Annotated in this window: 52 protein-coding genes, 1 tRNA gene and 2 pseudogenes (1 of these 55 running past the window's edge); 31 read left to right on the top strand and 24 right to left on the bottom strand. The window is 65.3% G+C overall.

Going from position 1 to position 56359, the window contains the following annotated elements; all coding sequences use genetic code 11:
• Window positions 1-65: 65 nt before the first annotated feature.
• Entirely contained in the window at window positions 66-1505 is a 1440-nt protein-coding gene (locus WS49_RS10400) for an aldehyde dehydrogenase family protein (RefSeq protein WP_059527496.1), read from the bottom strand.
• Between the two features lie 263 nt (window positions 1506-1768).
• Between WS49_RS10400 and ppa the strand changes: the two genes are divergently transcribed.
• On the top strand, window positions 1769-2296 hold the full coding sequence (gene ppa / locus WS49_RS10395) for an inorganic diphosphatase (RefSeq protein WP_011885693.1): 528 nt from the start codon (window positions 1769-1771) through the stop codon (window positions 2294-2296).
• A gap of 56 nt (window positions 2297-2352) precedes the next feature.
• On the opposite strand, the gene WS49_RS10390 is transcribed toward ppa, so the two are convergent.
• Complete coding sequence (locus tag WS49_RS10390; protein ID WP_059527494.1) at window positions 2353-3213, bottom strand: GIY-YIG nuclease family protein; 861 nt, start codon at window positions 3211-3213, stop codon at window positions 2353-2355.
• 105 nt (window positions 3214-3318) lie between these two features.
• Window positions 3319-4500, bottom strand: a complete 1182-nt coding sequence (locus WS49_RS10385; RefSeq protein WP_059527491.1) for a GNAT family N-acetyltransferase — start codon at window positions 4498-4500, stop codon at window positions 3319-3321.
• Window positions 4501-4609: 109 nt separating this feature from the next.
• On the opposite strand from WS49_RS10385, the gene WS49_RS10380 reads away from it, so the two are divergent.
• Window positions 4610-6316, top strand: coding sequence for an NAD+ synthase (locus WS49_RS10380; protein WP_059528297.1), 1707 nt, complete (start codon window positions 4610-4612; stop codon window positions 6314-6316).
• An 83-nt stretch (window positions 6317-6399) separates the two neighbouring features.
• Window positions 6400-6738 carry a P-II family nitrogen regulator gene (locus WS49_RS10375; RefSeq protein WP_006398637.1) on the top strand — a complete coding sequence of 113 codons (339 nt, stop codon included), beginning with the start codon at window positions 6400-6402 and terminating at the stop codon, window positions 6736-6738.
• 168 nt (window positions 6739-6906) lie between these two features.
• Here WS49_RS10375 and WS49_RS10370 read toward each other — a convergent pair whose 3' ends face one another.
• Together WS49_RS10370 and WS49_RS10365 are read right to left on the bottom strand one after the other, a co-directional pair.
• A complete protein-coding gene (locus WS49_RS10370; RefSeq protein WP_059528295.1) occupies window positions 6907-7989 on the bottom strand; it encodes a porin in 1083 nt (360 codons plus the stop codon).
• A gap of 576 nt (window positions 7990-8565) precedes the next feature.
• Window positions 8566-9492, bottom strand: a complete 927-nt coding sequence (locus WS49_RS10365) for a LysR family transcriptional regulator (protein WP_059528293.1) — start codon at window positions 9490-9492, stop codon at window positions 8566-8568.
• Window positions 9493-9628: 136 nt separating this feature from the next.
• Here WS49_RS10365 and WS49_RS10360 point away from each other — a divergent pair, with 136 nt between their 5' ends.
• Window positions 9629-10126: a GNAT family N-acetyltransferase gene (locus WS49_RS10360; RefSeq protein ID WP_059527488.1), complete on the top strand. Its 498-nt coding sequence runs from the start codon at window positions 9629-9631 to the stop codon at window positions 10124-10126.
• Between the two features lie 48 nt (window positions 10127-10174).
• Here WS49_RS10360 and WS49_RS10355 read toward each other — a convergent pair whose 3' ends face one another.
• The 4 genes from WS49_RS10355 to WS49_RS10340 form a co-directional block, all read right to left on the bottom strand.
• Complete coding sequence (locus WS49_RS10355) at window positions 10175-10954, bottom strand: ABC transporter ATP-binding protein (protein WP_059527484.1); 780 nt, start codon at window positions 10952-10954, stop codon at window positions 10175-10177.
• A gap of 18 nt (window positions 10955-10972) precedes the next feature.
• Window positions 10973-11686 (bottom strand): ABC transporter permease, encoded by a 714-nt coding sequence (locus tag WS49_RS10350; RefSeq protein ID WP_059527481.1) that lies wholly within the window; start codon window positions 11684-11686, stop codon window positions 10973-10975.
• Window positions 11683-12372: an ABC transporter permease gene (locus WS49_RS10345; protein WP_059527478.1), complete on the bottom strand. Its 690-nt coding sequence runs from the start codon at window positions 12370-12372 to the stop codon at window positions 11683-11685. Before WS49_RS10345 ends, WS49_RS10350 begins: the two co-directional genes overlap by 4 nt.
• 227 nt (window positions 12373-12599) lie before the next feature.
• Window positions 12600-13376: an ABC transporter substrate-binding protein gene (locus tag WS49_RS10340; RefSeq protein ID WP_059451025.1), complete on the bottom strand. Its 777-nt coding sequence runs from the start codon at window positions 13374-13376 to the stop codon at window positions 12600-12602.
• A gap of 367 nt (window positions 13377-13743) precedes the next feature.
• Here WS49_RS10340 and WS49_RS10335 point away from each other — a divergent pair, with 367 nt between their 5' ends.
• A complete protein-coding gene (locus WS49_RS10335) occupies window positions 13744-14442 on the top strand; it encodes a pirin family protein (RefSeq protein WP_059527476.1) in 699 nt (232 codons plus the stop codon).
• Window positions 14443-14511: 69 nt separating this feature from the next.
• On the opposite strand, the gene WS49_RS10330 is transcribed toward WS49_RS10335, so the two are convergent.
• Window positions 14512-15063 (bottom strand): Spy/CpxP family protein refolding chaperone, encoded by a 552-nt coding sequence (locus WS49_RS10330; protein ID WP_059527471.1) that lies wholly within the window; start codon window positions 15061-15063, stop codon window positions 14512-14514.
• A gap of 224 nt (window positions 15064-15287) precedes the next feature.
• On the opposite strand from WS49_RS10330, the gene WS49_RS10325 reads away from it, so the two are divergent.
• Window positions 15288-16013, top strand: a complete 726-nt coding sequence (locus WS49_RS10325) for a response regulator (RefSeq protein WP_059527468.1) — start codon at window positions 15288-15290, stop codon at window positions 16011-16013.
• Window positions 15997-17313, top strand: coding sequence for an ATP-binding protein (locus WS49_RS10320; RefSeq protein ID WP_059527465.1), 1317 nt, complete (start codon window positions 15997-15999; stop codon window positions 17311-17313). The genes WS49_RS10325 and WS49_RS10320 overlap by 17 nt, the downstream gene beginning before the upstream one ends.
• A 40-nt stretch (window positions 17314-17353) precedes the next feature.
• Here the strand turns inward: WS49_RS10320 and WS49_RS10315 are convergent, their stop codons facing one another.
• The gene (locus tag WS49_RS10315) at window positions 17354-17620 is read right to left on the bottom strand and encodes a double-stranded DNA-specific endonuclease (RefSeq protein WP_006398649.1); all 267 of its coding nucleotides are present in this window, start codon (window positions 17618-17620) and stop codon (window positions 17354-17356) included.
• A 505-nt stretch (window positions 17621-18125) separates the two neighbouring features.
• On the opposite strand from WS49_RS10315, the gene WS49_RS10310 reads away from it, so the two are divergent.
• Together WS49_RS10310 and WS49_RS10305 are read left to right on the top strand one after the other, a co-directional pair.
• Complete coding sequence (locus WS49_RS10310) at window positions 18126-19883, top strand: ABC transporter permease (RefSeq protein WP_059527462.1); 1758 nt, start codon at window positions 18126-18128, stop codon at window positions 19881-19883.
• 22 nt (window positions 19884-19905) lie between these two features.
• On the top strand, window positions 19906-21243 hold the full coding sequence (locus WS49_RS10305; protein ID WP_059527459.1) for an ABC transporter ATP-binding protein: 1338 nt from the start codon (window positions 19906-19908) through the stop codon (window positions 21241-21243).
• 70 nt (window positions 21244-21313) lie between these two features.
• On the opposite strand, the gene WS49_RS10300 is transcribed toward WS49_RS10305, so the two are convergent.
• A complete protein-coding gene (locus tag WS49_RS10300) occupies window positions 21314-21808 on the bottom strand; it encodes a hypothetical protein (RefSeq protein ID WP_059527457.1) in 495 nt (164 codons plus the stop codon).
• A complete protein-coding gene (locus WS49_RS10295; RefSeq protein ID WP_257127716.1) occupies window positions 21805-22395 on the bottom strand; it encodes a hypothetical protein in 591 nt (196 codons plus the stop codon). Before WS49_RS10295 ends, WS49_RS10300 begins: the two co-directional genes overlap by 4 nt.
• 248 nt (window positions 22396-22643) lie before the next feature.
• Here WS49_RS10295 and WS49_RS10290 point away from each other — a divergent pair, with 248 nt between their 5' ends.
• The 3 genes from WS49_RS10290 to WS49_RS10280 all read left to right on the top strand — a co-directional run bounded on the left by WS49_RS10290 (window position 22644) and on the right by WS49_RS10280 (window position 24972).
• Window positions 22644-22829, top strand: coding sequence for a hypothetical protein (locus tag WS49_RS10290; RefSeq protein ID WP_059527452.1), 186 nt, complete (start codon window positions 22644-22646; stop codon window positions 22827-22829).
• A gap of 150 nt (window positions 22830-22979) precedes the next feature.
• The gene (gene otsA, locus WS49_RS10285; protein ID WP_059527449.1) at window positions 22980-24401 is read left to right on the top strand and encodes an alpha,alpha-trehalose-phosphate synthase (UDP-forming); all 1422 of its coding nucleotides are present in this window, start codon (window positions 22980-22982) and stop codon (window positions 24399-24401) included.
• Window positions 24394-24972 (top strand): AAA family ATPase, encoded by a 579-nt coding sequence (locus tag WS49_RS10280; protein WP_059527446.1) that lies wholly within the window; start codon window positions 24394-24396, stop codon window positions 24970-24972. The genes otsA and WS49_RS10280 overlap by 8 nt, the downstream gene beginning before the upstream one ends.
• Before the next feature lie 25 nt (window positions 24973-24997).
• On the opposite strand, the gene WS49_RS10275 is transcribed toward WS49_RS10280, so the two are convergent.
• Complete coding sequence (locus WS49_RS10275) at window positions 24998-26365, bottom strand: MFS transporter (RefSeq protein ID WP_059527443.1); 1368 nt, start codon at window positions 26363-26365, stop codon at window positions 24998-25000.
• A gap of 186 nt (window positions 26366-26551) precedes the next feature.
• Window positions 26552-26932 (bottom strand): DUF5594 family protein, encoded by a 381-nt coding sequence (locus tag WS49_RS10270; RefSeq protein ID WP_059527440.1) that lies wholly within the window; start codon window positions 26930-26932, stop codon window positions 26552-26554.
• 156 nt (window positions 26933-27088) lie between these two features.
• Here WS49_RS10270 and WS49_RS10265 point away from each other — a divergent pair, with 156 nt between their 5' ends.
• The gene (locus WS49_RS10265; RefSeq protein ID WP_059528291.1) at window positions 27089-27451 is read left to right on the top strand and encodes a hypothetical protein; all 363 of its coding nucleotides are present in this window, start codon (window positions 27089-27091) and stop codon (window positions 27449-27451) included.
• Between the two features lie 183 nt (window positions 27452-27634).
• Here the strand turns inward: WS49_RS10265 and WS49_RS10260 are convergent, their stop codons facing one another.
• Window positions 27635-28012 (bottom strand): hypothetical protein, encoded by a 378-nt coding sequence (locus WS49_RS10260; RefSeq protein ID WP_059527437.1) that lies wholly within the window; start codon window positions 28010-28012, stop codon window positions 27635-27637.
• Between the two features lie 143 nt (window positions 28013-28155).
• On the opposite strand from WS49_RS10260, the gene eco reads away from it, so the two are divergent.
• On the top strand, window positions 28156-28659 hold the full coding sequence (eco, locus tag WS49_RS10255) for a serine protease inhibitor ecotin (protein ID WP_059527434.1): 504 nt from the start codon (window positions 28156-28158) through the stop codon (window positions 28657-28659).
• 84 nt (window positions 28660-28743) lie between these two features.
• Here the strand turns inward: eco and WS49_RS10250 are convergent, their stop codons facing one another.
• Entirely contained in the window at window positions 28744-28971 is a 228-nt protein-coding gene (locus WS49_RS10250; protein WP_373557190.1) for a hypothetical protein, read from the bottom strand.
• 440 nt (window positions 28972-29411) lie between these two features.
• Between WS49_RS10250 and WS49_RS10245 the strand changes: the two genes are divergently transcribed.
• The 11 genes and pseudogenes from WS49_RS10245 to WS49_RS10195 all read left to right on the top strand — a co-directional run.
• Entirely contained in the window at window positions 29412-30674 is a 1263-nt protein-coding gene (locus WS49_RS10245; protein ID WP_373557191.1) for a right-handed parallel beta-helix repeat-containing protein, read from the top strand.
• 677 nt (window positions 30675-31351) lie between these two features.
• Window positions 31352-32125: a glucose-1-phosphate cytidylyltransferase gene (gene rfbF, locus WS49_RS10240; RefSeq protein WP_059527428.1), complete on the top strand. Its 774-nt coding sequence runs from the start codon at window positions 31352-31354 to the stop codon at window positions 32123-32125.
• On the top strand, window positions 32107-33192 hold the full coding sequence (gene rfbG, locus WS49_RS10235) for a CDP-glucose 4,6-dehydratase (protein WP_257127717.1): 1086 nt from the start codon (window positions 32107-32109) through the stop codon (window positions 33190-33192). Before rfbF ends, rfbG begins: the two co-directional genes overlap by 19 nt.
• Before the next feature lie 15 nt (window positions 33193-33207).
• A complete protein-coding gene (gene rfbH, locus WS49_RS10230) occupies window positions 33208-34521 on the top strand; it encodes a lipopolysaccharide biosynthesis protein RfbH (protein WP_059527425.1) in 1314 nt (437 codons plus the stop codon).
• Between the two features lie 12 nt (window positions 34522-34533).
• Complete coding sequence (locus WS49_RS10225) at window positions 34534-35589, top strand: NAD-dependent epimerase/dehydratase family protein (RefSeq protein ID WP_059527423.1); 1056 nt, start codon at window positions 34534-34536, stop codon at window positions 35587-35589.
• On the top strand, window positions 35586-36392 hold the full coding sequence (locus WS49_RS10220; RefSeq protein WP_059527420.1) for a transketolase: 807 nt from the start codon (window positions 35586-35588) through the stop codon (window positions 36390-36392). The genes WS49_RS10225 and WS49_RS10220 overlap by 4 nt, the downstream gene beginning before the upstream one ends.
• Window positions 36389-37306: a transketolase family protein gene (locus tag WS49_RS10215; protein WP_059527417.1), complete on the top strand. Its 918-nt coding sequence runs from the start codon at window positions 36389-36391 to the stop codon at window positions 37304-37306. Before WS49_RS10220 ends, WS49_RS10215 begins: the two co-directional genes overlap by 4 nt.
• Window positions 37293-37694, top strand: a complete 402-nt coding sequence (locus WS49_RS10210; RefSeq protein WP_059527414.1) for a GtrA family protein — start codon at window positions 37293-37295, stop codon at window positions 37692-37694. The genes WS49_RS10215 and WS49_RS10210 overlap by 14 nt, the downstream gene beginning before the upstream one ends.
• A complete protein-coding gene (locus WS49_RS10205; RefSeq protein WP_059527408.1) occupies window positions 37691-38662 on the top strand; it encodes a glycosyltransferase family 2 protein in 972 nt (323 codons plus the stop codon). The genes WS49_RS10210 and WS49_RS10205 overlap by 4 nt, the downstream gene beginning before the upstream one ends.
• 33 nt (window positions 38663-38695) lie before the next feature.
• Window positions 38696-41020: a DUF7024 domain-containing protein gene (locus WS49_RS10200; RefSeq protein ID WP_059527405.1), complete on the top strand. Its 2325-nt coding sequence runs from the start codon at window positions 38696-38698 to the stop codon at window positions 41018-41020.
• Window positions 41021-41101: 81 nt separating this feature from the next.
• Window positions 41102-41480, top strand: a pseudogene (locus WS49_RS10195) (transposase); the annotation flags it as partial.
• A 149-nt stretch (window positions 41481-41629) separates the two neighbouring features.
• Here the strand turns inward: WS49_RS10195 and WS49_RS10190 are convergent.
• The 3 genes and pseudogenes from WS49_RS10190 to WS49_RS10180 form a co-directional block, all read right to left on the bottom strand.
• Window positions 41630-41797, bottom strand: a pseudogene (locus WS49_RS10190) (Arm DNA-binding domain-containing protein); the annotation flags it as partial.
• Window positions 41798-41961: 164 nt separating this feature from the next.
• Window positions 41962-42036: transfer RNA gene (locus WS49_RS10185), tRNA-Arg, on the bottom strand.
• 147 nt (window positions 42037-42183) lie between these two features.
• Window positions 42184-42366 carry a rubredoxin gene (locus WS49_RS10180; protein WP_006478164.1) on the bottom strand — a complete coding sequence of 61 codons (183 nt, stop codon included), beginning with the start codon at window positions 42364-42366 and terminating at the stop codon, window positions 42184-42186.
• A 197-nt stretch (window positions 42367-42563) separates the two neighbouring features.
• Here WS49_RS10180 and WS49_RS10175 point away from each other — a divergent pair, with 197 nt between their 5' ends.
• From WS49_RS10175 to WS49_RS10155, 5 genes are all read left to right on the top strand, one after another.
• Complete coding sequence (locus WS49_RS10175; protein ID WP_059528288.1) at window positions 42564-42968, top strand: DUF4399 domain-containing protein; 405 nt, start codon at window positions 42564-42566, stop codon at window positions 42966-42968.
• 229 nt (window positions 42969-43197) lie between these two features.
• Window positions 43198-45147, top strand: a complete 1950-nt coding sequence (locus WS49_RS10170; protein ID WP_059527402.1) for an ATP-binding cassette domain-containing protein — start codon at window positions 43198-43200, stop codon at window positions 45145-45147.
• 223 nt (window positions 45148-45370) lie between these two features.
• Complete coding sequence (locus WS49_RS10165) at window positions 45371-47353, top strand: DNA topoisomerase IV subunit B (RefSeq protein ID WP_059527399.1); 1983 nt, start codon at window positions 45371-45373, stop codon at window positions 47351-47353.
• A 62-nt stretch (window positions 47354-47415) separates the two neighbouring features.
• Window positions 47416-49737 (top strand): DNA topoisomerase IV subunit A, encoded by a 2322-nt coding sequence (parC, locus tag WS49_RS10160; RefSeq protein ID WP_059527396.1) that lies wholly within the window; start codon window positions 47416-47418, stop codon window positions 49735-49737.
• 247 nt (window positions 49738-49984) lie between these two features.
• A complete protein-coding gene (locus WS49_RS10155; RefSeq protein ID WP_059448642.1) occupies window positions 49985-50443 on the top strand; it encodes a CopD family protein in 459 nt (152 codons plus the stop codon).
• A gap of 62 nt (window positions 50444-50505) precedes the next feature.
• Here WS49_RS10155 and WS49_RS10150 read toward each other — a convergent pair whose 3' ends face one another.
• Window positions 50506-51390 carry a LysR family transcriptional regulator gene (locus WS49_RS10150; protein ID WP_059527394.1) on the bottom strand — a complete coding sequence of 295 codons (885 nt, stop codon included), beginning with the start codon at window positions 51388-51390 and terminating at the stop codon, window positions 50506-50508.
• 112 nt (window positions 51391-51502) lie between these two features.
• Between WS49_RS10150 and WS49_RS10145 the strand changes: the two genes are divergently transcribed.
• Window positions 51503-51949 (top strand): multidrug/biocide efflux PACE transporter, encoded by a 447-nt coding sequence (locus WS49_RS10145; RefSeq protein WP_059527391.1) that lies wholly within the window; start codon window positions 51503-51505, stop codon window positions 51947-51949.
• Window positions 51950-51985: 36 nt separating this feature from the next.
• On the opposite strand, the gene WS49_RS10140 is transcribed toward WS49_RS10145, so the two are convergent.
• The 3 genes from WS49_RS10140 to WS49_RS10130 all read right to left on the bottom strand — a co-directional run.
• Window positions 51986-53200 (bottom strand): chromate transporter, encoded by a 1215-nt coding sequence (locus tag WS49_RS10140; protein WP_059527389.1) that lies wholly within the window; start codon window positions 53198-53200, stop codon window positions 51986-51988.
• A gap of 196 nt (window positions 53201-53396) precedes the next feature.
• Window positions 53397-55736: a bifunctional diguanylate cyclase/phosphodiesterase gene (locus WS49_RS10135; protein WP_059527386.1), complete on the bottom strand. Its 2340-nt coding sequence runs from the start codon at window positions 55734-55736 to the stop codon at window positions 53397-53399.
• 217 nt (window positions 55737-55953) lie between these two features.
• Window positions 55954-56359, bottom strand: the end of a protein-coding gene (locus WS49_RS10130) for a PhzF family phenazine biosynthesis protein (protein ID WP_059527383.1). It continues 476 nt past the right edge of the window; the window shows 406 of its 882 coding nt (coding positions 477-882); the start codon falls outside the window, past its right edge; the stop codon is at window positions 55954-55956.

The raw sequence follows: 56359 nt of genomic DNA, 5'->3' as shown, positions 1-56359 counted from the left end.
CTGTGTTGGAAGCGTGCGTGGTGTTTCGGTGCGCGGCCGGTCGTCGCCGGCCGCGTTCGTCCGGTTCAGCCGTGCCGGATCGCGATCGTCTTCAGCGCGGTGAAGCCGTACAGCGCCTCGAAGCCTTTCTCGCGACCATGCCCCGAGTGGCCGACGCCGCCGAACGGCAGCTCGACGCCGCCGCCCGCGCCGTAGTTGTTGATGAACACCTGGCCCGCGCGCAGGCGGCGCGCGAGACGCAGCTGGCGTGCGCCGTCGCGGGTCCAGATGCCGGCGACGAGGCCGTACGGCGTGCCGTTCGCGAGCGCAACCGCTTCGTCTTCGTCGACGAAGCGCATTGCGGCAAGCACCGGGCCGAACACTTCTTCCTGCGCGAGGCGATGCGACGGCGGCACGTCGCGCAGCAGGGCGGGGGCCTGATAGAAGCCGCTTTCGGGCGCCTCGGCGACGACCTGGCCGTGCGCGGCCATCGGAATGCCGTCGTGCTGCGCGTCGGACAGGAAATCCCACACGCGCTGCTGCTGCTTCGCGTTGATCAGCGGGCCGCAGTCGAGATCCGCGCGGCTCGGGCCGACCCGCAGCCCGTTGAAGGCGGTGGCGAGCCGTTCGACGAGCGGCTCGTACACCGCGCGCTCGATCAGCACGCGGCTGCCGGCCGAGCAGGTCTGCCCGCCGTTCTGCACGATCGCCGACACGAGCACGGGCAGCGCCGCGTCGAGATCGGCGTCGGCGAATACGATCTGCGGCGACTTGCCGCCGAGCTCGAGCGTGACGGGGACATGATTCTCCGCCGCCATCTGCGTGACCAGCTTGCCGGTTGCGGGCGAGCCGGTGAACGAGATGTGGTCGATGCCGGGATGGCGCGCGAGCGCGGCGCCTGCTTCATGGCCGTAGCCGGTGACGACGTTCAGCGCACCGGACGGCAGCCCGGCTTCGGCGGCCAGCTCGGCCACGCGCAGCACGGACAGGCACGCATCCTCGGCCGGTTTCACGACGCATGCGTTGCCGGCCGCGAGCGCCGCGCCGACGCTGCGCCCGAAGATCTGCATCGGGTAGTTCCACGGCACGATGTGGCCGGTGACGCCGTGCGGCTCGCGCACCGTGAGCACCGTGTAGCCGGCCTGATAGGGGAGGGTCTCGCCGTGCAGCTTGTCGGCGGCGCCCGCGTAGAACTCGAAGTAGCGCGCGAGCGCGGCGGCGTCGGCACGCGCCTGCTTCAGCGGCTTGCCGGTGTCGCGCGCCTCGATCGCGGCGAGTTCCTCGAGGTGGTCGGCGACGCGCGCGGACAGCCGCATCAGCACGCGGCCGCGCTCGGCGGCGCTCGCCGCGCCCCACGGGCCCGCGAACGCGTCGCGGGCCGCGGCGACCGCGCGCTCGATGTCGGGCGCGGTGCCGCGCGCGATCGTCGCGAACGGCTGACCGTCGGATGGGTCGACGACCGGAATCGTCTCCAGTTGCGCGGGCAGCGTCCATTCGCCCGCGATGAAGTGCTTCGCCTCTTCCATGCCTGCTCCTGTCGACCCGGGTTGGCGCTTCGGCGCTTGCTCGGGTCCCATGCAAATCTGTTGGTGCTTCAGCGGTTACGCGGATCCCATGCAACGTCGCCCGCGGTTCGATGGCCGGACATCCGGAACGATTATCGCGCCGATCGTCATCCGGACGCCACCGATCGATTGGCTATAATGGCGCATTCCCTGCGGGGACGCCCGCGGCGGTGCATCGGCTGCGGCGCCCTGTCCCGAATTCCCATCGACCAACAGAGAGCGCTATGAGCTTCAATCATGTTCCGGCCGGCAAGGACCTGCCGCACGATTTCAACGTGATCATCGAGATCCCCGCGCAAAGCGATCCGGTGAAGTACGAGGCGGACAAGGAGCTGGGTCTCCTCGTCGTCGACCGCTTCATCGGCACGGGCATGCGCTACCCGGTGAACTACGGCTACATCCCGCAGACGCTGTCGGGCGACGGCGATCCGGTCGACGTGCTGGTGATCACGCCGTTCCCGCTGCTGGCCGGCTCGATCGTGCGTTCGCGCGTGCTCGGCATGCTGCAGATGACCGACGAGTCGGGCGTCGACGCGAAGCTCGTCGCCGTGCCGCACGACAAGGTCTGCCCGATGACGGCGAACCTGAAGTCGATCGACGACGTGCCCGAGTACCTGAAGGACCAGATCAAGCACTTCTTCGAGCAATACAAGGCGCTCGAGAAGGGCAAGTGGGTGAAGGTCGAAGGCTGGGCCGGCATCGACGCCGCGCACAAGGAAATCGCCGACGGCGCCGCGAACTACAAGAAGTAAGCCGGCAGGCCGGCCTTGCGGCCGGTTCGTTCGGAACGCAAACCGCGCGTGTCTCCTCAGGAGGCCGCGCGGTTTTGTTTTGTGCGCGCGGTGGCGCGTGCGAGGGTTTTCTTGCGGGCCGGCGCCGGCTGGGCGCCAGCACTCGGCGCGGCCTTCGCACGTTTCGCGCCCGTTGCGCGGCGCGCGGGGGCAGCGGGGGGCGTGACGGCCTCGACGACTTCGGCGGTGGCCTTCCTTGTCGACGGACGGCCGCGCGCCGGGGCGGAAGCAGGGGCGGCGGGTCCGTTCGCGGCAGGCTTGCCGCCGGCTGCCGGCGCTTTCCGTTTCGGCAATGCGTTCGTCGCCGGCTTGTCCCGTTTTGCCGGCGTGCCGCGCGCGGCGGTCTTTTTCCCTTCCGTGTCGTCGGCGGTCCCGGCACGTTTCCTGGAGACAGGCGAGGTTTTTGCCGACGTTGGCGCCGTTGCGGCGCGTCGGGTCTTCGCGATTTTCACGGACGTGGTCTTTTTTCCGGCAGTTCCGCTCTTCGCGGCCTTATCGCGAGCCTCTTCAGTTTCGGCCGGCCCGTTCGCGATGTCGGCGCGCTTCGCCTTCACCTTCTTGCCGTCCTGCGGCACTGCGGCGTCGACGTTTCCGTCGATCGACATCCCGGCCGGCAACACCGATTCGAGCGTCCGGATCCCGGCCGCCAGCTCGCGTTTCTGCGCGGCCGTGAGCCGCTTCACCCAATATTCGGCGCGCGACGCGATCGACCGGTCGGGCAGCGGGAACGATGCGAGCACGGCGCGCGGCTTGCGCGAGCGCGTATAGCGCGCGCCCTTGCCGGACGCGTGCTCGTCGAAGCGCGCGGCGACGTCGGTCGTGATGCCCGTGTAGACGCTGTCGTCGGCGCACTCGATCAGATACAGAAACCAGGACATGGGAAGGCGGCGGGATGCGAAGCCGTCAGTGTCTCAGAAATGGCGGGCGTCAACGCCACCGATCGCCGTGACCGTCGCCGAAGCGGATGTGCCGGCCGGCCGATGCTACCCGGCACTCCGCCGGAACGGATCGTGTTCGCGCAGCTCGTCGACGTACGCGTGGATATGCTCGGTCTCGCGTTCGAGAAAGCGCGCGACCGCATCGGAGAACGCCGGATGCGCGAGCCAGTGCGCGGAATGCGTGACGGTCGGCAGGAAGCCGCGCGCGAGCTTGTGCTCGCCCTGTGCACCGCCTTCGAACGTGTCGAGCCCGGCCTCGATGCAGAACTCGAGCAACTGGTAATACGCCGTTTCGAAATGCAGGCACGGCACGTGTTCGAGCGCGCCCCAGTAGCGGCCGTACAGCGTGCCGCCGCTGCCGTTCGCGCCGCGCCGGTACACGGCGAGCGAGCTCGCGATCGGCTTCCCGTCGGCTTCGGCGATCACGAGCAGCAGGTTCTCCGGCATCGTCGCGCCGATCGCGCGAAAGAAGTCGAGGTTCAGGTACGGGCTCGAATAGTGCTCGCGGTAGGTCTGCCGGTAGCAGCGCGTGAAGAAGCGCCAGTCGGCGTCGGTGATCTGTTCGCCGGTAAGCCGCCGGAACGTGACACCGGCATCGCGCACCTTGCGCCGTTCCGCGCGGATGTTCTTGCGCTTCTTCTGCTCGAGCGTGCCGAGGAAGTCGTCGAAATCGCGATAGCCGTCGTTGAGCCAGTGGAACTGCACGCCTTCGCGCAGCATCATTCCCATCGACTCGAGCAGCCGCGCTTCGTCTCCGGTCGGGAACAGCACGTGCAGCGACGACACGTCGCTCTGCTCGGCGAACGTCAACAGCGTGGCCGCGAGCCGGCGGCGTGCGTCGTCGTCGGCGGCGAGCAGGCGCGTGCCCTGCACGGGTGTGAACGGTACCGCGCACAGCAGCTTCGGGTAATAGGGCAGGTCGTTGCGCTGATATGCATCGGCCCACGCCCAGTCGAACACGTATTCGCCGTACGAATGCTGTTTCGCGTAGACGGGCGCGGCGGCCGCGAGCCGGCCCGTGCGCGCGTCGGTCAGCGTGACGAAGTGCGGCGACCAGCCGGTGTCGTCGACCGCGCAGCGCGCGACGTGCAGCGCGTCGAGGAATTCGTGGCGCAGGAACGGCGTCGGCTGCGCGTCGCGCTCGAGCAGTGCGTTCCATTCGTCGGCCGGCACCTCAGCGGGGGACGACAGGATGCCCGTGCGATAATCGATGCGTTCGTGTTTCAAGCGTGAATCCGTACTGTTGGATGCCGCCGGATGCGTGCCGCCGTGGCCCGCATCCGGGACGATTTCGTCAGCCGTTCAGGGCGCGCCGCCGGGCTGCGCCGATCCCGTCATGAAGACCCGACTCGCTCTCGCCCAGATCAACGTCACCGTCGGCGATTTCGCCGGCAACGTCGCGCGGATCATCGCCGCCGCCCGCGCCGCGCACAACGACGGTGCGCACCTGATGATCGCGCCCGAACTCGCGCTGTCCGGCTACCCGCCGGAAGACCTGCTGCTGCGGCCCGCGTTCTACACGGCGGCGGCCGCCGCGCTCGACACGCTCGCCGACGCGCTGCGCGCGTTCGACGGGCTCGCGGTGCTGGTCGGCCATCCGCTGCGGAGCGCGGGCGGCGATCCGCACGCGCCAGCCGTCGATGGTAATGCAAACCGCCCGATCGAGCGCGGCGTGCCGCCGACCGACACCTACAACGCGGTGTCGCTGATCGTCGGCGGCGAGATCGTCGGGACGTACCGCAAGCAGGATCTGCCGAACGCGGACGTGTTCGACGAGAAGCGCTACTTCGCGACGGACACCGAGCCGCTCGTGTTCGAGCTGGAAGGCGTCAGATACGGCGTGATCATCTGCGAGGACGCCTGGCATGCGTCGGCCGCGCAGATCGCGAAGGCCGCCGGCGCGCAGGTGCTGCTGATCCCGAACGGCTCCCCGTACCACATGAACAAGGAAGCGCTGCGCATCGACATCCTGCGCGCGCGGATCCGCGAAACCGGGCTGCCGATGGTGTACGTGAACCTCGTCGGCGGCCAGGACGAGCTCGTGTTCGACGGCGGCTCGTTCGTGCTCGACGCGCAGGGCGCGCTCGTCGCGAAGATGCCGCAGTTCGACGAAGGGCACGCGATCGTCGAGTTCGATGGCGCGCGCCCGCTGCCCGGCGCGATCGCGCCCGAGTTGCCGGTCGACGCGCAGGTCTATCGCGCGCTCGTGACCGGCGTGCGCGACTACATCGGCAAGAACGGTTTTCCCGGCGTGCTGATCGGGCTGTCGGGCGGCGTCGATTCGGCGCTGGTGCTCGCGGTCGCCTGCGACGCGCTCGGGCCCGAGCGCGTGCGCGCGGTGATGATGCCGTCGCGCTACACGGCCGACATCTCGACCACCGACGCGGCGGAGATGGCGCGGCGCGTCGGCGTGCGCTACGACGAGATCGCGATCGCGCCGATGTTCGACGCGTTCCGTGCGGCGCTCGCGGGCGAATTCGCGGGCCGCGCGGAGGATGCGACGGAAGAGAACATCCAGGCGCGCATCCGCGGCACGCTGCTGATGGCGCTGTCGAACAAGTTCGGCTCGATCGTGCTGACGACCGGCAACAAGAGCGAGATGGCGGTCGGTTACTGCACGCTGTACGGCGACATGGCCGGCGGCTTCGCGGTGATCAAGGACATCGCGAAAACGCTGGTCTACCGGCTGTGCCGCTATCGCAACGCAACGACGGACTACGGGCTGCGCGACGTGATTCCCGAGCGGATCCTGACGCGCGCGCCGTCGGCCGAGCTGCGCGAGAACCAGACGGACCAGGACAGCCTGCCGCCGTACGAGGTGCTCGACGCGATCATGCGGATGTACATGGAGGAGGACCGGCCGCTCGCGGAGATCGTCGCGGCCGGCTATGCGGAGGCCGACGTCGCGCGCGTGACGCGGCTCATCAAGGTCAACGAATACAAGCGCCGCCAGGCGCCCATCGGCATTCGCGTCACGCATCGCGCATTCGGGCGCGACTGGCGCTATCCGATCACGTCGCGCTTTACCGAACGTCTCGACTGAGCCGCGCTGGGCCGTACGTGGCCGGCCGGCTTACAATCGGGATCGCGATTCTGCATCCAAACGAGCATTGAGGGACAACCATCATGAAACGCATCACCGCCATCATCAAGCCGTTCAAGCTGGACGAAGTCCGCGAAGCGCTCGCCGAAGTGGGCCTCACCGGCCTGACCGTGACGGAAGTGAAGGGCTTCGGCCGCCAGAAAGGGCACACGGAGCTGTATCGCGGCGCCGAATACGTGGTCGACTTCCTGCCGAAGATGAAGATCGAGGTCGTCGTCGCGGAAGCGCAGGTCGACCAGGTGATCGACGCGGTGATCGGCGCGGCGCGCACGGGCAAGATCGGCGACGGCAAGATCTTCGTGTCGGACGTCGAACGCGTGATCCGCATCCGCACCGGCGAAGAGAACGAAGCGGCGGTCTGAGCGCCGCTTCGGGCACGGTCGACCCAGTCGGTCGATCGGGCCGTGGATCATACGATCCCGGCCCGCCAATAAAAAACGGTGCGGATACCCGGAAGGGTACCGCACCGATACGCGCCTCTCGCAGCAGCGTGGAAAGTGTTGTCGAATCGTTCTCTGGACGGCGCCTGATCAGAACAGGTGCTGGATGCCGGCGTAGACGCCGGTCTGGCTGCCGCCCGGATGCGGGTTGCCGGTCGAGACGTCGGTACCCGCGCCGTTTGCGTTCAGGCCGAAGTTCGCGGTCTTGCTGTTGCGTACCGTCGCGACTTGCACGTCGAACAGCGTGCGCTTCGAGATGTTGTACGAGCCGCCGACCGTGTAGATGTTCGCGTTGCCGCCGCCGTGGTTGGCGTTCACGTGGTACACGGCCGCGATCAGCGCTGCCGCCGGCGTTGCCTGCCACGTCACGCCGCCCCAGACCTGCTGGGTGCTGGTCACGCCATTGTTCGCGGGCGGGCCGCCGCTGCCGTCTGCGTGCGATGCCTGGTAAGCTGCCTGCAGCTTGAACTGGCCGAGGAACACGTTCAAGCCGGCAAAGTATTCACGCGAATAGTTGAACACGTCCGAGAAGCGGCCGTTGCTGTCGCGCGTTTCGTCATAGATGCCGCGCAATTGGAACAGCGCGTTCGTGTACGTGATCTGAGCGCCGGCTGCACGACCGGGTTGTTTCGGGTCGGTGTTGCCGTTGAAGCTGGTCGAGTTCGAGAACGCGAACTGGCCGTAGAAGTCGAGGCCGTAGAGCGACGGCGACTGGTACGACACGTTGTTGCTGGTCTTGTTCCAGTTGCGGCCGCGCACCAGCGATGCCGACGACCAGCTCGACTGGCCCAGCGGATCGAAGTCCCACACGCCGTTGGCGATCGCGAGTTCGCGACCGAGCAGCAGCGTACCGTAGCGGTCGTTCGAGATACCGACGGTCGCGAAACGATCCCAGATCGAGCCTTGGGTGACGGTGCCGTTCATTGTGTTGAACGCGCCTTCGAGGTGGAACAGGACCTTGTTGCCGCCACCGATGTCCTCGCTGCCCTTCAAGCCCCACAGGCTCGTGCCCCAGTCGCCGCTTTCTGCGCGAACGCGATGGCCATCCTGCAGCCCGTTCATGTACTCGAGGCCGGCATCCAGGCGACCATACAGCGTGACGCTGCTCTGCGCGTGCGCCGTAACCACCCCAGCAGCCATCAGCGCGGCCGCGACCAAAGCTTTCTTCATCATCTCCTCCATACCCTGTCAAAAAGTCAACCCAGACTGCACGAGATGCCCGGAGCAGCGAGCGCCGGGCAAAAGCGAAAAGCGGGATAACCAGGGAGACCTCGTGCAGAGCCGGTAAGCGCGGCACGCGGGCAAGCGGACGGAAAACCGTTGAGCGGTCCCGCGCGGCCGGGTCGGCTTGCGGGGTCTCCTTGTTGTGTCGTGAAGCTAAACTACATTTCACGAACTTCGTTTTGCTACTTTGGTTACTAATTTAGCAAAAATACAATTTTGTGGCGATGGAAATCGTTGTTTGACTAACCGCTGTCGCCAATTTGCCATGCAACACCGTGCGCGATGGGTGCCCAAAGGGGCGTCGATTCCCGGAAAACCCTTGTCACACAAGGGAGACATGGATTCGATAAGCATGGGTCAAGGATTGCCACTATTGACGCCATCGGGGCACGAGCGTAAGCGCCGCAGAGACGAAACTGGTAAGTATTTCGTAATGATTTGGCGGCGGTCAGCCGTTGCCGGGCGAGGCCCGAAACGCTTGTCCGGCAACGGCTGACCGCCGCCCGCCGTGGACGCGCGCCAGGCTCAAGCGGATGCCGCCCGGGCGTCGAGCAACTGCGCGCGAAGCCATCGGTGCGCGTCGGTGCGCGCGTGCTTCGCGTGCGAGTAGATTTTCACGGTGTAGCGCGGGATCTCGAACGGTGCGGGGAAGATGCGGATCGGCGCCGCGTGGCGCAGCGCCTGCGCGGCGCGGTTCGGCACCGTCATCAGGAGTGCCGATTCCGCGATCACGAACGGCGCGGCCAGCACGCTGGGCAACTGCACGGCGACCTGCCGCGCGAGGCCGAGCCGGTCGAGCACGTAGTCGACGACGCCGCGCGACTCGTTCCAAGGCGTGACGACCACGTGGCGTGCCGCGAGGTACTGGTCGAGCGTCAGCCGCCGGCGGATGTCCGGATGCGTGGCGCTCGCGATCACCACGTAGTCGTCCGAGAACCAGTCGAAATCCTCGATGCCCGGCGCGTCGCCGGCCGATTCCTCGTGATAGCCGAGCGCGAAGTCGATGCGTCCGGCCGCGAGTTCGTCGATCGAAATCTTGCGGTCGGAGTGGACGACGCGGATCCGCAGCCGCGGGGCGACCTGCTCGATGCGCGCCAGCAACGCCGGCAGCACGGCGAATGCCGTGTAGTCGCTCGCGGCGAACACGAACGTGCGGTCGCTTTGCGCGGGATCGAACCGGCGCGCGCGGGCGAGCCCCTTCGACATCGTGTCGAGCGCATCGCCGGCCCAGGTGGCGATGTCGTCGGCGCGCACGGTCGGCTGCATCTCGTTGCCGAGCCGCACGAACAGCGCATCGCCGATCGCGTCGCGCAGCCGGGCGAGCGCGTGGCTCAGCGCGGACGGGCTCATCGCCAGTTCGTGCGCGGCCGCGGCGACCGACCTGTGGCGGTACAACGCGTCGAACGCGAGCAGCAGGTTCAGGTCGAGACGGCGCAGGTCGGGATGCATCATGTTCATGTCCAGATGAAGAAACTGCACTTCCTGCAGTTGAACCGCGAACGTAGCATGTCGATCTGTCCGACGCCAGGCACGCTTGCGCGGGCGCCGCATTCCGTTTTCAGTCCGGGCCGAAGGAGGGCTCCTCACCGTGCAAATCGACATTCGTTCCGCCACCGTCGCCGACGTGCCGCAAATCCTGCGCTTCATCACCGAGCTGGCCATCTACGAGAAGGCGGAGCATGAAGTGGTCGCGACACCTGCGTCGCTCGAGCGCAGCCTGTTCGGCGAAGGAACGCCCGCGCGCGCACTGATCTGCGAGGTCGACGGCGAGCCGGCCGGCTTCGCCGTGTATTTCTCGTCGTATTCGACGTGGCTCGGCCGCCAGGGCTTGTATCTCGAGGATCTGTACGTATCGCCGCGCTTTCGCGGCGCGGGTGCCGGGCTGCGGCTGTTGAAGGCGCTCGCGCGCATCGCCGTGGACACCGGCTGCGGGCGCTTCGAATGGAGCGTGCTCGACTGGAACGAGCCGGCGATCCGCTTCTACGAAAGCGTCGGCGCGGCGCCGCAAAGCGAATGGGTGCGCTACAGGCTCGCGGGCGATGCGCTGCGCGCGTTCGCCGACGGCGCACCGGTGGACGCCGTGTAAACGCAAAACGGGCGCCGCATGGCGCCCGTTCGCGTGTCGTCGCGCGCGTTACTTGAGGCTGCCCGACAGGAACCCGCGCAGGCGTTCGCTCTTCGGGTTGGCGAACACCTCGGACGGCACGCCTTCCTCCTCGACGCGCCCCTGGTGCAGGAACATCACGTGATTCGACACGTTGCGCGCGAAGCCCATCTCGTGCGTGACGACGATCATCGTGCGGCCTTCCTCGGCCAGCTTCTGCATCACCTTCAGCACTTCACCGACCAGTTCCGGGTCGAGCGCCGACGTGGGCTCGTCGAACAGCATGACGTCCGGATGCATCGCCAGCGCGCGCGCGATCGCGACACGCTGCTGCTGCCCGCCCGACAGATGCGACGGATACTGCTTCTCGACGCGCGGCGCGAGGCCGACCTTTTCGAGATACTCGCGCGCACGGTCTTCGGCTTCCTTCTTCGGGATGCCGAGCACGTTGACGGGCGCTTCCATCACGTTCTCGATCACGTTCATGTGCGACCAGAGATTGAAATGCTGGAACACCATCGACAGCTTGGTGCGCACGCGTTGCAGCTGCTTCGAATCGGCCGCGCGCAGCGCGCCCGTCTTGTCCGGCGTGGTGCGCACTTCCTCGCCGTCGACGATGATGCGGCCCGCGTTCGGCTGCTCGAGGAAGTTGATACAGCGCAGCATCGTGCTCTTGCCGGAACCGGACGAGCCGATCACGCTGATCACGTCGCCCGAGTTCGCCTTCAGCGACACGCCCTTGAGCACCTCGTTGTCGCCGTACCGCTTGTGCAGATCGTCGACGAAAAGCTTTTGAGTCTGGGAATTCATCAATAGTCCTGCGAAAACTTACTTGCCTTGCGGGCGCAGATACGCGAGCCAGCGACGCTCGGCCTGGCGGAACAGCCACACGAGCGTGAACGAGATCGCGAGATAGAGCAGGGCGGCGATCCCGAATGCGTGGAACGACATGTAGGTCGCCGAGTTCACGTCGCGCGCGATCTTCAGGATGTCCGGCACGGTCGCGGTGAACGCGACGGTGGTCGCGTGCAGCATCAGGATCACTTCGTTGCTGTAGAGCGGCAGCGCGCGGCGCAGCGCCGACGGCAGGATCACGCGGCGATACATCGTGAAGGTGGACATCCCGTATGCGCGCGCGGCCTCGATCTCGCCGTACGACGTCGCCTTGATCGCGCCCGCGAAGATCTCGGTGGTGTACGCGCAGGTGTTCAGCGTGAACGCGAGCAGCGTGCAGTGCATCCCGTCGCGGAAGAACGCGTCGAGCAGTGGCGTGCCGCGCACGACCTGCAGGCTGTAGAGGCCGGTGTAGCAGAGCAGCAATTGCACGTAGAGCGGCGTGCCGCGGAACACGTACGTGTAGAGCCACACCGCGCCCGACAGCCACTTCCTTTTCGACACGCGGGCCACGGCGAGCGGCACCGACAGGCAGAAGCCGAGGCCGATCGACACGACCAGCAGCCACAGCGTGATCGCGACGCCGGTGATCCGGAAGCCGTCGGTGTAGAGGTAGTTGCGCCAGTATTCTTGGATGAGTTCGATCATAGGTCAGCCTTGCGGACACCGGTCGAGTAGCGCTTTTCGAGCCAAATCAGCACGAAGTTCGAGATCGTCGTGATGGCGAGGTAGACCGCACCGGCGATCAGCGTGAAGAAGAAGAACCGCAGCGTGCCCTTGCCGGCGTCCTGCGACGCCTTCACGACGTCCGCGAGGCCGATGATCGACACCAGTGCGGTCGACTTCACGAGCACCTGCCAGTTGTTGCCGATGCCCGGCAGCGCAAAGCGCATCATTTGCGGGAACATGATCCGCGTGAACACCTGCCAGTTGGTCATCCCGTACGCGCTGCCGGCCTCGAGCTGGCCGCGCGGCACCGACAGGAATGCGCCGCGGAAGGTCTCGGTGAAGTACGCGCCGTAGATGAAGCCGAGCACGAGCACGCCGGCGAGGAACGGATCGATGTCGATCTGGTCCCAGCCGAGTGCGTCGGTCGCCATGTTCAGCCAGATCTGCAGGCTGTAGAACAGCAGCAGCATCAGCACGAGGTCGGGCACGCCGCGGATCAACGTGGTGTAGACGGTGCCGACGCCGTTCGTGAAGCGGTTGCGCGACAGCTTCGCGCCCGCGCCGAGCAGGCCAAGCAGGAACGACAGCGCGAGCGAAAGCACCGCCAGTTTGACGGTTTGCCAGGTGCCTGCGAGGATCAGCGGGCCGTAGCCTTGTAGAAACATATGTGGTCCCTGGTGTGGTCCCGGACGGCGCACGCGGTGCGCCGCGAAAGACGCGCCCGCCAAGCTGCGCGGAACGCCCCGTGCGTATCATGACCGTCCGCCCCGGCAACGGTGCCGGGCCAGCCCGTCGCGGGGAGCGGCGGGCGAGGGGCGGGCGGCGCGTGGTGGACTGCCTGTACTGCCGGACGCGGGGCGCCCCCGCATCCGCTTCCCGTCATTGTCTGCGCTCAGCGAGCCGAGTAGACGCTGAACGAGAAATACTTGTGCGACAGCCGGTCGTACGTGCCGTCCTTGTGCATGTCGGCCAGCGCCTTGTTGATCTTGAGCTTCAGGTCCGTGTCTTCCTTGCGCAGGCCGATCGCGGTGCCGTCGCCGATCGTCTTCGGATCCTTCACTTCCGGACCGGCGAACGCGAAGCCCTTGCCGCGCGGCGTGCGCAGGAAGCCGTAGTCGGCCTGCAGTTCATCCTGCAGCGTCGCGTCGAGGCGGCCCGAGCCGAGATCGGCATAGACCTGGTCCTGGTTCTGGTAAGGAATGATCGTGACGCCTTGCGGTTCCCAGTACGCCTTCGCGTAGGATTCCTGCGTCGAACCCTGCTCGACGCCGACGCGCTTGCCCTTGAGCGACGCGACCGTCGGCAGCAGCGGCGAGCCGGCCTTCGCGATCATGCGCGCGGGCGCGTCGTACACCTTGTCGGAGAAGTCGATCTGCTCGCGACGCTTGTCCGTGACGGTCAGCGACGACACGATGACGTCGTACTTCTTCGCCTTCAGCGCGGGAATGATCCCGTCGAGATCCTGCGCGACCCACACGCACTTCACGTTGATGCGCTTGCAGATTTCCTTGGTGAGATCGACGTCGAAACCGACGATCTCGCCGCTCGGCGCGGTCGACTCGAACGGCGGGTAGCTGGCATCGACACCGATCCGCACGGTCTTCCATTCTTTCGCGAAGGCGCTGCCCGCCACGAGGGCGAGGGCGGCGCACAGGGCGGCCTTCTTCATTTCCATCCTTTTGTCGCTCACTTCCGGGGGGCGCTCGCGGCCGGTCGGGCCGGGCGCCGCGGCGTATTCTAGACGGCCAAAATTCGTGTTTCGGCGCGCGGGCAACGGCGCTCACCGGACGGGCGAACGCCAAAAGGGCGGTATTTTACCCGAACGCGATACCCGGAAAACGGCAATCCGGCGCGACCGATGGATTCTTCGATCCGGGCGTTGCGGCAATCGTGGTATTCGCAACGAGCATTGCGCCGATTGGATTCGTGGGTGCAACGATGCAGTGCGCGGGCTGCGGATTGTGGCGCGCTTGGCGCGCCCCTACAGTGCAGGTAAACCCGAAGAAAGAATGTCTGCCTGCCGGAGTGCCCGCCCCATGTTCCAGATCCGCCGCGCCGCCGACCGCTGCCACACGCGCCAAGGCTGGCTCGAGTCGAGTCACAGCTTTCCGCCTGTCGGCGACGCCGAGGCCGCCCATCCGCCGTTCGGCGCGCTGCGCGTGCTGAGCGAGGACCGGATCGCACCGACGCGCGGCTTCGGGATGCAGCCGCGCCGCGACCTCGAAATCGTCACTTACGTGCTGGACGGCGCGCTCGCGCACCGCGACAGCCTTGGCAACGGCGCCATCGTGCGGGCCGGCGGCATCCAGCGGATGAGTGCCGGCACGGGGCTCATGCACAGCGAAACCAATGCGTCGCGCGACCGGGTGCTGCATCTGCTGCAGATCTGGCTGCAGCCGGCCGAGCGCGGCGGGCGGCCCGGTTACGCGGAGCGGCATTTCGCCGACGACGAGAAGCGCGGCCGCCTGCGGCTCGTCGCGTCGCCGGACGGCGGCGACGGCGCGCTGTCGATCGGTGCGGATGCGCGGATTTTCGCGGGGCTGATCGACGGCGACGAGGAGGCGGTATTCGGTGTGCCGGCCGGACGTGGCACTTATGTGCATGTGGCGCGTGGCGACGTGGAGGTCAACGGCCACGCGCTGGCCGCGGGCGACGGCGCGCGGATCGCCGGGGTGGACGCGGTCGCGTTCGCACGCGGACGGGCAGCCGAGGTGCTGCTGTTCGACGTCGCTTGAAACGAAACAGGGGACGCGGGCCGAGTACCCGCGTCCCCTGCGAAGCCGCCCGGGGAGGCGGCCCCCGGCTTACTGCGCCGGCGCCGACGCGGCCTTGGCCGCGCGGTGCTCCTGCCAGCGTTCCTTCATCTTCTCGTGACGCTGTTCCATCCGCGCGAACTGCTGCTTCAGCGCGGTGCTGACCGTCGTCTTCTGCTGGTCGTTCAGTCCGTTGTAGAACGCGAGCCAGGCGGCCGAGCTTTGCTCGCGCAGCTGCGCATTCTGCTGCTCGGCCTGCTGGCGGGCGGCGTGCATCGCGTTCAGGTCAAGGATTGGCTGATTCTGCTGCGCCTTGAACTGCTCGCGCATCTGCTCGTGGCTCTTGCGCATCGCCTCATGGTTCTGCTTCATCGTGTTGACGGCCGTCTGCCATTGCTGCTCCTGCGATGCGTTGAGCTTCAACTGATCGTGCAGCTTCATGATCACGCCGAACGGGCCGCCGTCATGGCCGCCGTGCATCTGGTGCATGCCGGGGCCGCCCGGCGGCGGCATGTCGTTGGGCGGCGCGGCATGCGCGGTGCCGAATGCGAGAGCGAGCACGGTGGCGGCCGCGATGGCCACGCGGGAAGTCTTCTTATACATTTCAGAAACTCCTGTATCCAAAGGGTCCGGCGATGCGGTGCGCGGGTGACGCGTGTGCCGCATCCGGTAAGACGCAGGTTAGCGGCGCGTGTCCCGGCGGGTGTTACGCGGGGTGGCTGCCGGGTTACGGTGCATTACAGTTCCCTTGCGCCGTAACCCGCAGTAACCCTTTCGTTCCTTTGTTTCGTTCTTCGACTCCGCACTCGCGCGGTAAACTTCGAGCCATGACTACCCAGATCCTCATCGTCGACGACGACCAAGAACTCCGTGACCTGCTGCGCGACTATCTCGTGCGCCAGGGGATGGAAGTGTCCGTGCTGCACGACGCGGCGACGCTCGAGAAGCGTCTCGAGCGCGAGCGGCCCGACCTGATCGTGCTGGACCTGATGATGCCGGGCGTGGACGGCCTGACCGCGCTGCGCCAGCTGCGCGCGGCCGGCGACGACATCCCCGTGATCATGCTGACGGCGCGCGCGGACGACGTCGACCGCATCGTCGGGCTCGAGCTCGGCGCGGACGACTACCTCGGCAAGCCGTTCAACCCGCGCGAGCTGCTCGCGCGCGTGCAGGCGGTGCTGCGCCGCCGCCGGGCGACGCCGTCGGCGGCGGCGCCCGAGCAGCGCGAGCCGTTCGCGTTCGGCCGTTTCGTGCTCGACTTCCAGGCGCGCACGCTGGCGGTCGACGGCAAGCCGGCAACGCTGTCGAGCAGCGAATTCGCGCTGCTGAAGATCTTCGTGAACCACGCGCTGCGCACGCTCACGCGCGAGCGGTTGCTCGAGCTGCTGCACGGGCCCGAGTACGACGGCACCGACCGCGGCATCGACGTCCAGGTGTGGCGCCTGCGCCGCATCCTGGAAACGGATCCGTCGACGCCGCGCTTCATCCAGACGGTCCGCGGGCGCGGCTACGTGTTCGTGCCCGACGGCGAGGCCCATGCGCAAACCCATTGATTCACTGTTCGGACGGCTGGCGCTGCTGGTCGTCGGCGTGCTGCTCCTGTCGCACTTCGCGTGGTTCTTCGCGATGCGCCTCGAGCGCAGCCAGATGCAGACGCGTTACGCGGTCGAGGAGGCCGCCTTCCTCGTCGACGCCGTGCGCCAGCACGTCGAGCGCACGCCCGACCAGCCGCTGCCGTCGCGGGTGCGGCTGGTGTCGCCGGACAGTCCCGACGTGCCGACGAGCGCAGGCTCGAATCTGCCGGCGCCGCTCAAGCGTTTTCGCGACGACGTGAGCGAGCGCATGCCGGCCGGCACCCTGGTCGAGATCGGCGCGCCGGGCCACCCGCCGGTGTTGTGGGTCAAGGAGCCGACCGACCGCAACTGGATCGTCGTGCCGGTGCAGCCGCTGCGCCCGCCGCGCTCGCTGGACCGGATGCTGCTGTGGCTCGGCACGATCTTCTCGGCAGGCGTGATCGCCGCGCTGTTCGCGGCCTGGCAGCTGCAGCAGCCGCTGCGTTCGCTGGCGCGCGCGGTCGCGCGCTTCGGCCGCGGCCAGCCGGTGCCGCCGCTGCGCGAGCGCGGCCCGCGCGAGCTGCGCCAGCTCACGCACGGCTTCAATCAGATGGTGGAACAGGTGTCGCAGGCCGAGAGCGATCGCGCGGTGATGCTGGCTGGCGTCGCGCACGACCTGCGCACGCCGCTCGCGCGGATGCGCCTGCGCGCGGAAATGATGGACGACGCGCGGCTGCGCGACGGCGTGGTGCGCGATGTCGACTCGATGTCGCACATCGTCGACCAGTTCCTCGTGTTCGCGCACGGCGGGGCGGACCGCAGCGAGCCCGTGCCGGTCGACCAGACCTGCGAGCGGATCGCGCGCAGCTATCGCGCGGTCGCACCGAACGCGCCGGCGGTCCAGACGCATCTGGCCGCCGACGAAGGTTTCCGCCTGCCGACCGCGACGCTCGACCGGATCCTGTCGAACCTGCTGGACAATGCGCATGCGTACGGCGCGCCACCCGTGCTCATCGAGACGTTGCGTACGCCGACGGGTTACGTGTTGTCGGTCAGCGACAGCGGCGGCGGGATCGCGCCGCGCGACCTGGCGGCCGCGACACGGCCGTTCGTGCGGCTCGACCCCGCGCGCGGCGGCAATGGCCACAGCGGGCTCGGGCTCGCGATCGTCGAGCGGCTGGTGCTGAGGCTGGGCGGGGCGTGCGAGATCGGCAATCGTCCCGAGGGCGGCCTGCGCGTGGCGATGACGTTCCCGTTCGACGTGGTGCCGAAGGACGAACTGCACGCCCAGGCCGCGTAAGCGGCGGATGCGGCGCCTGCCGGGCAGGCGCCGCGCGGCATCATTCGCCGAACAGCGTGCCGAGCGTCTCGGCGGCGTTGCTGTCGATGGTGTTGTAGGTCACGCTCGTGGCCTCGAAGATATAGACGGTCGTATAGCGGCCAAGGCGCTCCAGAATCTCGTCCTGCAGCGATTCCGGCACGACGTTCATGTTCAGGTACCATGCCGTCGACGACAGCCGCGTCTGGAACGACCCATATTCCTGCATCAGCTCGTAGAACGCATCGGCATCCTGATCGCGGCAGACGATCACCAAGTTTCCTGCCATTCCCTTCCTCCCGCTGGTCGGTCGATCCCTGGCGGCTGTGGTCGACACCGACGCCAGGGGCTAGCCCCGATCATACCTGCTTCGCCGCAATCGTCCGATGACGTCCGGCATGGTTTGCGTCCGCATGCGGCTGGCGGGTTCCCGGCCGGCCCGGATCACGGCATAATTCGGGGCCTGCATGCCGGCCGGAGGACTGCGGCCGGGCTGCTCCGCATCGCACGCCTGCTGTTCGCCCGCGTGCCGGGCACGATCCGTGCGCCGTCCGCGCGTCGCATGGCGCCGCGCCGGCCCCGGACGGTTGAACCTGAAATACAGGTTGGTGTAGTGTCGTGCCGTCGCGGCCCGACTCGCCGCGCCGGGGGCGCAGCGTGCACGCACGGCGCCTCGCGCCGGCGTCAGATCGTGAATCAATCGAATTACCGCGTCGAATTACCGCGCCCGTGCGCTTTGCCATGAATCAACATCGTCTGCCGGCTTCGTTCGGCCTTACCGGGGAGGGCGCCTGATGGACGTCGGATTCTTCAATCCGAACCGGACCGCCAACGCGTCCGCGTGGCGCGTTCTGCCGAACCGGTGGGACTTCATCGCGTTCCCGCTGATCATCTGCCTGATCGCGATGGCGGTCGTCGGCTTTCATGAAACGATGGCGCCGATCGGGACCCTTCAAACCCAGAAGATCTCGCTCGATCCGTCGAACCTGCCCGAATACGCGCTGCGCACCACGCTGCGGATGCTCGCCGCGATGGTCGCGTCGCTCGCGTTCACGCTGATCTACGGCACGCTCGCCGCGAAAAGCCGCCGCGCCGGCATGGTGCTGATCCCGATCCTCGACATCCTGCAGTCGGTGCCGGTGCTCGGCTTCATCTCGTTTACGGTCACGTTCTTCCTCGCGCTGTTCCCGAGCCGCGTGCTCGGCGCCGAACTGGCCGCGATCTTCGCGATCTTCACGAGCCAGGCCTGGAACATGACGTTCAGCTTCTACCAGTCGCTGCGCACGGTGCCGCGCGATCTGGACGAAGTGTCGCGCGGCTTCCACCTGACGTCGTGGCAGCGCTTCTGGAAGCTCGAGGTGCCGTTCTCGATGCCGGGGCTGATCTGGAACATGATGATGTCGATGTCGGGCGGCTGGTTCTTCGTCGTCGCATCGGAGGCCATCACCGTCGGCAACCAGACCATCACGCTGCCCGGGATCGGCGCGTATCTCGCGCAGGCGATCTCGGACAAGAACCTCGGCGCGATCGGCTGGGTGATCCTGACGATGACGGTGGTGATCCTGGCCTACGACCAGTTCCTGTTCCGCCCGCTGATCGCGTGGGCCGACAAGTTCCGGATGGAGAACACCGCGTCGGGCGACGCGCCGCAATCCTGGCTGCTCGACCTCGTGCGCCGTACGCGCCTGATCCATCAACTGCTCGTGCCGGCCGGCTGGTTCTTCGCGAAGGCCGCGCGGATTCCGCTGCGTCTGCCGGTGTCGGGCGCGATGCGCTTCACGCTGCCCAAGGTCGAGAAGAAGGCGTCGCGCACCGTCGACATCGCGTGGGCGGTGCTCGTGCTGCTCGGCACGGCCTATATCGTGTGGCGTGTCGTCAGCTTCGTGTCGACCGGCGTGACGATGGCCGAAGTCGGCCACGTGATCGTGCTCGGGCTCATCACGCTGCTGCGCGTGGTCGTGCTGATCTCGATCGCGTCCGTGATCTGGGTGCCTGTCGGCGTGTGGGTCGGGCTGCGCCCGAAACTCGCCGAGAAGCTGCAGCCGCTCGCGCAGTTCCTCGCCGCGTTCCCGGCAAACCTGTTGTTCCCGGTGTTCGTGATCGTGATCGCGCGCTTCCACCTGAACGCCGACATCTGGCTGTCGCCGCTGATCGTGCTCGGCACGCAGTGGTATATCCTGTTCAACGTGATCGCGGGCGCGACGTCCTATCCGAACGACTATCGCGAAGCCGCGACGAACTTCCGGATCCGCGGCTGGCAGTGGTGGCGCCAGGCGATCCTGCCCGGCATCTTCCCGTACTACGTGACCGGCGCGATCACCGCATCGGGCGGCGCGTGGAACGCGAGCATCGTGTCGGAAGCGGTGCAGTGGGGCACGACCCGGATCGAGGCGCACGGCCTCGGCGCCTATATCGCGCAGACCACCGCCGCCGGCGACTTTCCGAAGATCATCCTGGGCATCGCCGTGATGTCCCTGTTCGTTACCCTGTTCAACCGCCTGCTGTGGCGCCCGCTGTATGCCTTCGCCGAAGCGAAGCTGCGGCTCGACTGAGACCGATTGAGAGCGAAACGCGATGCACAATCCGAATGCTGTAAACGCCCCCGTCCAGACGTCCCAGCCGCCGCGCCTCGGTGAGGAAATCCTGCGCGTCGATCACGTCTGCCGCGGCTTCAACAAGACGCAGGGCGAACTGCTCGTGCTCGACGACGCGAACCTGTCGCTGCGCGAAGGCGAGATCGTCGGGCTGCTCGGCCGTTCGGGCTCGGGCAAATCCACGCTGCTGCGGATCATCGCGGGGCTGATCGAGCCGACCGGCGGTGAAGTGACCTACCTCGGCAAGCCGCTGACCGGCCCGGCCGAAGGCGTCGCGATGGTGTTCCAGACCTTCGCGCTGTTCCCGTGGCTGACCGTGCTGCAGAACGTGGAAGCCGGGCTGGAAGCGCTCGGCGTCGGCGCGCGCGAGCGGCGCGAACGCGCGCTCGCCGCGATCGACCTGATCGGTCTAGACGGCTTCGAGAACGCATACCCGCGCGAGCTGTCGGGCGGCATGCGTCAGCGTGTGGGCTTCGCGCGCGCGCTCGTCGTCGACCCGACGATTCTGCTGATGGACGAGCCGTTCTCGGCGCTCGACGTGCTGACGGCCGAAACGCTGCGTACCGACCTGCTCGACCTGTGGACGCAAGGCCGCATGCCGATCAAGTCGGTGCTGATCGTCACGCACAACATCGAGGAAGCGGTGTTCATGTGCGACCGGATTCTCGTGCTGTCGTCGAACCCGGGCCGCGTGATCGCCGAGATCAAGGTGCCGTTCAAGCATCCGCGCAACCGTCTCGACCCGGCCTTCCGCAAGCTCGTCGACGACATCTACGCGAAGATGACCGCACGCCAGACCGGCGAGGCGACGAAGAAGGGGCTCGAGCTCGGCAGCTGGCTGCCGCGCGTGTCGACCAACCTGATGGCCGGCCTGATCGAGACGCTCGCGATGGCGCCGTACCACGGCCGCGCCGACATGCCGGAAATCGCACGCACGCTGCATCTGGAGGTCGACGACCTGTTCCCGATCGCCGAAGTGCTGCAATACCTCGGCTTCGCCGACGTGCGCGAAGGTGACGTGTTCCTGACGCCGCCGGGGCGCGTGTTCGCGGAATTCGGCACGCAGGAGCGCAAGCTGATGTTCGCGGATCATCTGCTGAAGCACGTGCCGCTCGCCGCGCGGATCAAGAAGGTGTTGAACGAGCGCCCGGGCCATCGCGCGCCGCGCGTGCGCTTCGAGCAGGAGCTGGAGGATTTTCTGTCGGACGGTGCGGCCGAGGAAACGCTCGACGCGGTGATCGACTGGGGCCGTTACGGCGAGATCTTCTCGTACAACGACCAGACCGAAATCTTCAGTCTCGAGGACGTCGAGTCCTGAGCCATCGCGCCGGGCCGCAGGGCCCGGCATTCGCATGCGCCGCGCGTGTCGTGCGCCGCGCATCGCCTCGTTACTGCAGGTTGCCCCAGCGGTCGACGGCCGGTTCGGCCGACGCCCACTTCCAGTGCGTGCCTTGCTGGCACGCATTCGCGAAATACCAGTCGGCCTTGTCGCCGTCCTTCACCGAGAACGCGAATTCCTTGCACAGCGCGAGCGCCGTCGAGTACGCACGCGTGACGCGCACCTCGCCTTCGCCGTTTTCGAGCGGCAGCGTGTTCTTCACCTTCCACGGCTTCACTTCGCCGACGGCCAGGCTGCCCGCCGCTTTCGCGATCGCGTCCTGCTGATTCTGATGGAGCTGTTTCATCGTGCGGTTGACGGCTTCGTCGGTCGCCGCTTGCACGGCGATCCCGACACCGACGCCCACGGCCGGGTTCGCGGTGACGAGGCCCGTCGCCGCGCCGGCGAGCGCGCCGCTCGCCGCGCCGACCGAGCCGCAGCCCGACAGCGCGGCGCTGGCCGCGCACAGCGCGCCGATCGCCGCGATACGGATCGCGACGCTCATTGCAGCGCGCCCCAGCGTTCGGTCGCGGGTTCCGCCGACGCCCATTTCCACGCGGGGCCGTCGCGGCAGATCGTGGCGACGTAGAACGCCGATTCGGCGGCCTTGTCGGCCTTCGCGGGCGTGTCGACCGCGAACACGATTTCCTTGCAGTCGAGCGGGCCGATGCTGATCATCCGGCTGACCGTCACGCGGCCCTGTTCGTCGTCCTCGATCGGGAACGAGTGGCGGGTCGTCCACGGCGCGACGCCGCCGACGTCGAGCGGGCCGGCCGCTTTCGCGATCTGCTCCTGCGTGTAGCGGTGCGCAACCCGCTGCGTGTACTGGACGCCCGCACGCGCGCCGGCGACGGCGCCGAGGCCGATACCCGTCGCGACGGCGGCGTTGCTGGTGACCTTGGAGGCAATCGCGGCGCCCGCGATACCGGCGCCGGCAGTCGCGCCTTCGCTGTACAGCGAGTTGCAGCCGGACAGCAGTGTGGCCGTGGCGATCGCGGCCAGCACGATGCGCGCCGGCATGGCCCGACGCGGCGGTTCGAAACGAATGTTCATCCCTGAGTGCAAGTCCTGTCTGGGTGAGCGGCGGCGCATGCGCGCCCCATGCCGCGTCATTGTTTCGCAATTGTCATAGGAAAATTGCAAAGCTTTGACAAATCGGCGGGCGACGGCTCGCGCGCGTACGCGCGGCGCTATTGTCGGACAGTTGGCTGAGCGGGGGTCGAAACGTTACAAATTGAAGGCAATTGTTACCGTGGCATGCGAGCAAGGCACCTAGACTGTTTTGTTATGGAATGTTTCTACGACGGCCCCGAGCCGCGTTGCATATGAGACACCCAGCCATGCGCCGTTCGAAACGGTTTTCTCCCCGGCCGCCCGATGCGGGTGCCGAGCGCCCGCGTCCGCAGACCGACGCGCCGGCCGGCGCGCCCGACGAGACGCCGTCCGACGGCGATCACAACCAGGGCGGCGCACGCCCGGAAGGGCTCGACTATCAACGCGACCTCGGCCAGGAGCAGGACGCCTGATGCCGTCGCCGTTGCATTCCGCCGCCGCATTTCATTGCGCTCTTTGTTGCATCGCTCACATCTGAATCGCCGCGCGACCGCCTTCGGGCCGTCGCGTCTGCCTTGGCGCGCGCCGCGCGTCATCCAATCGAATCGAGGAGGGGAAGCCGCATGAGCAGATTGATCGTGGTATCGAACCGTGTCGCCGCCGGCGAGGACACGCGCCCGAGCGCAGGCGGCCTCGCGGTCGGCGTGATGGACGCGCTGAAGGAAACCGGCGGCGTCTGGTTCGGCTGGAACGGCGAGATCGTCGGTACGCCCGACGCCGCACCCGCGATCCAGCGGGACGGCAACGTCACGTATGCGACGCTCGGGCTGACCCGGCGCGATTACGATCAGTACTACCGCGGCTTCTCGAACGCGACGCTGTGGCCGGTGTTCCACTACCGCGGCGATCTCGCGCGCTTCGACCGGCAGGAGTATGCCGGCTATTTGCGCGTGAACGCGATGCTCGCGAAGCAACTCGCCGCGCTGCTGCGGCCCGACGACCTGATCTGGGTGCACGACTATCACCTGCTGCCGTTCGCGCATTGCCTGCGCGAACTCGGCGTGAAGAACCCGATCGGCTTCTTCCTGCACATCCCGTTTCCGTCGCCCGACATGCTGCGCGTCGTGCCGCCGAACGAGGAGCTCGTGAAGTTCATGTGCGCATACGACATCGCGGGTTTCCAGACCGATGCCGACAAGCAGGCGTTCACCGACTACATCGAGCGGCGCGGCATCGGCGCGGCGAGCGACGACGGGATGCTGCATGCGCACGGCCGCGTCGTGAAGGTCGCCGCCTATCCGATCGGCGTGCATCCGGATGCGATCGCCGAGGCGGCCGTCCAGTACGGCTCGCGCAAGCCGGTGAAGATGCTGCGCGATGCGCTCGCCGGCCGCAAGCTCGTGATGAGCGTCGACCGGCTCGACTATTCGAAGGGGCTCGTCGAACGCTTCCAGTCGTTCGAGCGGATGCTCGCCAACGCGCCGGGCTGGCAGGGGCGCGTGTCGCTCGTGCAGATCGCGCCGCCGACGCGGTCCGACGTGCAGACCTACCAGCGCATTCGCGAAACGCTCGAAGGCGAGGCCGGCCGCATCAACGGCCGCTTCTCGCAGCTCGACTGGACGCCGATCCAGTACCTGAACCGCAAGTACGAGCGCAATCTGCTGATGGCCTTCTTCCGGATGTCGCAGGTCGGCTACGTGACGCCGTTGCGCGACGGGATGAATCTCGTCGCGAAGGAATACGTCGCGTCGCAGGATCCGGCCGATCCGGGCGTGCTCGTGCTGTCGGAGTTCGCGGGCGCGGCGGCCGAGCTGACCGGCGCGCTGCTCGTCAATCCTTACGACCTGTCGCAGATGGCCGACGCGCTCGAGCGCGCGCTGTCGATGCCGCTCGCCGAGCGGCAGGCGCGTCACGAAGAGAACCTCGCGCGCCTGCGCGAGAACAATCTGTCGGTCTGGCGCGATACGTTCGTCGCCGACCTGCGCAGCGTCGCGGCGGCCGCGTCGGTCACGCAGCGCGCGGGCCGGCGAGCCGTGCATGTCTGAGCGCATGGAGGAGGGCGGCGCGGAGGCGGCGTCCGCCCGCTTCTTCGTCGTCACGGGCGGCCCCGGCTCCGGCAAGAGCACGCTGCTCGATGCGCTCGAGCGCTGCGGTTTCGCGCGCTCGCACGAGGCCGGGCGAGGTGTGATCCGCGACCAGATGGCGATCGACGGTCCGGCGCTGCCCTGGCGCGACCGGGCCGCGTTTGCCGAGCAGATGCTGAACTGGGAGATGCGTTCGTATCATCTCGCACGAGGCGCGCGCGGGCCCGTGTTCTTCGACCGCGGCGTGCCGGACGTGATCGGCTACTTGCGTCTGACGGGCCTCGCGGTGCCCGCGCATGCGGAGGCTGCGGCGCGGCGCTTCCGTTATCACCGGCGCGTGTTCATCGCGCCGCCGTGGCCCGACATCTACACGCGGGACACCGAGCGCCGGCAGGATTTCGCCGAGGCAGTGCGCACCTACGACGCGATGGTCGACTGCTATACGGCCTACGGGTATCGGCTGATCGAGCTGCCGTGCGTGAGCGTGAAGGCGCGTGTGCGCTTCGTGATGGACGCGCTCGACGCCGCGTGACCGGCGGGCGCCGCGCGCGGCGGCGTCAGGTCGTCGCGTCGGGGCGCGGCGACGCGATGCGCAGCATGCTGACCACCGCGGCGAGCGCCGCGAACACCGTGGCGACATAGAGCGCGATCGTCGGCCCGCGGTCGGGCGCCAGCCCGAAAATCAGTGCGACGAGCGCGGCCCCGAGCGTCTGGCCCGTCAGGCGTGCCGTGCTCAGCATCCCGCCCGCGCCGCCGCTGCGCTCGCGCGGCGCCGACGACAACATCGCGCGATTGTTCGGCGACTGGAACAACCCGAAACCTGCGCCGCACAGCGCCATCCGCCACACGATGTCGACGGTGCCCGGATGCGCGCCGATCGTCGCGAGCGACAGCAGCCCGGCCGCGAACAGCGCGAGCCCGATTCCGCCGAGGATGCCGGCCGAGTAGCGATCCGACAGCACGCCGGCAAGCGGCGCGGCGAATACGATCACGAGCGGCCACGGCGTCATGTAGAGGCCGGTTTCGACCTGCGAGAACCCGAGCGAATGCTGCAGCCAGAACGGCAGCGCGACGAACGCGAGCATCTGCGACGTGAACGACGCAACCGACGTGCAGATCGACAGCGCGAACATCGGGATGCGCATCAGATCGACCGGCAGCAGCGGCGCCGGCTGCGACAGCTGCCGCTTCACGAAGAAGTAGCCGACGGCGAACGCGATCGCCAGTTCGCCTGCGACGTACGCGTGGCTTTCGCCGTGACCGAGCCCGTCGACGGCCATGATGAGCAGGCCGAACACGCATGCGTTCATCAGCGCGCTCGGGAAGTCGTACGGCGCGTCGTGCAGCGGGTTGGCCGGCAGCGCCCGGAGGCTGCCGAACACCGCGGCGATGCCGATCGGCACGTTGACCGCGAACAGCCAGGGCCACGACGCGAACGACAGGATCGCCGATGCGACCGTCGGGCCGATCGCCGACGACAGCGCGACCACCATCGCGTTGATCGACAGCCCGCGCCCGAGCATCGACGACGGGTAGATCATCCGCACGAGCGCGGCGTTCACGCTCATGATGCCGGCTGCACCGAACCCCTGTATCACGCGCATCACGGCGAGCACGGGCAGCGAGCCGGCGAGCGCGCAGCCGAGCGACGCCGCGGTGAAGAGCGCAAGCCCGGCGATGTAGATGCGGCGATAGCCGACGCGTTCGCCGAGCGACGCGAGCGGCAGCAGCGTGATCGTGACCGCGAGCTGGTACGCGTTGACGATCCAGATCGACCCGGCATCGGACGCGTGCAGGTCGCGCGCGATCGTCGGCAGCGCGACGTTCGCGATGGCGCCGTCGAGCACGGCGAGCGTGATGCCCAGTGCGACGCAGACGATTGCCCAGTAGCGTTGCGGAAGCGGCAGGCCGGTATCGGCGTTCATGACGGGAGCGAAGGCGTGATTGTCCGCGTGCCCGGATGCCGGTTGCGTGCGCAACCATGCTCGCGGGTGGCGGCGGCGGTGAACGGTCCGGTCAGCCTGGCGGCGCCGGAGCGGGACCGGTCGAGTGTATCACCGGACCGTTTCGCGCGACGCCGCCAGCGTCCGGCCGGCGGCCGGGGCGTGCGCTCAGCCTTCGAAGTCGAGACCGCCGAGCCGCACGAGCGGGTCGGCCTGCGTGCGCGACGCGAGATCGATGTCGCGCGCGCCCTGCCATGCGCTCAGTTTCCTCGGCAGCGCGCTCAGGTAGTGCTCGAATCGCGCGGGCCCGTCGGGTGCCATCAGTCGTTCGATCTCGTCGGTGTCCCAGGTCAGCTCGAGGTTCAGCGGATGCGCGAAGCCGCTCACGTGTTCGTGCGGCGCGCTGCGGATCTGCACGCGCGTCGGTTGCCCGTGCCCGCCGTATGGGACGACGCCGGTCAGCACGTGATCGGCGAAGTAGGCGGCGATCGCCTGCGCAATGCGCGGCGCGAATTCGGTATCGAAACGGCGGGCGGTTTCGGGCTGCATGAAGGCGTCTCCTGTGTGCCGAAAATCGTAGCACGGCGGTGCCGCATTTCGGTGTGCGTGATACGCGTAATGGCGCGTTACCACTTGCTGCATCTGTTACGGCCGTGCGCAGCCACAATGCATCACATCGAATACCACTTCGCGTGGGAGTCCATCATGAAAAGAATTGCCGCAGTATGTGTCCTCGCCGGTTCGCTCGCCGTGGCGGGCCCGGCGTCCGCGCATGGCCGCGACGGGGGCGCCATCATCGGCGCACTGATCGGCGGCGCGGTGCTCGGCGCGATCGTGACGTCGGCGATGAATCCGCCCGTCGCGTACCAGGCACCGATGTATCAGGCACCGGCCTATCAGCCGCCGACGTACTACCAGGCACCGGCTTACCAGCAGCCGGCTTATCCGGCCTATCAGCAGGCGCAGTACCAGGACGACGGCCCGGACTACTGCTACGACCGCTATCAGCGCCCGTACGTGTGCGGCGCGCCGGTGTCGGGCGGCTATGCGCGGCCGGCCGGGTGGTAAGCGGGCGCGCGTCTGACGAGTGGGCAGGCTCGGCGCTGCATCGCCGGCGTTGCCGGACTCCCGGCAGGGCGGACGACAAAAGGCCCTCGCAGTGATGCGAGGGCCTTCGTGTTTTGGCGGTCGTCTATCGGTTCGTTTCGGTCTCGTGTGAACCGTGTGCGGATACAAACGGTTGCAATTGCGTCAGTGGCGATGGCCGCCGCCGTTGCCTTGGCCGTTCCCGCCGCCGTCATTCCAGTCGGCGCGGCGTCCGTCGCCGCGGCCCCAGCCGCCATGACGGGCGCGCTCGCCGCGGTCGCGGTCCCAGCCGCCGCGGTCACGATTCCAGCCGTCGCGTCCGCGATCCCAGCCGCGGCGGTCGCGGTCCCAGTCGCGCCCGCCGCCACCGCCCCAGATGTTGACCGTGCCGTACACGGGCGACGGTGCGTAGGCCGGGCCGTACGCATAGCCCGGATCGGAATAGTAGGTCGGTCCGTAGCCGTATCCGTATCCGGCGTCCGGCCCGACGACGCACCCGGCCAGCAGCGTGGCGACGCCGGCGGCGGCAATGAGCTTCAGCATGATGATCTCCGTTGGTTCCCCTATAAGTACCGCGCGCGGGGATTGCCGGCTGTTTGCAATTGTGTCGTCAAATTACAGCCTCGTAAGGTCGTGCGACGAAAGTGTTAGCATCGGGGCCTATTTTGTTTATCAGGAGCACATCGATGAAATTCGCGATCCGGGCCGTCCTGGCCGCCTTTTGCGTGACGACCGCTGCCGCCGCCTGCGCGGCCGGGCCCGCATCGGCGCCCGCCGTGTCGGCAGAATCGATCAAGATGTTCCCGCAGCCGGCGGCTGGCCAGCAGCGCGCGGTGATCGCGTTGCCTGCGCTCGAGAACGAAGGCGACGCGCGCGTCGAGCTGATGATCGGCAAGACGCTGCAGACCGACTGCAACCAGCAATGGTTCGGCGGCGAGCTGACCGCCGAGGACGTGAAGGGCTGGGGCTATACGTATTACCGGCTGACCGACGTGAAGGGGCCGGCATCGACGCTGATGGCCTGCCCCGGCCAGGCGCCGCAGCAGCGCTTCGTGCAGGTGCGCGGTGACGGTCAGCTGCTGCGCTACAACAGCCGCCTGCCGCTCGTCGTATACGTACCGGACGGTTTTGACGTGCGCTACCGCGTGTGGCATGCGTCGAAGGACGTGCAGCACGCCGTCACGCAGTAACGCACCGACCGGCGCGGTCATGCGGGGGCGCTTGCCGCTGCATGACCGCGCGGTCTTGCGGGTTTCTCTCCGGAGCCCGTTACGCTATCCGCCGCTCGCGTCCGCGAGCGCCGGCCATGCGGCCAGCGCGGTTTGCGCGGCCACCTCCAGATCGCGACGGCTCGCGCCGGAGCGCGTCTGAATCGACATCCCTTGTTGCAGCGTCGCGTAGAAGCGCCCGATCGCATCGAGGTTCGCGTGCGCGGCGAGCTCGCCGGTTACCACATCGTCGCCAAGGCGCGCGCGTAACGCGGCGACCGTCTGCTCGCGCATCGCGATCAGCGTGTGCCGGTCGCGCTTGCGACATCGGCGGCATTAGCCGTGCAGATCAGCGCCGAAAACATGGCCAGGGCCGTGAGTGTTCGAATCATGGTCGAGGTCCGTGTGCAGATGAAGGTTCGGGATTCTACGTAATCTCCGATACATGTCGATCGCGCTCGGTCAGGGTGCGATCGCGTGTCGCATGTCGTCGTGATGACGCAGCGATGAATGAAAGAGGATAACGAAATATTTCACAGGTGAAATGTGGAATTCATTTACAAAGTGATCAAGCGTACTTACGATGACGCCAATTTGGGCTAGCGGAACTTCGTATGCGTACAGTCGATCGGGCGACGTTTGCCGCGCTCTGCCTTTGTCTTGCCGCATGTGGCGGCGGTGACGACAACGCTGCCGCAGGCACGCAGACCGTTGCGGGCACATCGACATCGTCCATCGCACCTGCCGGTCCTGCATCCGGTGCATCGGCTTCATCAACGAATTCCGGCAGCCCTGTGTCGACCGCCGGGGCGACCGGTACGGCGTCCGGTGCGACGCGTCAGCCTTCCAATGGCACCGCACCCGTTCCCGTTGCCGATGTGACGGTTTTCCCGGCCGCCGACGGCAGCGACCAGGCCGACGCGTTGCAGAAGGCATTCGACAGCCTGCGCGCCGGCCAACGCCTGGTCATCGCACCGGGACGCTACGTCGTCGGGCATTCGCTTGCCGTGACGGCGCCCCAGGCGGTGATTTCCGGATACGGCGCGACGCTGGCCGCCACGAATCCGGCCGACCAGACGATCGTGATGCGCGGTGCCGGTTCGACGCTCGTCGGCGTGACGCTGGCCGGCACCGGCACGACGCGCCTCACGACGCCCGAGTCGACGAAAGTCGAGGTGACGGGCTCGGACGTCCAGGTGCTCGGCGTGACGATCCAGGGTGGAGCGAGCGCCGGGATCTTCGTGTTCGGCGGCAACGGTATCGCGATCGTGGGCAATACCGTGCGGGCGACGCTGGCCGACGGCATCCATACGACTTACGGTTCGGCCAACGTGCTGGTGCAGAACAATACGGTGGCCGGCACCGGCGACGATCTGATCGCCGTGGTCAGCTATCTCGGCGACGGCCGCCTGAGCAACAACGTGCTGATCGACCATAACGCGGTGTCGGGCAACGCGTGGGGGCGCGGCATCACCGTCGTCGGCGGGCAGGCGGTAACGATCTCGAACAATACGGTCGACGGCGTCGAGAAGGCGGCGGGGATTCTGGTCGCGCAGGAAGACAGCTGGAAAACCTACGGGTCTTCGAACGTCGTCATCAAGGGCAATACCGTGACCAACATCCAGAACGCGAACGTGAACAACGGGCTGCAGCCGACGCAGCAGGCCGCGATCGAGCTAGATACGTGGTCGGGAACCGTGTCGGATGTCACGGTGGCGGACAACCGCGTGTCGGGCTCCGGCTATGCGGGTTTTCGGGCGTACGGGAACGTCTGTTCGTTCAGTGTGACGGGCAACACGTTCTCGTCGATTGCCGGCTTGCCGGTCTGGTTGTTGACGAATGGTTGCGCGGCGAACCAGATCGTCGTCGATGCGAATCGGCTCGGGGACGGCAGTCTGCTGGTGCTGCCGGCCGGGGCGTCGCCGACGGGGACGTTTGCCGTGACGGGCGTGAATGCGAGTCTGATGCCGCAGGTCAGGACGGGGTTGATCCAGTGAGCGGCGACCATTGCGGGGCGGTGCATGCGGGTGGTGGGCGTTATGGGGACAATTCCCGCGAGGTCAGAACCGGCGGCGCTCGCCGGGCGGCGAATGTTCGGGAATAGTTTGACCGCCGACAGGATTCATGCGTCAGGAATGAAGCGGGGCAACACGAATCGCGCGTATGGAAATGGCGTCAGACCAGGGAGTCTGCAGTTGCCTGCATGCCTGATACGGGTTGCGACTACTTTCGCTCCGAGCGGGAATCTGTTGTAATTTCACGTTTAGATACATGGTTGTCGCGTGGGCTTCCGATCCATCGACGAGATGCGTCGGCTCGGCAAAGTGCGTTCATCCCTCGAGATGTCTCCCATCAGCCGCCCTTGATGGCGTCCGAGACAACTGATGTTCCACCCGCAGCGCGACAATCCTGACATCTGAAAGCCGTATCTTTTGCATTTTCGTACAACCCTTGCACCCTCGACGTGTCCGGCAAGGTTGCTAACCAGTGCATCCGGCTCAAATATTTTGGTTGTCAGACGAAGTGAAACAGTTCCTCCAAATTGTCCCATCGCGACATCAACATGCGAGTCGCGATGACTATCCGGCTCGTCACGCTGGTTGAGTAGGGCATCCGCTGTTATCTCCTTCCAGGGCAGGGCGGCTAGCCGCTCGACGTTCAACACAGGATTCTGATGAAAGCAGTCATTCTTGCGGGTGGGCTGGGAACGCGCATTTCGGAGGATACGGTCAACCGCCCGAAGCCGATGATCGAAATTGGCGGGAAACCGATCCTCTGGCACATCATGAAGATTTATTCCGCTTACGGTGTGAACGACTTCGTGATCTGCTGCGGCTACAAAGGCTACATGATCAAGGAGTATTTCGCGAATTACTTCCTGCATATGTCCGATGTCACTTTTGATATGCGGACCAATGAAATGCAGGTGCATCAGCAATATTCGGAACCCTGGAAAGTCACGCTGGTTGATACGGGCGAATCGACCATGACGGGGGGGCGTCTTCGTCGCGTGAAGAATTTCGTCAAGGACGAGGCAGCGTTCTGTTTCACGTATGGTGACGGCCTGAGTGACGTCAACATCACCCGACTCGTCGAGTATCACCAGAAGAGCAACGCACTCGCCACCCTTGTGGCCGCGTTTCCGCCTGGGCGCTTTGGCGCGCTGGATATTCACGACAACAAGGTCACGTCGTTCAAGGAAAAGCCGAAGGGTGACGGCGGCATGATCAATGGCGGTTTCTTCGTGCTGTCGCCGAAAGTGATCGATCTGATCCCCGGCGATGCGTGCGTCTGGGAACAGGAGCCGCTCGAGCAACTTGCCGAGCAGGGCAACCTCGCAGCCTACGAGCACGAAGGATTTTGGCAGCCGATGGATACGTTGAGGGACAAGTTGCTCCTCGAAAAACTTTGGCAGACCAATGAGGCGCCATGGAAGGTATGGTCATGATTGCCCCATCGTTCTGGTCCGGAAAACGTGTCTTTCTGACAGGTCATACGGGCTTCAAGGGAAGCTGGTTGACGCTGTGGCTCCATTCGCTCGGGGCAGAGGTCACGGGTTATGCGCTCGCGCCCGACACCACGCCGAACCTGTTTTCCCTTGCACGAGTGGACGAGGGTATCGAGTCAGTCATTAGCGATATTCGCGATCGCGGACAGTTGCTCAACGCACTGCGCCGTGCTGAGCCCGAGGTCGTGATCCACATGGCAGCACAATCGCTCGTTCGCGCGTCATATGCGAGCCCGGTGGAAACATACGAAACCAACGTAATGGGCACCGTGCACGTGCTGGACGCAATCCGCCAAGTACACAGTGTCCGATCGGTCGTGGTCGTTACGACCGACAAATGCTACGAAAACCGCGAATGGGAATGGGGTTACCGCGAGAATGAAGCAATGGGCGGCTACGACCCATATAGCAGTAGCAAAGGGTGCGCAGAACTCGTTACCGCCGCGTATCGCAATTCGTTTTTCAACGAAGCCGCCTACGATACACATCGCGTGGCAATTGCGAGCGCACGTGCCGGTAATGTGATCGGAGGTGGCGACTGGGCATCGGACCGTCTCATTCCGGACATCGTCAAGGCGATCGGCGCCGGCGAAATCGTCAGCATCCGCAACCCTCACGCGATTCGCCCCTGGCAGCACGTGCTGGAGCCGCTTGGCGGCTATCTGCTGCTTGCCGAGAGACTGTACGTCGAAGGGATACGTTACGCCGGAGCATGGAATTTCGGGCCAGATGATACCGATGCACAATCAGTGCAGGCGATTGTCGAGCGCATGACTTCCCGGTGGGGTGACAACGCACGCTGGCAGCTGGATGGAGGCGATCATCCGCACGAGGCTACCTACCTCAAGCTCGACTGTTCAAAAGCACGTGCCCGTCTCGGATGGCGGCCCCGTTGGGACCTCGACTTAACCCTGGACAAGATCGTCGATTGGTACAAGGCGGCGCGCGAGTGCGAGGACGTAAGGACACTGACGCTTGCCCAGATCGCCGACTATACCCGGTCATAGCTATTTATCATCGCAATGAACACAGATCAAATCCGCACGCAAATCATCGAGCTCGTCAAACAGTATGGCGAGCTCGCGACTCGACGCCCTGCCTTCGAGCCTGGCCAGACGGCGGTGCCTCCGTCAGGCAAGGTGATTGGCGCACGGGAAATGGAACTCATGGTCGAGGCATCCCTCGATGGTTGGCTGACGACGGGACGATTCAACGAAGCGTTCGAAAAAAGGCTCGCGGCGTATCTCGGCGTCGAGTACCTGATCACCGTGAACTCCGGCTCGTCGGCGAATCTAGTGGCATTCTCGACCTTGACCTCGCCGAAACTTGGTGACCGCGCCATTCGTCCGGGTGACGAAGTCATCGGCGTCGCGGCAGGGTTTCCGACGACGGTCAACCCGATTCTTCAATTCGGTGCGGTTCCTGTATTCGTAGACGTCGAATTGGGGACGTACAACATCGATGCGACGAAGATCGAGGCGGCCATCTCGCCCAAAACCAAGGCGATCATGCTCGCCCATACGCTTGGCAACCCGTATAACCTCGAGGCAATCACCGCGTTGTGCAGGAAGTACAACCTGTGGCTGATTGAAGACTGCTGCGACGCGCTCGGCGCAACTTACAATGGCCAACTGGTCGGCACCTTCGGCGATATCGGCACGCTCAGTTTCTACCCGGCCCATCACATCACGATGGGCGAGGGTGGCGCGGTGTTCACCAACAATCCGGAATTGAAACTCATCGCCGAATCCTTCCGTGACTGGGGCCGCGACTGCTATTGCGCGCCCGGTAAGGACAATACGTGCGGCAAGCGCTTTTGCTGGAAGCTCGGCACGCTCCCGGAAGGCTATGATCACAAGTACACGTATTCCCACCTTGGCTATAACCTGAAGATCACCGACATGCAGGCGGCGTGCGCACTCGCGCAAATGGACCGGCTGGATGGATTCGTTCAGGCGCGCCGCGAGAATTTTGCGTATCTGCACGAGCGTTTGCAGACTTGTACGGAGCATCTGCTCCTGCCGCACGCGACACCGAACGCTGATCCGTCGTGGTTCGGCTTTCCCATCACGCTGAAGCCCGAGGCAGAGTTCTCGCGCGTCGACTTGCTGACTTACCTCGACCAGAACAAGATCGGCACCCGCTTGCTGTTTGCCGGCAACCTCACGCGTCAGCCTTATATGATTGGTCAGGAATATCGCGTGAGCGGCGCTTTGACGAATACCGACATCGTGATGAACCAGACTTTCTGGGTCGGCGTCTACCCGGGGCTGAGCCACGAAATGCTTGACTTTATCGTCGAGAAAATTGAGACGTTTGTCGGCGTCAATTTCTAGGCGTTGTCATCGATGCGGAAGCCGTACCCACGAGAAGATCTCGAACTGATCGTTCAGCATACGGCGAATGTCTGGGCGGATTTCCGTGGAGCGCGACTATTCATCACGGGTGGCACGGGTTTCATCGGATCGTGGTTGCTGGAAGCAGTCCAGCACGCCAATCGGACACTCGGTAGCGGGATCGAGGTTGTCGTACTGAGTCGCAATCCCGAAAAGGCGCGCACGTTCGCGCCGCATCTTTATGCAGCTCCTGACCTGGCATTGTACGAAGGTGATGTCATCGATTTCGAAACGACGACGGGCACGATGGGTGCGATCGACCTTTGCATCCATGCAGCGACCGACGTCGCGGACATCACGAAGGCTGGCGATGGTTTGCGGGTGTTCGATGCGAATGTGACCGGTACACGTCGGGTGCTGGATTTCGCGTGCTCGAATGGTGCGACACATTTTTTGCTGACGTCGAGCGGCGCCATATACGGGCGTCAGCCCTCGACGCTGGAGCGGACGCCTGAGAGCTATTGTGGCGCGCCTGATACGCTCGACACAAAAGCGGCGTACGGGCACGGAAAGAGGTCGGCTGAATGGCTCGCATCGACCTACGGCGAGCAGCATGACATCGATGTTTCCATTGCGCGAATCTACGCGCTCGTCGGGCCGGGTATCCCGATGGACGGTCCATTTGCCGCCGGCAACTTCATCCGCGATGCGCTGGCGGGGCAGCGCATCGTCATCAAGGGCGACGGGCGGCCCCTACGCAGCTATCTGTACATCGCCGATGCCTGTGTCTGGCTTCTGCGCATGCTGCACGGAGGCGTGACGGGGCGCGCCTATAACGTAGGCTCGGAGCGCGCAGTGTCGATTCTCGAACTCGCTCGCATGGTGGAGACGCTATGCAGGGCACGCGAGGCCGCCGTGCCGGACATGGCGCCTGCGTCCGGTCCGGCGCCGCGCTATATACCTTCGACCTCTCTAGCGCGTCATTCGCTTGGCGTGGCGGAGTATACGACTCTGGAGTCGGCTCTTGCCAAGACGATCAACTGGAACCGAAACACGGTCATCGCATGAAGACATTTGAATCGTCCCGGCTTCGCAAGACCATTCTCGATATGGCGTTCGCAGGATCGACCGTCCATATCGGTTGTGCATTTTCCATCGTTGAGCTGCTGGCGGTGCTGTACCGCAAACACCTGCGCTACGAGCCAAGCGATCCGCGTTCTCCCGGTCGCGACTATATGGTCCTGAGCAAAGGCCACGGTGTGATGGCTCAGTATGCCTGTCTGAATGAAATAGGCTGGCTCGCCGACGATGAAATCGCCCATTACTTTGGCAATGGCACGCGCCTCAAGGGACTCGCCGACGCGCACGTGCCCGGTATCGAAGCTACGGCAGGGTCGCTCGGACATGGCCTTTCCGTCGGAGTCGGTCTTGCGTTGGCTGCGAAGCGAAACGACACCGATCAGAAGTGCTATGCGCTCGTTGGAGACGGCGAACTGAATGAAGGCTCAATCTGGGAGGCGGCGCTCTTTGCGGCCCAGTTCAAGCTGGACAACCTAATCGTCATCGTCGACGCAAATGGATTCCAGGCCATGGGCACGACAGACGAAGTGATCGGACTCGGCGACATCCAGGCCAAGTTCGAGGCATTTGGTTTCGATGCCGTCTCTGTCGATGGTCACGACGAAACCGTAATCGATCAAGCGTATCGGACACTGAAGACCCGAAAAGACGGGCGCCCGAAAGCGATGGTGGCTCGCACGATCAAAGGCAAGGGCGTCTCGTTCATGGAGCATGAAAATATCTGGCACTACACGCGACTCACGGCGCAAACCTATGACCTCGCGATTGCCGAGCTGGGAGAGAAGCGATGAGGGATGCATTTTCTGATGCGATTGTCGGCGCGGCGCGGCAAGATCCCAAGGTTCTTCTGCTGACGGGCGATCACGGCTACGCGCTCTTCGATGCATTTCGCAAAGCATGCCCCGATCAATACATCAATTGCGGCATCGCAGAGCAGAACATGGTGGGCGTAGCCGCAGGTCTTGCCAAGGGCGGATTCAAACCGATCGTCTACGGACTCGCCGCATTTGTGCCGATTCGCGTTCTGGAGCAGATCAAGATCGATGTCTGCTATGAAGGTCTGCCGGTGACTTTCATCGGCGATGGCGCGGGAGTGGTCTACGCGCAACTGGGTACGAGCCACCAAAGTACGGAAGACATTGCTGCGCTTCGCGCGATCCCGCAGCTGTCGATATATTCTCCTGCTGACCGGTTCGAGCTGACTGCATGCATGCAGGACATCTCGGACAGACAGGCGCCTGCCTATCTGCGGATGGGCAAGGCGGATCTTGGCGATGTGCATTCCGTTCCGATCGACTCGTGGCGCGCTGGCAACGCTGTCCCACTGACGAACGAAGCGCACCCGAGCCTTTTCATTGCGACAGGTTCGGGTGTGCGGCTGGCTCAAAAGGTCGCGGCTGCTGTTGGTGGCGCGGACATCGTCTCCGTACCCTGCATCAAACCCTTTCCTGTCGAGTCGATTCACCGGCTTGCAGCGGGCAGGCAAGCGATCGTGACGTTTGAAGAGCATTCGATTTACGGTGGATTGGGTGGCGCCGTCGCGGAAGCGCTGATGGGAAGTTTCGTCGGGACGTTCGTGCGTATAGGCATTCAAGACAGATTCAGTACGTTCTGCGGCAACTATCCCTATTTGATGGAAAGTCATGGTCTTTCCCCGGATGCCGTCAAGGTGCAAATAAAGAAGGCACTCGATGCAAGCGTCTAATTTCGACCGCGAGCCTTTGACAAAGACGTTTGTCCAGCTATTGCGTTTTCTGGTTGTCGGAGGGCTGAACACACTGGTTGGCTACTCGTTGTTTGCGGTTCTGACTTACGCGGGTCTCGCTTATCCCGTCGCTATCGGGCTCGCCACCGTTGGCGGTGTGCTCTTCAACTTCCAGAGCGTCGGACGGCTTGTATTCGACGGTGCACCGAGGTCGCGCTTCTGGCGATTCGTCGGTGTCTACTGTGTGATCTACCTGTTGAATCTCGGCGGAGTGCGGTTGCTGCTCGGTCTTGACGCAAACATCTATATTGCGAATGCTCTGACGTTGCTTCCGCTCAGCGTCATTGCGTTTATCCTGAATCGCCGTTTTGTCTTCAACCTGTCATGAAGCATATAACCGTTGTCACGCCTTGTTTCAATGAAGAGGAAAACGTCCGGGCTGTCTACGAAGAGACACGTCGCGTGTTCTCGACGATTCCGGAGGTGACCTACGACCATCTCTTCATCGACAACGCATCGACGGATTCGACGGTCAGCATCCTGCGAACGATCGCTGCGGATGATCCGGCGGTTGGCGTGATCGTTAACGCACGGAACTTCGGACACATCCGATCACCGATGCATGGTCTTTTGCAGGCCAAGGGCGATGCTGTCATTCTGCTGGTCGCCGACCTGCAGGACCCGCCCGAACTGATGCGCGAGTTCGTGAAGAACTGGCTCGCTGGCGCACCCGTCGTGGTCGGCGTAAAGCCTGAATCGAAAGAGTCAGCGCTCTTCTTCGCGCTGCGCAGGATGTACTATCGTCTGGTCACGCAGATCGCCAACGTCACGCTGATCCAGAACTTTACGGGGTTCGGGCTTTACGACCGCAAGGTCATCGAGATCCTGCGACAGATCGATGATCCATACCCTTACTTCCGCGGCCTCGTGTGCGAGATCGGGTTCGAGATCAAACAGATTCCATACGTCCAGCCGCGCCGCAAACGGGGGATATCGAAGAACAACTTCTACACGCTCTACGATATCGCAATGCTGGGTATTACCTCGCATTCGAAGGTACCGTTGCGGCTTGCCACGATCGCCGGGTTTGTCCTTTCCGGCCTGAGCCTTTTCGTCTCGTTCATGTATTTCGTCTTGAAGCTCGTGTTCTGGAGCAGCTTCTCGATGGGCAGCGCTCCGATGCTGATCGGTCTATTTTTCTTTGCGTCGGTGCAGTTGTTCTTTATTGGCCTGCTTGGCGAGTATGTGGGCGCGATTCTTACCTATGCGCAAAAGAGACCGTTGGTGGTCGAGCGCGAACGGATCAATTCGGGTGGGACCGCCATTGAGGCTCAAGCGGTCTCGAGGCCGAATTGATCGACAGTCCAGATGATCTCCTGAGCAAACGGCATGAACGATCGACCTCCCGGCAGAATCTCCCACATGCAATCGTCAGAAAATCGGTTGGCTTCCGAGTGGACTTTTTCAGGCACGCTGATGATGGTGTGTCTGGTCGTGGGCTGGCAGCTATCGGGTGCAGCCTATCTCGGTCTTCATCTCCCGCTCATCTATGGAAGCGATGGCATTTTCACTCTCTCGTTGATACAGCGTGCGGTGAGGAGTCACTGGTTCTTCAGCACTGAACTATTGGGCGCGCCGTTCGGCGCTAGTCTGTATGACTATCCGATTCCGGACTCGGGCAGTATGCTCGTGCTCAAGGTTCTTGGCCGGACTTTCGGTAATCCCGCTACCGCGCTCGACCTCTACTATTTGATTGGATTTCCACTCAATGCGGTCGCGGCATACTGGGTGCTCCGGAAGCTTCGGATCTCGAAGGTGCTGAGTTTCGCGGGAGGATTCATCTTCACGCTGCTTCCGTTCCATTTTCTTCGACTCCACCATCTCTTTTATACTTGGTACTTCGCCGCACCGATGTTCGTCTGGTTCGCCAAGCGGATCTGGGATGGTGAAATGTCTTTCAGTTTCGAGCGACGCGCCGTGAAGAGAACGCTGCTCGATGCGTTGATCCTGCTCGTGCTTTCATGTTTCGGCGTGTATTACGCGTTCTTTGGCGTTCTTTGCCTGCTTACGGCCGGCATCGTGCGATCGGTTCAACAAAAGGCGATTAAGGCGATCTGGCCTGCCATCGTGGCCGTGACGATCGTATCGTTCGGCATTGTGGCCAACGTCAGTCCGAACCTGATCTATCGGATGCAGCACGGCGTTAATCAGGAGGCGGCGTGGCGCTCGCCCGGCGAAGCGGAACTATACGGTCTCAAGATCGATCAGCTTCTGCTGCCGCGGCCGGATCATCGTTATAAGCCGTTTGCAAAGCTTACGGCGGACTACTCGACGACCTTTCCGCTCGTCAACGAAAATGCCTTTGCATCGCTTGGCATCATCGGCAGCGTTGGCTTGCTGAGCCTCGTGATTTTTGTGGTCGTGCCGACGCAGCGGCGCATTCCTGAAGAGCCCCTGCAACTCCTTGCAAGTCTCACGATCGTGCTGGTGTTGTTCTGCACGATCGGTGGATTTTCCGGCATATTCAGCCTGCTCGTCAGCCCGATGATTCGAGCCTGGAATCGGGTCAGTGTATTTGTTGCCTTTATGTCAATTGCTGCGGTATTGCTGTTGATCCAGCGATATCTGTGCGCCGGCGAACGCGCTTCTCTCCGGATCGCGACGTTCACTTTGGCGTTGTGTGCATTTGCGCTATGGGATCAGACAACGTCGCCCTCTCTGACTCGTCTTGAAAAAAACAAGGTTGAATTCAATAGCGACGCGAGTTTCGCGCGTGCGATCGAACAGCAGGTTCCGGCCGGAAGTGCGATCTATCAATTGCCATACGTCGGGTTTCCCGAAGGACCCACGCTCAACCGCCTCGAGCCATACGATCTGGCACGCCCCTTTTTGCATACCAGTGCGCTCAGGTGGAGCTTCGGCGGTATGAAGGGTCGCGACGGCGATCTGTTCTTTCGCTACCTCGCGCTCGAACCCGTCGCACGGCAGATAGAAGTGATCAGGCGAATCGGCTTCAACGGTATCTATATCGACCGGCGCGGTTATGCTGACAACGGCGCTGCCATCGAAGCCGAGCTTACTCGGAACCTCGGTGTTGCGCCGACTGTCAGCCGGACCGGCGACCAGGTCTTCTTTGCTCTTGCAAGCCGGTCGGCTGGAACGACCAACGTGGATCTTTCCGGAATGACGGCACATCAGATCATGGAGCGGGCTGGCTATGTGGTCGACAAATTGGGGCCGCGGAACAACAACTCACTCAGCGAAGGCATTGACCTTACCCAAACAAGTTTTCCGAGGTTCCTCGAGAACGTTCGCGGTTTATCGATGCGAGAAGACTGGGGGCGTTGGTCGGATGCCAGTGTGTTCCCCGGTGTGGAGTTGACCTTCGTTCAGCCGCTTCCAGCACGATTCACGCTGCACGTGCGCATGCAGGGATACGGGCCGAACATTGGGAAACCTTCAAGCATCGTGATTGGTCAACAGACCGAAACCGTGATTCCAGGTGCCGAGATTCGCGAATTCGCGTTGCGCTTTGACAATCCCACTGCAGCACGCGCAATCTGGATCCAACCGGCTTTGCCGCGCTCTCCGCAGCAAAGCGGTACGGGTAACGATGGCCGGCTGCTTGGCGTCGGCATACAGAAGATCTGGATAACGACCGGGGACGCCCCGGCGCTGGAAAGCGAATCGCGACGATACCCCGCAGGTGCGTGATTTCGGGGCTGGAGGTGACTCGGCCCACAGCAAACAGGGCGAGTCGGGATCTAGCAAAGTTCGTTTTCCGGGAAGACGAACATGAAGAAGCGCTTTGCGGACGAGCAAATCATCGGTTGTCTGAAGGCGGCCGGGGCCGGTATGCCGGTCAAGGAGCTGTGCAGGAGCACTGGGTTCAGTGACGCATCGTTCCACCCTTGGCGCGCGAAGTTCGGCGGCATGGGGTATCTGAAGCTCGCCGACTCAAGGACCTGGACAGCGAGAACACGCGGCTCAAGAATCTGCTGCCTGGAGCGATGGTCGACATGAAAGCGCTCAAGGTGGTCGTGAAGGGAAAGCGCTGAGCCCCCAAGCCAAATGCGAAGCGGTGATGGCGATTCGGGAGAAGGTCGATATCTCCGAACGCGGCGCCTGCCGGCTTGTCGGGTTTTCCCGCGGTGTGTTGCATTGCGACGCGAAGCCGGGGCCACGAGAACGAGGTACTAGCAGCGCGTCTGGTGGAACTGACGCACGAACGTCGTCGGTTCGGCTAGGGATGACTGCCGCTCCAGCCATGATGCGGATCGAGGTGTTCCCTCATGCCTGCATCATCCGTCTGCGCTCCGGCAGATAGACGCCGAGGGCGAGCGTCTTCTGCTTGCCAAGGAAGCGGTAGGACAAACGCCAGTACTTCGCGCCGTTCGGTTGGACGAGCAAGAATATCCCGTTGCCGTCCGTCAGTTTGTATGGTGCCGCGCTGGCCCTCGCGTTCCGCACCTGTATGTCAGTGAGAGGCATTGTTGGTATCCGTGTTGTTGGTATCCGCTGATACCAACAAAAATACCCAACCCTTTCTCTGGCTGTCACTGAGCAGCCTTGGGTAACGATGGGAGCTAGAAGGCCGCCAGACGGGCCTGAGCGGGCGATTTCTTGTGAATCTTGGGGATGGTTGGGAGCTTGGCTGGTCCCCCCGACAGGAATCGAACCTGTATCTAGCGCTTAGGAGGCGCTTGTTCTATCCATTGAACTACGGGGAGAGCCATGTCCGCAGTTTCACGCACAGAAGACGCGAACGGGACGGCGATGTGGACAGCGCGCAGAGTATAGCAAACGCGCGGCGCATCGGCGGACGGAATGCGTGCCGATGCGCGCCGCGCGCGCTCGATCGTGTCCGGAAGCCCGAATCAGAAATCGACGACGACGAAATCTTCCTTGCCCACGTCGCACAGCGGGCAGCGCCAGTCGGCGGGAATGTCGGCGAAACGGGTGCCGGCGGGGATGCCCTCGTCGGGCAAGCCTTCCGCTTCGTTGTAGACCCACCCGCAAATCAGGCAGACCCAGCTCTGGTATTCGGTTACTTCGCTCATGTGGTGCTCGGAATGATGAAAATCTGTGATGCCGTCCGCGGTGTGGCCGGCGGACGAAAGGCGCAATGGTACCGGAATTTCGCCGAACGCCTCTGCAACGTCGTTTTAAACGTGCGCATCGCGAACAACGGACGTCATCGCGCGGGCCGCGCACGCAGTGTATGCTTCGTGAGCCTTTCAATCTGAAGGAGGAAACGATGCTCAACAAGAAGTGGATCGCGGGTGCGGTATGTGTCGCGGCGCTGGCCGTGTCGACGCTCGCGCGCGCCGAGGCGCGCGTGTTCTTCGTCGAGCCGAAGGACGGCGCGACGGTGTCGAGCCCCGTGCACGTGAAGTTCGGCCTCGAAGGCATGGGGCTCAAGCCGGCCGGCGACATGACGCCGGATACGGGCCACCATCACCTGCTGATCGACGGCAAGCCGGTGCCGAAGGGCGACGTGATCCCCGCGACGGACCATTCGCTGCACTTCGGCAAGGGCCAGACCGAAACCGACGTGACGCTGCCGCCCGGCCAGCACACGCTGACGCTGCAGCTCGGCGACGGCGCGCACCGCTCGTACGGTCCCGAACTGAGCTCGACGATCTCGGTCAACGTGAAGTAATCGCACCGCCCGCATGCGCGCACCCGGCCGGGAAGCTGCGGCCGGATGCCCGCCGCGGGAGCTGCGCAACATCGCCGCGTCGCATGCCGGCCCCGTCCGCCGGGCGCGCCGTCATGCCGCCGCGGCACGAAATGAACCGCGCACCGGCCTAGTCCGTCCGGCCATCCCGGCGCAGGCGTCCGCCACCGGTACAATGGGCGCTTCCGATTTCTCTCTTCGCCGTCTCCCCATGTCGCTTTATTCCATTACCGGCGCGCAACTCGCGTTCGGTCACGTCGCGTTGCTCGATCACGCGGATTTCTCGCTGGAGGCCGGCGAGCGCGTCGGCCTGATCGGTCGCAACGGCGCGGGCAAGTCGTCGCTGCTGAAGATCGTCGCCGGGCTGGCGAAGCCCGACGACGGGCTGATCACGCGCCAGCAGGAGCTCGTGACCGTCTACGTGCCGCAGGAGCCCGAATTCGAACCGGGCGCGACCGTGTTCGACGCCGTCGCGTCGGGGCTCACGCACACGCGCGAAGTGCTCGAAGAATACGATTCGATCGCGCACCGCCTCGCGGAGACGCCCGAAGGCGCCGAGCACGACGCGTTGCTCGCGCGGATGAACGCGCTGCAGTCGTCGCTCGATGCCCACGATGCATGGAACTGGCGTACGCGCGTGTCGATGACGCTCGCGCAGATCGGCCTGACGGACGGCGACGCACAGGTCGACGCGCTGTCGGGCGGGATGCAGAAACGTGTCGCGCTGGCGCGCGCGCTCGTGCTCCAGCCCGACGTGTTGCTGCTCGACGAACCGACCAACCACCTCGACTTCGACGGCATCCGCTGGCTGGAAGAACTGCTCGTCGCGCAGCGCGCGGGCCTGCTGTTCATCACCCACGATCGCGCGTTCCTCGACCGCGTCGCGACGCGCATCGTCGAGCTCGATCGCGGCCGGCTGCTGTCGTATCCGGGCAATTTCTCCGCGTATCAGACGCGCAAGGCGCAGCAGCTCGAAGTCGAGCGCGTGGAAAACGAGAAGTTCGACAAGCTGCTTGCGCAGGAAGAAGTGTGGATCCGCAAGGGCGTCGAGGCGCGCCGCACGCGCAGCGTCGGGCGCATCGCGCGGCTCGTGCAGATGCGCAACGAGCGCGCGGAGCGCCGCAATTCGCAGGGCAACGTGAAGCTCGACGTCGCGCAGGGCGAGAAGTCGGGCAAGATCGTCGCGGAGTTGACGGACGTGACGAAGCGCTACGGCGATCGCACGGTCGTCGACACCTTCTCGACGACGGTCATGCGCGGCGACAAGATCGGTTTCGTCGGCCCGAACGGCGCCGGCAAGACCACGCTGCTCAAGCTGATCCTCGGCGAACTGAAGCCCGACGCGGGCACGGTGCGCACCGGCACGAACCTGCAGGTCGCCTATTTCGACCAGATGCGCGCGCAGCTCGACCAGGAAAAGAGCCTGGCCGACACGATCAGCCCCGGTAGCGAATGGGTCGAGATCGGCGGCGTGCGCAAGCACGTGATGAGCTATCTCGGCGATTTCCTGTTCGCGCCGGAGCGCGCACGCTCGCCGGTGAAGTCGCTGTCGGGCGGCGAGCGCAACCGGCTGCTGCTCGCGCGCCTGTTCGCGCGGCCGGCCAACGTGCTGGTGCTCGACGAACCGACCAACGACCTCGACATCCCGACGCTCGAACTGCTCGAAGAGCTGCTGGCCGACTACGACGGCACGGTGCTGCTCGTCAGCCACGATCGCGCGTTCCTCGACAACGTCGTCACGTCAGTGATCGCGGCCGAGGGCGACGGCAAGTGGCGCGAATACGTCGGCGGCTTCACCGACTGGCAGATCCAGAGCGAGCGTTCGCAGCAACTCGCGCAGCAGGAGGCGGCGAAGCGCGCGGTGAAGGAGGCGGCGCCGGTCAAGGAAGACGCGGCGAAAAGCGCGGCCGGCCGAAACGCACAGCGCACGGTGAAGCTGTCGTTCAACGAGCAGCGCGAACTCGATGCGCTGCCGGAGAGGATCGCGGCGCTCGAGGAAGAACAGAAGACGATCAACGCGCAGCTGGAGGACGGTTCGATCTTCGCGAAGGATCCGCAGGAAGGCACGCGCCTGACCGAACGGTTCGCGGCGATCGACGACGAGCTCCTCGCCGCGCTCGAGCGGTGGGAGACGCTCGAGGCAAAGCGCAAGCCGGTCTGACGCCCCGTGCGCCGTGTAATTGAACTTGCGACGGCGCGCCACGCGGAACCAGTAAAATACCGCGCGTCCCGGGCAGCGCAGCGAACGCCGCGCGCCCGCTTTCGGAGCAGTCCAAGCACACCGTTGTTTCGATTCGCTTTTTTACGGAACTCAACGTTTTGTCCACGACGTTATCCACACGAGGTGTGGACAACGTCCCGATGAATGACGAAATTCAGCGCCTATGTCAACGAAGAAGCCCAGCGCGGCCTATAGCGAAGCATCGATCAAGGTGCTCAAGGGTCTCGAGCCGGTCAAGCAGCGGCCCGGCATGTACACCCGTACCGAAAATCCGCTGCACATCATTCAGGAAGTCATCGACAACGCGTCCGACGAGGCGCTCGGCGGCTACGGCAAGCAGATCACGGTCACGCTGCATGCCGACCAGTCGGTGTCGGTCGAGGACGACGGCCGCGGCATCCCGTTCGGGATGCACCCCGAAGAGGGCGTGCCGGTCGTCGAGATCGTGTTCACGCGCCTGCACGCGGGCGGCAAGTTCGACAAGGCCGCCGGTGGCGCGTACACGTTCTCGGGCGGCCTGCACGGCGTCGGCGTGTCGGTGACGAACGCGCTCGCGACGCGTCTCGACGTGACGGTCTGGCGCGACGGCAAGATCGCCGAGCTCGGCTTCGCCGAAGGCGACGTCGTGAAGCCGCTCGCGACGCAAGGCGCGGGCCGCGGCGAGAAGAAGTCCGGCACGCGCGTGCAGGTCTGGCCGAATCCGAAGTATTTCGATTCGCCGAACCTGCCGCTCGGCGAGCTGCAGCGTCTGCTGCGCTCGAAGGCCGTGCTGCTGCCGGGCGTCGAGGTCGTGCTCGTCAACGAGAAGACCGGCGAGCGCCAGGCGTGGAAGTACGAGGATGGCCTGCGCGGCTATCTGCTCGACGAGATGAACGGAAGCGAGCTGCTGATTCCGCTGTTCGAAGGCGAGCGCTTCGCCGATGCGCGTTCGACCGACGAAACCTTCGCCGAAGGGGAAGGCGCGTCGTGGGTCGTCGCATGGAGCGAGGAAGGATCGCTCGTGCGCGAGTCGTACGTGAACCTGATCCCGACGCCGGCCGGCGGCACGCACGAGTCGGGCCTGCGCGACGGTCTCTACCAGGCGGTCAAGAGCTTCGTCGAACTGCACAACCTGCAGCCGAAGGGCGTGAAGCTGCTCGCGGAAGACGTGTTCGCGCGCGTGTCGTTCGTGCTGTCCGCGAAGGTGCTCGATCCGCAGTTCCAGGGGCAGATCAAGGAGCGCCTGAACAGCCGCGACGCGGTGAAGCTCGTATCGTCGTTCTCGCGTCCGGCGCTCGAATTGTGGCTGAACCAGCACGTCGAGCACGGCAAGAAGCTCGCCGAGCTGGTGATCAAGCAGGCGCAGGCGCGCACGCGCGCCGGCCAGAAGGTCGAGAAGCGCAAGAGCTCGGGCGTCGCGGTGCTGCCGGGCAAGCTGACCGACTGCGAGACGGAAGATATCGCGCGCAACGAACTGTTCCTCGTCGAGGGCGACTCGGCGGGCGGTTCCGCGAAGATGGGCCGCGACAAGGAATACCAGGCGATCCTGCCGCTGCGCGGCAAGGTGCTGAACACATGGGAAACCGAGCGTGACCGCCTGTTCGCGAACAACGAGGTGCACGACATCTCGGTCGCGATCGGCGTCGATCCGCACAGCCCGGACGACACCGTCGACCTGTCGAACCTGCGCTACGGCAAGATCTGCATCCTGTCGGACGCGGACGTCGACGGCTCGCACATCCAGGTGCTGCTGCTCACGCTGTTCTTCAAGCATTTCCCGCAGCTGATCGAGCGCGGTCACGTGCATGTCGCGCGGCCGCCGCTGTTCCGCGTCGATGCGCCCGCGCGCGGCAAGAAGCCCGCGCAGAAGCTCTATGCGCTCGACGAAGGCGAACTCGAGGCGACGCTCGACAAGCTGCGCAAGGACGGCGTGCGCGAAACGCAATGGAGCATCAGCCGCTTCAAGGGTCTCGGCGAAATGAGCGCGGAGCAGTTGTGGGACACGACGATGAACCCCGACACGCGCCGCCTGATGCCGGTGAAGCTCGGCGAACTCGACTACGAGGCGACCGTCGCGCGGATGACCATGCTGATGGGCAAGGGCGAGGCAGCCGCGCGACGCGGCTGGCTCGAGGAAAAGGGCAACGACGTCGAAGCGGACATCTAAACCCGCGCGGCCGGGCATGACGCCCGGCCCGGCCTCACGCCACTTACGAATACGGAATTCAGATGGACGACAATACTTCCGATCTCTTCGCCGGATCCGACGCACCGGACGCCGATGCGCTGACGCTCGGCAACTACGCGGAGCAGGCGTACCTCAGCTACGCGGTCAGCGTCGTGAAGAGCCGCGCGCTGCCCGACGTGTGCGACGGCCAGAAGCCGGTGCAGCGCCGGATCCTGTTCGCGATGAACGAAATGGGCCTCGGCCCGGACGCGAAGCCGGTGAAGTCGGCGCGCGTGGTCGGCGACGTGCTCGGTAAATACCACCCGCACGGCGACCAGTCGGCATACGACGCGCTCGTGCGTCTCGCGCAGGATTTCTCGCTGCGCTATCCGCTGATCGACGGGCAGGGCAACTTCGGCTCGCGCGACGGCGACGGCGCGGCGGCGATGCGATACACCGAAGCGCGCCTCACGCCGATCTCGAAGCTGCTGCTCGACGAGATCGACCAGGGCACGGTCGACTTCATGCCGAACTACGACGGCTCGTTCGAGGAACCGAAGACGCTGCCGAGCCGCATGCCGTTCGTGCTGCTGAACGGCGCGTCGGGCATCGCGGTCGGTCTCGCGACCGAGATTCCGTCGCACAACCTGCGCGAGGTCGCGGCGGCGGCGGTCGCGTTGATCCGCAATCCGAAGCTCACGCATGCGGAGCTGATGAACCTGATCCCCGGCCCCGACTTCCCGGGCGGCGGCCAGATCATCTCGAGCGACACCGAGATCGCGGCGGCCTATGAAACCGGCCGCGGCAGCCTGAAGGTGCGCGCGCGCTGGAAGATCGAGGATCTCGCGCGCGGCCAGTGGCAGCTGGTCGTCACCGAGCTGCCGCCGAACACGTCGGGCCAGAAGGTGCTCGAGGAAATCGAGGAACTCACCAACCCGAAGCTCAAGCTCGGCAAGAAGACGCTCACGCCCGAGCAGCTCAACACCAAGAAGGCGATGCTCGACCTGCTCGACGCGGTGCGCGACGAGTCGGGCAAGGAAGCGGCGGTGCGGCTCGTGTTCGAGCCGAAGTCGCGCACGATCGACCAGACGGAATTCGTGAACACGCTGCTCGCGTACACGAGCCTCGAGTCGAACGCGACACTGAACCTCGTGATGATCGGCGCCGACGGCCGGCCGGGCCAGAAGGGGCTGCTGACGATCCTCGACGAATGGGTGAAGTTCCGCCAGCTGACGATGACGCGCCGCTGCCGCCATCGTCTCGCGAAGGTCGACGACCGCATCCACATCCTCGAAGGGCGGATGATCGTCTTCCTGAACATCGACGAGGTGATCCGCATCATCCGCGAGTCGGATGAGCCGAAGGCCGCGCTGATGAGCGCGTTCGGTCTCAGCGACCGCCAGGCCGAAGACATCCTCGAAATCCGCCTGCGTCAGCTCGCGCGGCTCGAGAAGATCAAGATCGAGAAGGAACTCGAGGCGCTGCGCGACGAGAAGGCGAAGCTCGAGGAGCTGCTCGCGAACGAAAGCGCGATGAAGCGGCTGATGATCAAGGAGATCGAGGCCGATGCGAAGCAGTACGGCGACGATCGCCGCACGCTGATCCAGCAGGAAAAGCGCGCGACGTTCGAGGCGAAGGTCGTCGACGAGCCGGTGACGGTCGTCGTGTCGCAGAAGGGCTGGGTGCGTGCGCTGAAGGGCCACGGGCTCGACCCGGCCGGCTTCTCGTTCAAGGCAGGCGATCACCTGTATGCGGCGTTCCAGTGCCGCACGCCCGATCGACTGATCGCGTGGGGCAGCAGCGGCCGCGTGTACTCGGTCGACGTGTCGGTGCTGCCGGGCGGGCGCGGCGACGGCGTGCCGGTGACGTCGCTGATCGAGCTCGAGTCGGGCTCGCACCTGATGCACTACTACGCGGCGCCGGCCGACCAGCAACTGCTGCTCGCGTCGAGCAACGGCTTCGGCTTCCTCGCGAAGGTCGGCGACATGGTGAGCCGCGTGAAGGCCGGCAAGTCGTTCATGACCATCGATGCGGGCGCGGTGCCGCTCGCGCCGATGCCCGTGCTGCCGAACGCGACGCAGGTCGCGTGTCTGTCGAGCGGCGGCCGTCTGCTGGTGTTCGGGATGGACGAGATGAAGACGCTGTCGGGCGGCGGTCGCGGCGTGATCCTGATGGCGCTCGACGACAAGGAAACGCTCGTGCAGGCGCTCGCGATCGACCCGGCCGGCGTCGTGCTGATCGGCACCGGTCGCGGCGGCAAGGCGCAGGACGAAACGCTGTCGTACGCGGGGCTCGCGCCGCACGTCGGCAAGCGTGCACGCAAGGGCCGCGCGCCGGAAACGAAGCTCAAGGTCGTCAACGAGCTGCGTCCGCTGCTCGGCTGACGCCGCGTCCGTTGGCCGGTTCGACCGGCATCGAAGGCCGCACCTCCGCTTCGGCGGGCGTGCGGCCGGTTCTTTTTTGCGCGACATACTCAGGTAAGCGCGAGTGGCGCCGTCACGCGGAACTTGCAAAATATTGTGAAATTCCGCCAGGGGTCTGAACCGCGCGGCGGCGCGCCGGTCGAACGTCGCTCGAGACCGCGCATGACGCGGCCGTTCGTTGCACACAACTCATACCAGGATTGCCGCCATGTCCCACGCCGTTGCCGTCGCGCTGTTTCTTCATCTGCTGGCCGTCGCCGTGTGGGTGGGCGGGATGGTCTTCGCGAACTTCTGCCTGCGCCCGGCGCTGTCCGACCTGACGCCGCAGTTGCGACTGCCGCTGATCGAGGGCGTGTTCGGCCGTTTCTTCAACTGGGTGTCGGGCTCGGTGATCGTGATCCTGCTGTCCGGCGGTTTCCTGCTCACAGCATTCGGCGGCGCGCACGCGACGTGGACGCTGCACGCGATGGCGGGGCTCGGTGTCGTGATGATGCTGATCTTCGGCCACATCCGCTTTGCGCTGTTCCCGCGCATCCGCCGCGCGGTTCAGGCGCAGAACTGGCCGGACGGCGCGCGCGCGGTGAACACGGTGCGCCTGCTCGTCGTCGTCAACCTCGTGCTCGGCGTCGTGACGATCGGCGCGGCCGTGCTGTCGCGCGGCTTCTGATCGCGAACACCTGACCTTGCGGCGCCGTTCGGCGCCTGCCGCCGGCGCGATGCCGCGCGCCGCTACGCGGCCAGCATCGCATCGAGCAGCCACGCGCCGGCCGGGCCGAGCGGCCGGTTGCGCGACCACACCGCATCGACCCGCACGCGGCGCGGCCAGCCGCGCGAGCGCAGCTCGCAGAGGCGATCGCGCGCGAAGTGCTCGACCATCCAGCGCGGCAGCTCGGCCCAGCCGAACCCCAGCACCGCCATCTCCAGCAGCATCAGGTAGCTCGGCGCGAGCCAGCGCTGCGTGCCGATGACGATCCGGTCGTCGGCGCCGCGATCCTCCGGTTTCACGTACGTGTTGAGGCGCAGCTCGCGCGCGTCGCGCAGCGCCGAATGCGGCACGTCAGCGTCGCCGCAGGCCGCCAGCGCGTGCGTGCGCCCGACGAACAGCCCGATCTCCGATTCCTCCGCCACCGTCGCCGCGCCGATATCGGGCGGATAGACGGCGCGCGCGGCCATCAGCCCGAGCTGTGCGCGGCCCTGCTGGATCAGGTCGAGCACGTCCTCGTGTTCGGCAATCTGGCATTCGAGTTCCAGCGTCGGAAAGCGCCGCTCGAGCGCCATCAAGGTTTCCTCGTAACGCTTCGATTGATACGTATCGGACACGACGAGCGTCAGCCGTGCTTCCTCCCCCTGCGCGAGCCGCGCGGCGGTGCGGTCGATCGCCGCGCCGGCTTCCAGTGCGCGCTGCACCTGCGGCAACAGCGCGCGTCCGGCATCGGTCAGCGTCGGTGTTCGCGTCGAGCGGTCGAACAACTGCACGCCGAGATCGATCTCGAGGTTCGCGATCGCTTCGGACACCGTCGACTGGCGCTTGCCGAGCTTGCGCGCGGCGGCCGTGAACGAGCCGAGCAGAGCGGCTTCGGCGAAGGCGAGCAGGGCTTCGGGGGCGTGGCGCATGCGTGGATCTCACATCGTTGTATCGGTAAAACCGATGGTATCAAACTGGATTCATGCATGTACGCCGATCAAAATGGCCGACATTTGCTGCACAACCGAATTGGAGGGAACCATGAAACAGATGAACAAAACGGTGACGGAACGCCTCGTTCACGCGCTGACGTTCGAGCTGGTGGCGATCGCGCTGTGCGCGCCGATCGGCGCGTGGCTGCTCGACATGCCGGTGTCGCACGTCGGCGTGCTGACGGTGATGGTGTCGCTGATCGCGATGGCCTGGAACATGACGTTCAACACGCTGTTCGACCGTTTCGAGCGCCGCGCCGGCCTCACGCGCACGCTCGGGATGCGGATCGCGCACGCGGTCGTGTTCGAGCTCGGCCTCGTCGCGATGGTGGTGCCGGTGGCCGCGTGGTGGCTGAACGTGAGCCTCGTCGAGGCGCTGCTGCTCGACCTCGGCATCGTGCTGTTCTTCCTGCCGTACACGTTCTGCTTCAACCTCGCGTACGACGCGCTGCGTGCACGTTGGGTCGCGCGCCGCGTCGCGGTGCAGGCGAGCTGAGCGGCAATCGTCCGGCGGTGGTGGGAGGGGGTGCCGTCAGTGCGCGATGGCGGCCCACAACAGCCATCCGCCGCATACGATCGCGACCGCACCGTAGACGGCGTACACGGGCACCTTGAAGCGCGCGAAGCACAGCGTCGCGAAGGCGCCCGTGAGCCAGTAGACGGGATCGGCCGGTTCGCGGTGCAGGATCCTCACGACGGCGACGACGAGAAAACCCGTCGTCGCCGCGCGCAGCAGGCGCATCCCATGCTCGAAGCGCGAGTGGCGCTTGAGCCGGAACAGATGGTTCTGCGCGAACACGACGAGACACCCCGACGGAATGAACAGCGCGGCGGTCGCGAGCAGCGCGCCGGTCCAGCCGTCGGTCAGGTAGCCGAGAAACGGCACGACGTTCAGCAGCGGGCCGGGCGACACCGGCGACAGCGCGAACGCGAGCGTGAAGTCGTGATCGGAGATGCCGGTGGCCGGCGACACGAACAGCGTCTTGAGCACGGGCAGCGCGGAGAAGCCGCCGCCGAACAGCGTCATGCCCGCGCCGGCGAGCCGCGGCCACAGCAGCGTCTCCTGGTAGTCGCCGGGCAGCGGCAGCGCGAACAGCGCGACGAGCACGGCGAGCAGCACGAGCAGGTTGCGGTCGCGTTTGGACAGCGTGAAGTCGACCGCGTCGTGTTGCGGCGGCCCGGTCAGCCAGCCGGCTGCGAACGCAGCGAAGAGAATCCCGACGAAAGCGGCCGGACTATGTGCGAAAGCGAGCAGAATCGTCGAGAGCGCGGCGATCGCCCGTTCGAGCCGCGTGCTCGCGAGCGTGCGCAACTGCTTGACCCACGTGACGCCGATCAGCGCGGCGAGCACCATCCCGAAGTGATTGATCAGCATCGGCGCGGCGAGCGAGCGCACGATCGGCGTGCGGTAGAAGATCGCGAACAGCGTCATCAGCACGGAGAACGGCAGCACGCTCGCGATGCCGGCGATCCATGCGCCGATGCGGCCGTGCAGCGTCTGGCCGACCTGCACCGCGACATTGCAGCCGACGGGGCCTGGCACGAGCCATGCAAGGGCGACGAGATCGGCGAACACGTGCGGCTCGATGCGCTGCAACCGGTCGACGTAGTGGCGTTCGAGCTGCGCCATCATCGAAAGCCCGCCCCACGACACGGCGGAAATGCCGGCCACGACCTTGAACAAGGCCCATAGGGATGCCTGTGTCTGTTCGACACGTTCGGCCGCTTCGACTTCGATGGTTGTCATGACGGTGCTGTTGGCGCTGGGCCTGGTCTCGCGCGTGGAAACGTGCCGGCGGCCCGCCGACACGATGGCCCTCCCAATTGTCCGCCGCGCATCGTGACACTGCCATGCGCGAAAACGCTAGTTAATGAACTAAACAACCGGATCGGAAACCGAAATAATCGGTGTGCTGCGCAACATGGCCGCGCGGGCCGCGGGCTCAGGCGCCCGTGCTGCCGGTTGCGCGGTGCGCGAGGACACTCGGCCGGTCGCCGCGCACGCCGAAGCGCGCGATCAGCGCCGGGATCGCGTCGGCCGGCACGGGGCGAGAGAACAGGAAGCCCTGCGCCTCGATCTCGCCGAGCGCGGACAGCCACGCGATCTGCTCCTCGGTTTCGGTGCCTTCGACGACCACCGTCAGGCCGAGCGAGCGCGCGAGATGCACGATCGACGACACCATTACGCACACGCTGCGATCGTTCGGGATCGCCTGCACGAACGAGCGGTCGACCTTCAGCGTATCGACGGAGAAGCGGTGCAGGTACGACAGCGACGAATAGCCGGTGCCGAAATCGTCGAGCGCGATCCGGATGCCGAGCTTCTTCAACGCGACGATCTTCTCGGACACGAGCTCCGGATATTCCATCATCGCGGTCTCGGTGATCTCGATTTCGAGCCGGTTCGCCTCGATGCCGGTGTCCTGCAGCGCCTGCGAAATCGTCTCGATCAGGTCGCCGCGCCAGAACTGCACCGGCGAGATGTTGACCGCGAGCGTCAGCGTGTCGTGGCCGTCGTCGCGCCAGCGCGCGATCTGTTCGCACGCGGTGCGGATCACGAAGTCGCCGATCGGCACGATCAGGCCCGTCGACTCGGCAATCGAAATGAATTCGTTCGCGGAGATGATGCCGTGCTCGGGGTGATCCCAGCGCGCGAGCGCCTCGAAGCCGGTGATCGTGCGGTGCGTCAGGTCGATCTTCGGCTGGTAGGCGAGGAACAGTTGCCCCTCGGCGAGCGCGACGCGCAATTGCTGTTCCCAGCGCATCAGGTGGTCCGCGCGATGCGACAGGTGCGGCGCGTAGAACTGGTAGCAGTTCTTGCCGGCGTCCTTCGCGCTGTACATCGCGAGGTCGGCCTTCTTCAGCAGGTCGATCTCGCTTTCGTTCGCGACGGTGTGCAGCGCGATGCCGATGCTCGCGTGCAGCACGAACGAACTGCCGCGCACGTCGAACGGCTCGGCGAACATCCGGATGATCGCTTCCGCGAGCCGCACCGCGCGCCGTTCGACGTCGTCGCCCTTCATCACGACGACGAACTCGTCGCCGCCGATCCGCGCGAGCGACCCTTCGTCGCCGACGGCATCCGACAGGCGCGACGCGGTCATCTGCAGCACGATGTCGCCGGCGTTGTGGCCGAGCGTGTCGTTGACGGTCTTGAAGTTGTCGAGGTCGATGAACAGCAGGCCGAGCCGCGACAGGCTGGCCGGCATCGACACGTCGTTGCGCAGCCCGCGCAGCGTCGCGTAGCGGTTCGCGAGGCCGGTGAGGAGGTCGTATTCGGCGAGCTGGGTCATCTCGCGCTCGCGGCCGAGCAGTTTGCCGATCAACCCCGTCGCGACGCCGAAGAACGCGAGCATCGCGAGCGTGATGAAGCTCGTCATCAGCAGATAGACGTTGCGCGTGTGGTAGTAGTCCGCGAATTCCTCGGACTGCGACAGCCCGACCATCACCGCGAGCGGATAGCCGTCGAGGTGGCGGTACGACACGATGCGCGTCACGCCGTCGATCGGGTCGATGATCGTGCCCGTCACGCGCTCGGCGATCGGATAGACGCCCGACGCGGAGAACGCACCGGGCGCGTTGTTGAGCGAGCCGGTTCGCCGCGCGAGGACGGTGCCCGTGTCGGACACCACGGCGATCACGCCTTCCTTGCCGATCGCCGCGTTGTTGTAGAAGTCGTTCGTGAAGTAGCTCGGGTCTTCCGACACCACGACGATGCCCGCGAAGCTGCCGTCCGGATTGTTCAGGCGCCGCGTCATCTGCAGCGTCCAGTGGCTCGACACGCGGCCGAGCACGGGCTTGCTGATGTACAGGCGATCGTCGTTGTGCGCGAGGTGGACCTTGAAGTGCTCGCGGTCGGCCAGGTTGATCGGCTTCGGATGGAGTTCGGCCGTGTTCGCGAACAGGACGCCCTTCGCGTTGACGAGCGAAACCTGGATCAGCGTGTCGCTCGGCACGACGCCTTTTTCGACCGCGCTCGCGAGGTTGAAATGCGCGGGCGATTTCTCGAATTCGAACTTGACGAAGCGGGTGATCTGGTCGACCTGATGGATGGCCTTGACCGTGTGCTGTTCGAGCGCGGACGACAGGATCGCCGCGGAAGCCGCCGCTTCCTTGTACGCGCTGTCTTTTTCGACCGACAGCCGCGCGACGATCACCGCCCACAGCAGCGCGAGCGCCAGCATCCCGAGCAGCGGGATCGCGAACAGCGCGCGCCGGCGCGACTTGCGCGGCGCGCGCAGCGGTCGGGTCGGCGGCGTGTGGTTTGACCGGGCGGAGCTCATCTGAGAGGGCGGCGTCCTGCTCGCGTGCGTCATCCGTCAGGATGGCTGGCTATGGTTCGGGTTGTCCCGACGTCTGTTCGTTCGCGGGACACGCAACCATGGACAGACCTCCGAAACAACGGATTAGGCCCGATATTACTGGCTGGAACGTTTTTGCGATAGTTGGGCGAATCGTAGGGGCGCCGGGCGGGCCGGCGCCAGCGCACATCGCGAAATGTTACACGGGCGACCGGAAGGTGCCGTCGACGACCGTGACGACGTGGCCGCCGATCCACGTGGTGCCATCTTCGTCATAGCTGACGGAGATGCGGCCGTCGCGGCCGATCGCCGTACCCTGGCGGGCCGTATACGACGGGCCGGGGCGGCGTTCCTGCCGCGTCAGCAGCCCGGCCAGCGCGGCGTTTGCGCTGCCGGTGACCGGGTCCTCGCCGAAGCCGAAGTTGCCGCCCGTCATCAGGCAGCGGATTTCGAACGTCGCGGGGCCGCCTTCGGCGTGCGGCGCGTAGACCGCGAGGCCGTCCATGCCGTAGCGGTGCGTGAGCGCCTCCAGCGCGGCCGGATCCGGCGACAGACCGATGCACGCGTCGGCCGACTTCAGCCGCACGACCAGCCACGGCGCGCCG

It is taken from the genome of Burkholderia sp. RF7-non_BP4, from assembly GCF_001521935.1.
Classification (GTDB): Bacteria; Pseudomonadota; Gammaproteobacteria; order Burkholderiales; family Burkholderiaceae; genus Burkholderia; species Burkholderia diffusa.
Note: the sequence above shows the minus strand (reverse complement) of the source record. Positions and strands in the feature narration are given on the sequence as shown.

Coding starts and splice junctions, on each gene's coding strand:
- WS49_RS10380 (WP_059528297.1), top strand. CDS start 4,610: ATGAAGACCCGACTCGCTCTCGCCCAGATCAACGTCACCGTCGGCGAT.
- otsA (WP_059527449.1), top strand. CDS start 22,980: ATGAGCAGATTGATCGTGGTATCGAACCGTGTCGCCGCCGGCGAGGAC.
- WS49_RS10355 (WP_059527484.1), bottom strand. CDS start 10,954: ATGAATTCCCAGACTCAAAAGCTTTTCGTCGACGATCTGCACAAGCGG.
- WS49_RS10345 (WP_059527478.1), bottom strand. CDS start 12,372: ATGTTTCTACAAGGCTACGGCCCGCTGATCCTCGCAGGCACCTGGCAA.
- WS49_RS10205 (WP_059527408.1), top strand. CDS start 37,691: ATGAAGCATATAACCGTTGTCACGCCTTGTTTCAATGAAGAGGAAAAC.
- WS49_RS10150 (WP_059527394.1), bottom strand. CDS start 51,390: ATGCGCCACGCCCCCGAAGCCCTGCTCGCCTTCGCCGAAGCCGCTCTG.
- rfbH (WP_059527425.1), top strand. CDS start 33,208: ATGAACACAGATCAAATCCGCACGCAAATCATCGAGCTCGTCAAACAG.
- WS49_RS10260 (WP_059527437.1), bottom strand. CDS start 28,012: ATGCTGAAGCTCATTGCCGCCGCCGGCGTCGCCACGCTGCTGGCCGGG.
- WS49_RS10330 (WP_059527471.1), bottom strand. CDS start 15,063: ATGTATAAGAAGACTTCCCGCGTGGCCATCGCGGCCGCCACCGTGCTC.
- WS49_RS10390 (WP_059527494.1), bottom strand. CDS start 3,213: ATGTCCTGGTTTCTGTATCTGATCGAGTGCGCCGACGACAGCGTCTAC.
- WS49_RS10225 (WP_059527423.1), top strand. CDS start 34,534: ATGCGGAAGCCGTACCCACGAGAAGATCTCGAACTGATCGTTCAGCAT.
- WS49_RS10250 (WP_373557190.1), bottom strand. CDS start 28,971: ATGCGCGAGCAGACGGTCGCCGCGTTACGCGCGCGCCTTGGCGACGAT.
- WS49_RS10305 (WP_059527459.1), top strand. CDS start 19,906: ATGCACAATCCGAATGCTGTAAACGCCCCCGTCCAGACGTCCCAGCCG.
- WS49_RS10315 (WP_006398649.1), bottom strand. CDS start 17,620: ATGGCAGGAAACTTGGTGATCGTCTGCCGCGATCAGGATGCCGATGCG.
- WS49_RS10180 (WP_006478164.1), bottom strand. CDS start 42,366: ATGAGCGAAGTAACCGAATACCAGAGCTGGGTCTGCCTGATTTGCGGG.
- WS49_RS10265 (WP_059528291.1), top strand. CDS start 27,089: ATGAAAAGAATTGCCGCAGTATGTGTCCTCGCCGGTTCGCTCGCCGTG.
- WS49_RS10350 (WP_059527481.1), bottom strand. CDS start 11,686: ATGATCGAACTCATCCAAGAATACTGGCGCAACTACCTCTACACCGAC.
- WS49_RS10210 (WP_059527414.1), top strand. CDS start 37,293: ATGCAAGCGTCTAATTTCGACCGCGAGCCTTTGACAAAGACGTTTGTC.
- WS49_RS10170 (WP_059527402.1), top strand. CDS start 43,198: ATGTCGCTTTATTCCATTACCGGCGCGCAACTCGCGTTCGGTCACGTC.
- WS49_RS10310 (WP_059527462.1), top strand. CDS start 18,126: ATGGACGTCGGATTCTTCAATCCGAACCGGACCGCCAACGCGTCCGCG.
- WS49_RS10175 (WP_059528288.1), top strand. CDS start 42,564: ATGCTCAACAAGAAGTGGATCGCGGGTGCGGTATGTGTCGCGGCGCTG.
- rfbF (WP_059527428.1), top strand. CDS start 31,352: ATGAAAGCAGTCATTCTTGCGGGTGGGCTGGGAACGCGCATTTCGGAG.
- WS49_RS10290 (WP_059527452.1), top strand. CDS start 22,644: ATGCGCCGTTCGAAACGGTTTTCTCCCCGGCCGCCCGATGCGGGTGCC.
- WS49_RS10135 (WP_059527386.1), bottom strand. CDS start 55,736: ATGAGCTCCGCCCGGTCAAACCACACGCCGCCGACCCGACCGCTGCGC.
- parC (WP_059527396.1), top strand. CDS start 47,416: ATGGACGACAATACTTCCGATCTCTTCGCCGGATCCGACGCACCGGAC.
- WS49_RS10300 (WP_059527457.1), bottom strand. CDS start 21,808: ATGAGCGTCGCGATCCGTATCGCGGCGATCGGCGCGCTGTGCGCGGCC.
- WS49_RS10140 (WP_059527389.1), bottom strand. CDS start 53,200: ATGACAACCATCGAAGTCGAAGCGGCCGAACGTGTCGAACAGACACAG.
- WS49_RS10295 (WP_257127716.1), bottom strand. CDS start 22,395: ATGCGCCGCCGCTCACCCAGACAGGACTTGCACTCAGGGATGAACATT.
- WS49_RS10270 (WP_059527440.1), bottom strand. CDS start 26,932: ATGCAGCCCGAAACCGCCCGCCGTTTCGATACCGAATTCGCGCCGCGC.
- WS49_RS10340 (WP_059451025.1), bottom strand. CDS start 13,376: ATGAAGAAGGCCGCCCTGTGCGCCGCCCTCGCCCTCGTGGCGGGCAGC.
- rfbG (WP_257127717.1), top strand. CDS start 32,107: ATGGAAGGTATGGTCATGATTGCCCCATCGTTCTGGTCCGGAAAACGT.
- WS49_RS10215 (WP_059527417.1), top strand. CDS start 36,389: ATGAGGGATGCATTTTCTGATGCGATTGTCGGCGCGGCGCGGCAAGAT.
- WS49_RS10280 (WP_059527446.1), top strand. CDS start 24,394: ATGTCTGAGCGCATGGAGGAGGGCGGCGCGGAGGCGGCGTCCGCCCGC.
- WS49_RS10375 (WP_006398637.1), top strand. CDS start 6,400: ATGAAACGCATCACCGCCATCATCAAGCCGTTCAAGCTGGACGAAGTC.
- ppa (WP_011885693.1), top strand. CDS start 1,769: ATGAGCTTCAATCATGTTCCGGCCGGCAAGGACCTGCCGCACGATTTC.
- WS49_RS10155 (WP_059448642.1), top strand. CDS start 49,985: ATGTCCCACGCCGTTGCCGTCGCGCTGTTTCTTCATCTGCTGGCCGTC.
- WS49_RS10200 (WP_059527405.1), top strand. CDS start 38,696: ATGAACGATCGACCTCCCGGCAGAATCTCCCACATGCAATCGTCAGAA.
- WS49_RS10275 (WP_059527443.1), bottom strand. CDS start 26,365: ATGAACGCCGATACCGGCCTGCCGCTTCCGCAACGCTACTGGGCAATC.
- WS49_RS10365 (WP_059528293.1), bottom strand. CDS start 9,492: ATGATGCATCCCGACCTGCGCCGTCTCGACCTGAACCTGCTGCTCGCG.
- WS49_RS10325 (WP_059527468.1), top strand. CDS start 15,288: ATGACTACCCAGATCCTCATCGTCGACGACGACCAAGAACTCCGTGAC.
- WS49_RS10400 (WP_059527496.1), bottom strand. CDS start 1,505: ATGGAAGAGGCGAAGCACTTCATCGCGGGCGAATGGACGCTGCCCGCG.
- eco (WP_059527434.1), top strand. CDS start 28,156: ATGAAATTCGCGATCCGGGCCGTCCTGGCCGCCTTTTGCGTGACGACC.
- WS49_RS10165 (WP_059527399.1), top strand. CDS start 45,371: ATGTCAACGAAGAAGCCCAGCGCGGCCTATAGCGAAGCATCGATCAAG.
- WS49_RS10335 (WP_059527476.1), top strand. CDS start 13,744: ATGTTCCAGATCCGCCGCGCCGCCGACCGCTGCCACACGCGCCAAGGC.
- WS49_RS10370 (WP_059528295.1), bottom strand. CDS start 7,989: ATGATGAAGAAAGCTTTGGTCGCGGCCGCGCTGATGGCTGCTGGGGTG.
- WS49_RS10220 (WP_059527420.1), top strand. CDS start 35,586: ATGAAGACATTTGAATCGTCCCGGCTTCGCAAGACCATTCTCGATATG.
- WS49_RS10145 (WP_059527391.1), top strand. CDS start 51,503: ATGAAACAGATGAACAAAACGGTGACGGAACGCCTCGTTCACGCGCTG.
- WS49_RS10320 (WP_059527465.1), top strand. CDS start 15,997: ATGCGCAAACCCATTGATTCACTGTTCGGACGGCTGGCGCTGCTGGTC.